This window comes from Bizionia hallyeonensis, assembly GCF_042657385.1.
Classification (GTDB): Bacteria; Bacteroidota; Bacteroidia; order Flavobacteriales; family Flavobacteriaceae; genus Algorimicrobium; species Algorimicrobium hallyeonense.
This window is the reverse complement of the sequence record NZ_JBHSLA010000003.1, coordinates 173,015-229,209: the sequence shown is the minus strand read 5'-3', so window position 1 is coordinate 229,209 and position 56,195 is coordinate 173,015. Positions and strand designations below refer to the sequence as shown.

At 37.2% G+C, this 56,195-nt stretch carries 47 protein-coding genes and 1 pseudogene; 13 read left to right on the top strand and 35 right to left on the bottom strand.

Annotated features, from left to right (window positions below):
• The 4 genes and pseudogenes from ACFPH8_RS09120 to ACFPH8_RS09105 form a co-directional block, all read left to right on the top strand.
• Positions 1-216 (top strand): annotated as a pseudogene (locus tag ACFPH8_RS09120) (hypothetical protein); the annotation flags it as partial.
• 15 nt (positions 217-231) lie between these two features.
• Positions 232-507, top strand: a complete 276-nt coding sequence (locus ACFPH8_RS09115; RefSeq protein WP_376860349.1) for a hypothetical protein — start codon at positions 232-234, stop codon at positions 505-507.
• Positions 508-990: 483 nt separating this feature from the next.
• On the top strand, positions 991-2,064 hold the full coding sequence (locus tag ACFPH8_RS09110; protein ID WP_248395081.1) for a putative type IX sorting system protein PorV2: 1,074 nt from the start codon (positions 991-993) through the stop codon (positions 2,062-2,064).
• A 7-nt stretch (positions 2,065-2,071) separates the two neighbouring features.
• A complete protein-coding gene (locus tag ACFPH8_RS09105; RefSeq protein WP_376860346.1) occupies positions 2,072-3,241 on the top strand; it encodes a lipoprotein N-acyltransferase Lnb domain-containing protein in 1,170 nt (389 codons plus the stop codon).
• A 162-nt stretch (positions 3,242-3,403) separates the two neighbouring features.
• On the opposite strand, the gene ACFPH8_RS09100 is transcribed toward ACFPH8_RS09105, so the two are convergent.
• The 30 genes from ACFPH8_RS09100 to ACFPH8_RS08955 all read right to left on the bottom strand — a co-directional run bounded on the left by ACFPH8_RS09100 (position 3,404) and on the right by ACFPH8_RS08955 (position 38,487).
• Complete coding sequence (locus ACFPH8_RS09100; protein ID WP_376860344.1) at positions 3,404-4,795, bottom strand: sugar transferase; 1,392 nt, start codon at positions 4,793-4,795, stop codon at positions 3,404-3,406.
• A 265-nt stretch (positions 4,796-5,060) separates the two neighbouring features.
• A complete protein-coding gene (locus tag ACFPH8_RS09095) occupies positions 5,061-6,077 on the bottom strand; it encodes a glycosyltransferase family 4 protein (protein ID WP_376860342.1) in 1,017 nt (338 codons plus the stop codon).
• Entirely contained in the window at positions 6,040-7,326 is a 1,287-nt protein-coding gene (locus ACFPH8_RS09090) for an O-antigen ligase family protein (RefSeq protein WP_376860340.1), read from the bottom strand. Before ACFPH8_RS09090 ends, ACFPH8_RS09095 begins: the two co-directional genes overlap by 38 nt.
• 80 nt (positions 7,327-7,406) lie before the next feature.
• On the bottom strand, positions 7,407-8,534 hold the full coding sequence (locus ACFPH8_RS09085) for a glycosyltransferase (protein WP_376860338.1): 1,128 nt from the start codon (positions 8,532-8,534) through the stop codon (positions 7,407-7,409).
• Between the two features lie 2 nt (positions 8,535-8,536).
• Positions 8,537-9,637 carry a glycosyltransferase family 4 protein gene (locus ACFPH8_RS09080; protein WP_376860336.1) on the bottom strand — a complete coding sequence of 367 codons (1,101 nt, stop codon included), beginning with the start codon at positions 9,635-9,637 and terminating at the stop codon, positions 8,537-8,539.
• An 89-nt stretch (positions 9,638-9,726) separates the two neighbouring features.
• Positions 9,727-11,055, bottom strand: a complete 1,329-nt coding sequence (locus ACFPH8_RS09075) for a glycosyltransferase family 2 protein (protein ID WP_376860334.1) — start codon at positions 11,053-11,055, stop codon at positions 9,727-9,729.
• Positions 11,056-11,826, bottom strand: coding sequence for an FkbM family methyltransferase (locus ACFPH8_RS09070; protein WP_376860332.1), 771 nt, complete (start codon positions 11,824-11,826; stop codon positions 11,056-11,058).
• A 13-nt stretch (positions 11,827-11,839) separates the two neighbouring features.
• Positions 11,840-12,577, bottom strand: coding sequence for a class I SAM-dependent methyltransferase (locus ACFPH8_RS09065; protein ID WP_376860330.1), 738 nt, complete (start codon positions 12,575-12,577; stop codon positions 11,840-11,842).
• A 10-nt stretch (positions 12,578-12,587) separates the two neighbouring features.
• Positions 12,588-13,421: an FkbM family methyltransferase gene (locus ACFPH8_RS09060; protein ID WP_376860328.1), complete on the bottom strand. Its 834-nt coding sequence runs from the start codon at positions 13,419-13,421 to the stop codon at positions 12,588-12,590.
• Positions 13,411-14,466, bottom strand: a complete 1,056-nt coding sequence (locus ACFPH8_RS09055) for an exostosin domain-containing protein (RefSeq protein WP_376860326.1) — start codon at positions 14,464-14,466, stop codon at positions 13,411-13,413. Before ACFPH8_RS09055 ends, ACFPH8_RS09060 begins: the two co-directional genes overlap by 11 nt.
• An 18-nt stretch (positions 14,467-14,484) precedes the next feature.
• A complete protein-coding gene (locus tag ACFPH8_RS09050; RefSeq protein ID WP_376860324.1) occupies positions 14,485-15,654 on the bottom strand; it encodes a glycosyltransferase family 4 protein in 1,170 nt (389 codons plus the stop codon).
• Between the two features lie 27 nt (positions 15,655-15,681).
• Positions 15,682-16,800: a glycosyltransferase gene (locus tag ACFPH8_RS09045; protein WP_376860322.1), complete on the bottom strand. Its 1,119-nt coding sequence runs from the start codon at positions 16,798-16,800 to the stop codon at positions 15,682-15,684.
• Positions 16,797-18,626, bottom strand: a complete 1,830-nt coding sequence (gene asnB, locus ACFPH8_RS09040; RefSeq protein ID WP_376860320.1) for an asparagine synthase (glutamine-hydrolyzing) — start codon at positions 18,624-18,626, stop codon at positions 16,797-16,799. The genes ACFPH8_RS09045 and asnB overlap by 4 nt, the downstream gene beginning before the upstream one ends.
• Positions 18,627-18,682: 56 nt before the next feature.
• The gene (locus ACFPH8_RS09035; RefSeq protein WP_376860318.1) at positions 18,683-20,089 is read right to left on the bottom strand and encodes an asparagine synthase-related protein; all 1,407 of its coding nucleotides are present in this window, start codon (positions 20,087-20,089) and stop codon (positions 18,683-18,685) included.
• 593 nt (positions 20,090-20,682) lie between these two features.
• The gene (locus ACFPH8_RS09030; RefSeq protein ID WP_376860316.1) at positions 20,683-21,795 is read right to left on the bottom strand and encodes a glycosyltransferase family 4 protein; all 1,113 of its coding nucleotides are present in this window, start codon (positions 21,793-21,795) and stop codon (positions 20,683-20,685) included.
• A 79-nt stretch (positions 21,796-21,874) separates the two neighbouring features.
• Positions 21,875-22,999 carry a glycosyltransferase family 4 protein gene (locus tag ACFPH8_RS09025; protein ID WP_376860314.1) on the bottom strand — a complete coding sequence of 375 codons (1,125 nt, stop codon included), beginning with the start codon at positions 22,997-22,999 and terminating at the stop codon, positions 21,875-21,877.
• A 14-nt stretch (positions 23,000-23,013) separates the two neighbouring features.
• A complete protein-coding gene (locus ACFPH8_RS09020) occupies positions 23,014-23,970 on the bottom strand; it encodes a glycosyltransferase family 2 protein (protein WP_376860312.1) in 957 nt (318 codons plus the stop codon).
• Positions 23,970-24,944, bottom strand: a complete 975-nt coding sequence (locus tag ACFPH8_RS09015) for a sulfotransferase (protein WP_376860310.1) — start codon at positions 24,942-24,944, stop codon at positions 23,970-23,972. Before ACFPH8_RS09015 ends, ACFPH8_RS09020 begins: the two co-directional genes overlap by 1 nt.
• The gene (locus ACFPH8_RS09010; protein ID WP_376860308.1) at positions 24,932-25,870 is read right to left on the bottom strand and encodes a glycosyltransferase family 2 protein; all 939 of its coding nucleotides are present in this window, start codon (positions 25,868-25,870) and stop codon (positions 24,932-24,934) included. Before ACFPH8_RS09010 ends, ACFPH8_RS09015 begins: the two co-directional genes overlap by 13 nt.
• On the bottom strand, positions 25,867-26,673 hold the full coding sequence (locus ACFPH8_RS09005; RefSeq protein WP_376860306.1) for a glycosyltransferase: 807 nt from the start codon (positions 26,671-26,673) through the stop codon (positions 25,867-25,869). The genes ACFPH8_RS09010 and ACFPH8_RS09005 overlap by 4 nt, the downstream gene beginning before the upstream one ends.
• A 19-nt stretch (positions 26,674-26,692) precedes the next feature.
• A complete protein-coding gene (locus ACFPH8_RS09000; RefSeq protein ID WP_376860304.1) occupies positions 26,693-27,835 on the bottom strand; it encodes a glycosyltransferase family 4 protein in 1,143 nt (380 codons plus the stop codon).
• Between the two features lies 1 nt (position 27,836).
• Positions 27,837-28,880 (bottom strand): glycosyltransferase family 2 protein, encoded by a 1,044-nt coding sequence (locus tag ACFPH8_RS08995; protein ID WP_376860302.1) that lies wholly within the window; start codon positions 28,878-28,880, stop codon positions 27,837-27,839.
• A gap of 5 nt (positions 28,881-28,885) precedes the next feature.
• Positions 28,886-30,016 (bottom strand): acyltransferase family protein, encoded by a 1,131-nt coding sequence (locus tag ACFPH8_RS08990; protein WP_376860300.1) that lies wholly within the window; start codon positions 30,014-30,016, stop codon positions 28,886-28,888.
• Positions 30,009-31,196 carry a TDP-N-acetylfucosamine:lipid II N-acetylfucosaminyltransferase family protein gene (locus ACFPH8_RS08985; RefSeq protein WP_376860298.1) on the bottom strand — a complete coding sequence of 396 codons (1,188 nt, stop codon included), beginning with the start codon at positions 31,194-31,196 and terminating at the stop codon, positions 30,009-30,011. The genes ACFPH8_RS08990 and ACFPH8_RS08985 overlap by 8 nt, the downstream gene beginning before the upstream one ends.
• Before the next feature lie 61 nt (positions 31,197-31,257).
• Positions 31,258-31,965 (bottom strand): class I SAM-dependent methyltransferase, encoded by a 708-nt coding sequence (locus ACFPH8_RS08980; RefSeq protein ID WP_376860296.1) that lies wholly within the window; start codon positions 31,963-31,965, stop codon positions 31,258-31,260.
• A 102-nt stretch (positions 31,966-32,067) separates the two neighbouring features.
• Complete coding sequence (locus ACFPH8_RS08975; protein WP_376860294.1) at positions 32,068-33,786, bottom strand: asparagine synthetase B family protein; 1,719 nt, start codon at positions 33,784-33,786, stop codon at positions 32,068-32,070.
• Positions 33,787-33,788: 2 nt separating this feature from the next.
• Entirely contained in the window at positions 33,789-35,078 is a 1,290-nt protein-coding gene (locus tag ACFPH8_RS08970; RefSeq protein WP_376860292.1) for an ABC transporter ATP-binding protein, read from the bottom strand.
• A gap of 211 nt (positions 35,079-35,289) precedes the next feature.
• The gene (locus tag ACFPH8_RS08965; protein WP_376860290.1) at positions 35,290-36,153 is read right to left on the bottom strand and encodes an ABC transporter permease; all 864 of its coding nucleotides are present in this window, start codon (positions 36,151-36,153) and stop codon (positions 35,290-35,292) included.
• A gap of 1,484 nt (positions 36,154-37,637) precedes the next feature.
• The gene (locus tag ACFPH8_RS08960; RefSeq protein ID WP_376860288.1) at positions 37,638-38,102 is read right to left on the bottom strand and encodes a hypothetical protein; all 465 of its coding nucleotides are present in this window, start codon (positions 38,100-38,102) and stop codon (positions 37,638-37,640) included.
• A gap of 187 nt (positions 38,103-38,289) precedes the next feature.
• Positions 38,290-38,487 (bottom strand): hypothetical protein, encoded by a 198-nt coding sequence (locus ACFPH8_RS08955; protein ID WP_376860286.1) that lies wholly within the window; start codon positions 38,485-38,487, stop codon positions 38,290-38,292.
• Positions 38,488-38,824: 337 nt separating this feature from the next.
• On the opposite strand from ACFPH8_RS08955, the gene ACFPH8_RS08950 reads away from it, so the two are divergent.
• From ACFPH8_RS08950 to ACFPH8_RS08940, 3 genes are all read left to right on the top strand, one after another.
• Positions 38,825-39,190: a DUF7793 family protein gene (locus ACFPH8_RS08950; protein ID WP_376860284.1), complete on the top strand. Its 366-nt coding sequence runs from the start codon at positions 38,825-38,827 to the stop codon at positions 39,188-39,190.
• Entirely contained in the window at positions 39,190-40,149 is a 960-nt protein-coding gene (locus ACFPH8_RS08945) for a helix-turn-helix domain-containing protein (protein ID WP_376860282.1), read from the top strand. Before ACFPH8_RS08950 ends, ACFPH8_RS08945 begins: the two co-directional genes overlap by 1 nt.
• Positions 40,150-40,786: 637 nt before the next feature.
• Positions 40,787-41,437 (top strand): hypothetical protein, encoded by a 651-nt coding sequence (locus tag ACFPH8_RS08940; protein WP_376860281.1) that lies wholly within the window; start codon positions 40,787-40,789, stop codon positions 41,435-41,437.
• 229 nt (positions 41,438-41,666) lie between these two features.
• Here ACFPH8_RS08940 and ACFPH8_RS08935 read toward each other — a convergent pair whose 3' ends face one another.
• A complete protein-coding gene (locus ACFPH8_RS08935) occupies positions 41,667-42,818 on the bottom strand; it encodes a T9SS type A sorting domain-containing protein (protein WP_376860279.1) in 1,152 nt (383 codons plus the stop codon).
• A 944-nt stretch (positions 42,819-43,762) separates the two neighbouring features.
• On the opposite strand from ACFPH8_RS08935, the gene ACFPH8_RS08930 reads away from it, so the two are divergent.
• Positions 43,763-44,068: a GIY-YIG nuclease family protein gene (locus ACFPH8_RS08930; RefSeq protein WP_376860277.1), complete on the top strand. Its 306-nt coding sequence runs from the start codon at positions 43,763-43,765 to the stop codon at positions 44,066-44,068.
• A 1,025-nt stretch (positions 44,069-45,093) separates the two neighbouring features.
• On the opposite strand, the gene ACFPH8_RS08925 is transcribed toward ACFPH8_RS08930, so the two are convergent.
• From ACFPH8_RS08925 to ACFPH8_RS08910, 4 genes are all read right to left on the bottom strand, one after another.
• Entirely contained in the window at positions 45,094-46,077 is a 984-nt protein-coding gene (locus ACFPH8_RS08925; RefSeq protein ID WP_376860275.1) for an SDR family oxidoreductase, read from the bottom strand.
• A 159-nt stretch (positions 46,078-46,236) separates the two neighbouring features.
• Positions 46,237-47,523, bottom strand: coding sequence for a nucleotide sugar dehydrogenase (locus ACFPH8_RS08920; RefSeq protein ID WP_376860273.1), 1,287 nt, complete (start codon positions 47,521-47,523; stop codon positions 46,237-46,239).
• Between the two features lie 412 nt (positions 47,524-47,935).
• Positions 47,936-50,410 carry a GumC family protein gene (locus ACFPH8_RS08915; RefSeq protein ID WP_376860271.1) on the bottom strand — a complete coding sequence of 825 codons (2,475 nt, stop codon included), beginning with the start codon at positions 50,408-50,410 and terminating at the stop codon, positions 47,936-47,938.
• 3 nt (positions 50,411-50,413) lie between these two features.
• Entirely contained in the window at positions 50,414-51,208 is a 795-nt protein-coding gene (locus tag ACFPH8_RS08910) for a polysaccharide biosynthesis/export family protein (RefSeq protein ID WP_376860269.1), read from the bottom strand.
• Positions 51,209-51,311: 103 nt separating this feature from the next.
• On the opposite strand from ACFPH8_RS08910, the gene ACFPH8_RS08905 reads away from it, so the two are divergent.
• The 5 genes from ACFPH8_RS08905 (at position 51,312) to ACFPH8_RS08885 (ending at position 56,070) form a co-directional block, all read left to right on the top strand.
• Positions 51,312-53,171, top strand: coding sequence for an ABC-F family ATP-binding cassette domain-containing protein (locus tag ACFPH8_RS08905; RefSeq protein WP_376860267.1), 1,860 nt, complete (start codon positions 51,312-51,314; stop codon positions 53,169-53,171).
• 42 nt (positions 53,172-53,213) lie between these two features.
• The gene (locus tag ACFPH8_RS08900) at positions 53,214-53,609 is read left to right on the top strand and encodes a hypothetical protein (protein ID WP_376860265.1); all 396 of its coding nucleotides are present in this window, start codon (positions 53,214-53,216) and stop codon (positions 53,607-53,609) included.
• Positions 53,610-53,831: 222 nt separating this feature from the next.
• Positions 53,832-54,206: a hypothetical protein gene (locus ACFPH8_RS08895; RefSeq protein ID WP_376860263.1), complete on the top strand. Its 375-nt coding sequence runs from the start codon at positions 53,832-53,834 to the stop codon at positions 54,204-54,206.
• Between the two features lie 10 nt (positions 54,207-54,216).
• Positions 54,217-54,981: an O-methyltransferase gene (locus ACFPH8_RS08890; protein ID WP_376860261.1), complete on the top strand. Its 765-nt coding sequence runs from the start codon at positions 54,217-54,219 to the stop codon at positions 54,979-54,981.
• A gap of 516 nt (positions 54,982-55,497) precedes the next feature.
• The gene (locus ACFPH8_RS08885) at positions 55,498-56,070 is read left to right on the top strand and encodes a cob(I)yrinic acid a,c-diamide adenosyltransferase (protein WP_376860259.1); all 573 of its coding nucleotides are present in this window, start codon (positions 55,498-55,500) and stop codon (positions 56,068-56,070) included.
• Positions 56,071-56,195 lie beyond the last annotated feature (125 nt).

Here is a 56,195-nt window from a genome sequence, read left to right as displayed (position 1 = left end):
AAACAGACAACCGGCCTAGGTTTCGTTTCCGTAGTAAAACAATTAAAAGCCGCAGTGCAGGACAGCGGAGGATGGCCTAGCGCAGCGGTTGCCATCCGCAGGCAAAGGCTTTTATGCAGTTTTCAAGCAAACGAAAATCAGCCTAGCGTTTTTTGTTTCTTTTTTAGGCAATGTAAAAAAGAAAAGAAAAGCAGAAAACTCAATTTCTACAGCTAAATACCCCTTTGGAATATGGAATTTATTCAAAACCTTAAAATGCTTAACAAATATGAAATAGGTGAAAAGTATGTAATAAAACTGACAAACGGCCTACGTTTCGTTTCCGTAGTAAAACAATTAAAAGCCGCAGTGCAGGACAGCGGAGGATGGCCTAGCGCAGCGGTTGCCATCCACAGGATAAGGTTTTTATGCAGTTTTCAAGAAAACGAAAAATACCTAAATCCAACCGATTTCAGAAATAGCAAGCTACAAAATAAACGAAACCATCAAGTATCAAGGGAGTTATGACCAAAATGCAATTAACATTCCGAAATAATCTTAAGAAAAAAGCTTGCGTCACGCATGAAAATGCGGAGCATTCACGAATACCTAAAAATAAAATAACGTGCATGAGTAATTTCGTAAAAACGGTTTTGATCTTTTGGGTAGCCTGTCCAGAGCAAAGCGAAGGATCCGTATCAAGACAAAAGAATAGAACAAAGAAATACTGCGATAAGTAAATTGCGAAGCACATCATAAGTTCAAAAATTTAAAATATTAATTCACAAATAAAGCAACACCTCATTAACCCATTTACTCATTAACCCATTAACTCAATAATTCTAAAACTTAACATCTCCACGAGAAGCAACTAAAAAACAACAATCTGTATTCATTACAACCAATTTCCTCATAATTGACATATAAAAACAATCAACAAACAATAACTCAACGATTTTGAAGTTTAATATGTTGAAAAATTGTAGCATCTTTGCAAAAAAAGAATTGTATTTGAAAGCATTACGAACCACAGCACTGGTTTTTTTAGTCTCTGTAACAGTATATGGTCAAGCCGTCCGAAAATATTCTAACGAATTTATGAATATTGGTGTGGATGCGGCGGCATTGGGTATGAGTAATGCGGTAACAGCCCATTCTGCCGATGTTAACTCGGGGTATTGGAATCCAGCGGGACTTGTAAATATTGAGGATAAGCAACTAGCCCTCATGCACTCTAGCTATTTCGCTAATATTGCCAATTATGATTATTTAGCCTTTGCCATGCCTATTGATGATCGGTCTGCTATTGGTATTTCGGTTATCCGTTTTGCGGTAGATGATATTTTAAATACCACCCAATTAATTGATGACGAAGGCAATATTAATTACGACAGAATTAGTTTGTTCTCAACAGCAGATTATGGTGTCACCTTTTCCTATGCTAGAAAATTACCTTTAGACGGTTTAAATTATGGAATAAATGCCAAGGTAATCCGCAGAATTATTGGCGACTTCGCATCGTCCTGGGGTTTTGGTTTAGATGCAGCCATTCAGTTTGAAACCGATAGCAATTGGAAATTTGGTATCATGGCCCGCGATATTACTACCACCTTTAATGCTTGGGCTATTGATGAAGAAGAATTTGCCACCATCCAAAATGCCGTGGAAGGTCAAAATCAAGAATTACCAGAAACAACCGAAATTACCATTCCAAAACTTCAACTAGGAGCCTCCAAAAAATTTATTATCCGCTATGATTATACCTTATTAGCGGAAGTAGATTTAAATGTACGCTTCGAACAAAATAACGATATTATTTCAACATCTGTTGCTAGTATTTCACCAGCTGTTGGTTTTGAATTCGGCTATCTGGATATGGTGTTTTTACGCACAGGCGTTGGTAACTTTCAAAATGAATTACAAATAGACAACACCGAAAGCGTATCCTTTCAACCGAGTATAGGCTTAGGCTTTAAGTACAAAGGTATTCAAGTAGATTATGCCTTTACCGATATTGGCGACCAAAGTGTGGCCCTCTACTCCAATGTATTTTCATTAAAACTAGATTTTAGCATCTTTAGATAACCGGTTTATGAACATCCGTATTTTAGGTCTTTTTATTCTGCTCTGTTTTCAACAGTTATATAGCCAGCAATTATCATCACAAGCAGAAGTAAGTGTTATAACCATTGGCCCTGGAACCTCTTTAAACGATGCGTTCGGACATAATATATTCCGAATTCGCGATCGTGCTAACAATTTAGACGTAGGCTATGATTATGGCCGCTTTCCATTTAACGAACCAGGTTTTTATTTAAATTTCGCCCAAGGAAAACTCAACTATTCCATCGGAAAAAGCAAGTACAAGGATCTTGAGGCCTTTTATATTTGGCAAAACAGAACCATTACCGAGCAAGTTTTAAATTTGACTTTAGAAGAAAAACAAGCCCTACTTAATTTCTTGGTTAATAATTACAAACCAGAAAATCGCGACTATTTATACGATTTCTTTTTTGATAATTGTGCAACAAAAATGAAAGACGTTCTGCAGGACGTCCTTAACAACAATATCATCTTTCACGAACCTAAAAACTTTAAACCGCAAACTTTTAGACACCTCATTCGCGGTAAAGTACCAGCAAATTCATGGGGAAGTGTGGGTATTGATCTGGCTTTAGGCTCTGTAATAGACCAACAAGCTACCCCCGAAGAGCACATGTTTTTACCGGCCTATATCCAAACATTTTTTAGTGAAGCAACTATTGGAGCGAGAAAATTGGTAAAACGTGAAAAAAACGTATACCAGGAAAAACCAAATCCGTCAAGCACCGAATTTTTATGGAGTCCCTTGGTTATTTTTAGCATCATCAGCTTAATAATGTTGGGTATAACTTATTCGGATTATAAAAAACAAACTAGAAATAAAATTTTAGATGCTACCCTACTCCTTGTAACAACACTATTGGGAATTCTTATATTACTGTTGTGGTTTGCAACAGATCACCAAACTGCGGCTTATAATTACAATCTATTATGGGCATTTCCTTTAAACGGATTACTCCTTTGGCAGATTGCAAAAAAACATCCGAAAACATGGATTATCCCGTTTATGAAGTTTCTGGTAATTATGGGCGTTTTAATGGCTTTTCATTGGACAATTGGTGTTCAGGAATTCGCACCCGCGCTTATCCCGTTTTTTATCGCATTACTGCTTCGTTATATATACCTCATTAGCTATTTTAAAAAGCAATTAGAGTCTTAAAAGCTTTGAAAATCTGAAACTTTTCACTTTTCACTTATAACTTTTCACTTGTCAATTTTCACTTTTCACTTTTCACTTTTCACTTATAACTTTTCACTTATAACTTTTCACTTTTCACTTATAACTTTTCACTTTTCACTTTTCACTCATAACTAAAAAAAACTACTGCCCCCTAAAATAAAGCATGGTTCCAACCGTTTTAACCATCACGTTGAAGTCTAGGAAAAAACTGCGGTGTTTAATATAGTACAAATCATATTGAAGCTTCAACAAGCTATCTTCAACCGTATTACCATATCGGACATTCACTTGAGCCCAACCCGTTAAACCTGGTTTTACAATATGCCGTGTTTCATAAAAAGGAATAACTTGAGATAGTTCCTTAACAAAATAAGGGCGTTCAGGTCTAGGACCAATTAAACTCATATCCCCCTTTAAAATATTGATAAACTGGGGGATTTCATCCACACGCGACCGCCTTAAAAAGGTGCCAAAAGGGGTAATACGGCAATCATCTTTAACCGCCCAAACAGCGCCGCCCGTTTCGGCATTGGTAACCATGGTTCGGAATTTGATAATCTGAAATAATTTGCCATTTTTACCAACCCGTTCTTGAAAATAAAATAAAGGACCCCGGTTCCCAATCAAATTGATTACCAATACAAAAGGCACAATAAAAACACCTAGTAAAACACCTATAAAGGCCAGAAATAAATCAAACGCCCGATGAAAAAACAAATACAACTTATTGTGGTTACTCCTACTAAACGGAAAATACTTATAAAAGTCTTTCCGTACAAACTGTACAGGCACCCTATAGGTCATATCCTCATAAACTTGGGTATATTCCTTAATGGGGAAACCCCGTTCTAATAGCGTAATTAAATCGTAATAAATGTCCGAAGTAATGGTTTCAGCATTATAACTAGCTACGACAATTTCTGAAATAGATTGTTCTTGAATCACCTGATGCAAAGCCTCTGGTGGATACTCAATAATATCTTTAAATTTTACGGTGTCCAAAGCCACCTGCTCACAATTAATATAGCCTACAATCTTATAGTTCGGGTCCGCGTCTTTAAAAGCGTCAACAATGGTTTCAATATTGGAAGTTTCACCAACAATAAGAACTTTTTTATAAAAACGTGGTGAGGTTATAAAAGTAACATATATTAAACGCCAAAGACTTAAAGCAACAATGATGGCGAGATAAAAATAAACAATCTGTAACCGGTTAGAAGGTAATAAGGGCGTAAAAAAGGGTGTTAATAAATAGAATAGAACGGTAACCGAGGCCGTTAAAATAATATTGGCAAATACAATATGAGGTTTACTGGCCTTCTGCAAATCATACAGTTCAAATATAGTTCCAAAAATGGTAATATAAATGATTAATACCCCAACCCACGTCCAATTTTCGGGTGTAATAGTAAAATAATCAAAATGAAACCAATCACTCACAAAATATAAGGAAAGCAGGATACTTATAATATCAACAAGACGCAATAGCAACTTACGTTCCGAAATATTAAAGTGAATAGCCTGTTTTCCCATGAGTGTATTAATAGCTTTGTAAAGATAATAAGTTCACCAAACCCTGCAAGTTTATTTACAATTTGTAGTTTTAAGTTTACGAACAGAACCCGGGCATTCAAGTTAAAATAACAAAGCCCACACCTAAATACCTGCTAATCCCCAACCGCAACAATCTCCAACCCCAATTTTCAACTATTCACTTTTCACGCTTCACGCTTCCCTCTTAACTTTTCACTTTTCACTTGTCACTTTTAACTCACCACTTCTAATCGGAAACTAGGAACTACATATCCAAAACGGCAAACCACTTCCTCTTAACAAGCTCCCAATCAAACCCCTCCACCATAGCACGAGCGCGAGCAGCCATTTCTTGTGTGCGATCCACATCCAAAACCATCTTAATAATTGCCCGCTCAAAAGCAACCGCATCATCAGTTGGCAGTAAAAAACCAGTTTTCCCATTTTGTATTAAGTATGGCATTCCACCAACATTCGTAGACACAATTGGTAGACCCAATGCCATAGCTTCTATGACACTCACAGGCATATTATCAAAATTAGTGGTATTTATAAATACATTATAATCAGCCGCCAAGGCTAACCATTCTGCTTTAGGTAGTTTTCCTGTAAACCGTACAGTAACATTTGAATCTTCAGCCAGCATTTTAGTGGCTTGGAAGCTCCCATCCCCTGTATCAGGCCCAACCATACAAAGTTCAGAGTCATAACCAGCATCCTGTAAGCGTTTTAAAACATGAACGGCTAGTGACGGATTATAAATTTCGGAAAACGACCGTACCCAAAGTAAGCGAATCGTGTCAAAGCTTTTCTCTTGATACGGATAATGCTCTAATTGCAAACTGTTAGGTATATAAGTAACATGGTTGTAGCCATATGAAGCAAAGGCTTCTTTCAAGTAAACTGAAGGGGAGACTAAATGAGAAGCGGGTTTGAATAAAATAGAACAAAGTCTAGGATTATAATTCAATCGTGAGGGTAAATTACCACCATTTAAACTCAAAACGTATTTATGCTTTAGTGATCGGCAAAGCAAACTAACTAAAAACGCATAATAAAAATTTTGAGTGCTATAGGTATCTATCAATACAACATCTATATGTTTTCTGTATTGAATACAACTCCATAACATATCCAACATACGTCTTACCTTATTATTATAAGTTGAGGCATAAAACAGTTTAAACCCTTCTTGCTCTAACAATGGGCCTAAAACACTAATAGAGGCTAAATTACTGCGTTTACTATTTAATTTGTTTCCTATGTAAAGGACGTTTGTCATATGTAATATGTAATAAGGCTAAAGCATAAATAAATGATGGCGCTGCAATTCGCATACCTGAATGATTAATGGTGGCAAACCAAAAGGCTAAAAAGGCATAAAAAAAAATATTATTTCTATTCGTTGATCGATAGGATAAAGGTTTAAAAATTAAAATAAGAAGTATAAGTACTCCAATCAAGCCATGTTCGGAAAGTAACCTTCCTATTTCGTTATGCGATGGTAGGTGACCTATACCCTCCTCAACACGTATGTTTTTTGTCCGACTAGCACCTACTCCCAAAAAGGGGCTACTTAAAAAACCATTCATTTCATCCATAAATATATCTACTCGACCAGTTGCAATGTCTTCCTTTTCTCTACCCAAAGCATCTTCATTAGCATAGCGTTTATCTAATAGTCCACTTGTTTGATTAGAACTGATAACCCAAGATGTAGAAGCGGCGATTACAACCAAAATTAAGGAACCAATAATTTGATTCTTCATATTACTTTTGGATTGAAAATATAGTGTCCATAAGAAAGCCATGGTGACAAATACAGCAGCAATCACACCGCCACGACTAAAAGTTACAAATGCTCTATAAGACATAATGATAAAAATAGCCATATTCAAAAGCTTTAATCCCATGTTTGGCGATTTCAAAAAAAGCCTTACAGCCATAATAAACATTCCCAAACCAAGTGCTGTAGCAACTTGGTTCGGCCCAAACCCACCTGATGCTGCAGAATTAGAAGCCGTACTTGTTAATACATCTTTCAAACTAGGTGTATATAGGAACAAGTACGTAGTTAGTGTAATAATGGGTAGTGCAATGTACAACAAAATGTTTAGTAACAATTGCTGACTCACCTTCCTATCGTAACAATACATTGCTGCCATTCCTAAACATACAGGGCCACTTAATACAAAAGCTATATTGGTTCTAAACTTTGCTTCAAAGGTCAAAGTTATAGACGCAACAATAATGGATGGAACTAGCAGTATTAAATAAGCAAAATAAGGATAGCCTTTACCTGAAGCTCCCTGATAAAACATACCCATACTCATAAACAAAATTACAAGGTACTTGGAGGCTTCGTATGACAAACCGGACTTAGTCATTCGAAATAGAACCTCTGCTCCAACAAAATAAGCAGATGCCAATAAAATTTCTTGCGTTTTTCGCTTGTTGCCAGCCATTACAATACGAGCAATAAAATAAACCATAGCGGCAACAAAAAAAGGTTTACCTAATGGTCTAAACAAAAACAAACCTATTCCCAAAAGAACATGTAAACCAATTAAAGTAACGTAATTGTTGCGCTTATATTTAGAACCCCTAAAATTCAAATGATTATTTCTGTTTTTATACGTTTATTATAATGGTTAAAGCTAAATAGTTTAACAACACGTCTTTGGTTTCTTACTATCTCCTGATAGAGCATAATATTCATTTGTAAAATCTGTTCAATAGCAACTTTTAATTCGCTGCAGGTTACTTCTTTTAAACAAATACCAGTTTCCATATGTGTAATATATTGACCGATGGCGGAAATATCAGATACCACGGGAAGACAACCATAATTCATGGCTTCTGCAATTACTTTAGGGAATCCTTCGGAAGCGGTTGTAGGCATGAGGAAAACCTGACTTTTCTTATATATTTCAAAAACATCGGTTCGTGATAGAAAACCGTGAAATATAAAAGGAACGCCAGATTGATCGGCTAAAGATTCAAAATGCCGTTTGTCTCGGCCATCCCCAACTAAATGAACAACTTGTATTCGTTTTTTAGCGCTTTCGGTCAAACCTGAAATTGCTTGAATAATACGCTCCACACCCTTTTCCGCCTCTAAACGTCCAACATAACAAAAGGTTATAGAACCCGAAATAGATTTTTGTTGTGCCAACGCGGCACCTTCAACAAGTTCTATATCTGTTAAACAGGGATTTTCAAAACTTAAACATTGCTGGGGTTGATTAGCCCAACGTCCATTTATGGTTACGGTTCGTGATTGATTGCGCATCATAAAACGCTGTAACTTATAACCAAGCGGAGGGCGCTCCTGGCTCCAATTACCGGCATATTTAAACCATCCAGGCTTTTTAACACACAAAACTAAAAAAGGAATCACATAAACCCCAATCCCTGTTGGTCCACGAAACTGAAACCAATCAACCTGTGTTAAAACGCCGTTTATAATCCGTAACACCTTGGGCGCCTGAATAATTAGTTGACTCTTCGCTTTTAGCGTTCTGCCGCCTAATGCTGGCACGGATACAAACACCACCCGATCAGAAATATAAGGCAGTGCACTTTTAGGCGCCTCTCCTTCATGAAGCATGGCAACATGATAAATAGTATCAAAAACTTGTAATAATTTATTAATTTCAGTAATCGTCGGCCCCCAACCAACAAGAGTGCCGTCGGTTGTTTTATAATGTTCGGTATGGGATATAATGGCAAGTTTCATGTTCATCCTTCTATGTGCACAATATACTGCATAATAATAGTTTCCCAAGCATGATCAGTCGCCCAGATTTCAGCACCATTCCTATAAGTGTCTGGTGCATCTAAAATAAGCTGCAAGGCTCTTTGAAACGTACCTACATCTTCAGAATCCACTAAAATACCAGATCGCCCATCTAATATAGCATCTTCTATCCCACAATTTTTAGAGCCTATAGCGGGAACCCCAAAAGCATTGGCTTCTAAAATCGCAATCCCAAAACCTTCCACATCGCCAGACTCACTTTCCGTACTCAGCATCACAAACACATCGGTGGCCAACAGCATGGCTTTCAAATCAGATTCAGATACCGCACCATGAAACGTCACATGGCCTTTAACGCCTAATTGTTTAGCCTGTTCTTTAAAGTCAGCAGCTTCGGTTGGAATCCCAACACAATGATAATGTAGATTCGGATAGGTTTTTAATATCTCGGGTAATAATCGAATCACTTGCAACTGCCCCTTTCGGGTACTCACCCTCCCTACAGTCGTTAAAATAGGATCTCCCTGTAAAATAGCTTTCTGAAGCCCTTCCGGTTCCCAAGCCTTCAAATCAATACCATTTGCTATTACATGAATATCACGTTCTAAATGCCCCGCCAATTGAGCCGTATAATCAGATACGGCCACGAGCGTATCAAAACGTTTTAAAGAGGTATCAATGGCTTTCCGATTTCCTGCCGACTTAAAATTGACTTCACTCCCATGAATGACGGCCATGTTTGGGCGTTTATAAAACAAAGAACAAAACGCCACATTCCAAAGCGAAAACTTCCCCGTAGCAATCACATAATCTGCTTGCTTAAAATAACGCAAGGTTTTCTGCACGCGATTAAAATACATAAAAACACGCTGCGTCTTTAGTGTAATCCGTTCTACTACAAAAGGTAAGCCCGCATCAAAGGCTATCTCTTCACGGTTAAAAACATCCCGCTGATCCGCAATCACAGAAACTCCATAGCCATTTTTCGACAAATACAAAGCCAAATAATACGCATGATTCCCAATCCCACCCGGTTGCGGTGGAAATTCAGAAGTAACAATAAGAATGTGTTTTTTATTCAACCTAATATATTTTGATGCATTTTAACTAGTAACTCTTCACTTTTATCTTTTCACTCATAACTCATAAATCATAAATCATAAATCATAAATCATAACTCTTCTATCAAACTCCCTTCCTTCAACTTCACACCAGCCATTCTCCAAGACTTCAACACTTGAAAAACCACAACGGGAAACAGCAACAAAGAAACAAAAACACCAACAACCATGAGCCTTTTATTACTTTTAAATTGATAAGGCATAATGGACAAAGGTACGGATCGCAAAAGCGCCCAGCGTGCAGCCTGATTTCCATAATAGGTCCTAAAATAATACAACACACTTGGAATAGGTCTGGGGGCAAACCATTTTTTGGTTCTGAATGCATCCCAACTGCCCATCTCGCGCAAGCCACCAGAATCCACTTTCAAATGTAAGCGTTTGGCATACGGGTTGGATACATTTAAAAAACCATGTAAATAAGCGCGTAAGCCAAATTCTCCATCGCCCATCCGCTGCTTTTCAAATTGCCTATCAAATAACCCTATTTTTTTAAAAACGTCTTTCTTGATTAAAACATTTCCGGTGTCCAACTGATCACTAACTCTAAAATACGCATAGTTTTGCGGCACCTTAGCACCTAATGTCGAGATAGAAACCCCAGAGGACAAGTCGGCTTGAAAATAATCCAAACATCTTAAATGACTTGAAATCCAATCCCCATCTACCCGACTGTCATCATCAAACAATAAAACATATTTACCTGTAGCCATCCTAATTGCGGTATTCCGTGCCAACCATAAAGCTTTCTCTTCTTGATAAACCACTCGTAAGTCCAATTGAAATTCCGAATAAAAATCAGGCTGATAGGGGTCCGACTGATCTACAACAATAACTTCAAAATTAGGATAATCTTGCAATTCTAAATCTGCCAAAACATCTTTTAAATACACATAGCGGTTTAGTGTGGGAATAATTACAGATACTTTGGGCTGACGTTCAAATAACTTGGACTGAAAATGTGCCCAATCTGTGTACAAAATAGGTGTTTTTAAATAGGAACTTCGCTTGGTAAGTCTGGTGTTGTAAAAAGCCTTTAGTTCTTTCAACGGATTTTTAAAACTAATAAGCCGCAACAAAAGCACATAAATAACCCATGCTGAATGAAAATATTTCCGAATAAAACGATAATTATCTACTAAAGGCAGGGTATCAAACTCGAGATAAGTGGCGGAATCTCCTATATAGCCCTTATGAATGGCTTGCCAAGACAGATCATAAGCTTGAGCATGGTCACTCAAAAATTGAGTATCATTATCTAATTGACTAACGATGTCTAAAGGTAAATTTTCAACTATTGGAAACGCCGACACCCCATTACTTTTGTTTAGCGTAAAATAATGAACCGGTTGTAAGTATTTTAAAAAATGAAATAGCACTTATTCTTTAAATTTAAAGTAATAATTAGAATTATAATATATTTCCTCAATGGGAGCATAGTTAATTTTATAAATACCATTTTGTTTGATGTGGTAACATTGATAAGTCTTTAATAATTTAATAAAACTATATAAGGTAGTACCTGCAATAATAGATTGTAGCGAACCGTGCTCTATTTGAATGCGCTCAATATGTTGCTTTTCTAAAGCTACTTTTGCCCCTTTAAGAACATTCATTTCAAAACCTTCAACGTCTATTTTTATAAAATGTATCTTTTCAATTGTATGTTGCTTGCAATAATCATCCAAAGTAATTACCGAAATGGTAGTTTTCTTTAAATCTTTCTCTTCAGTATCCACCAAACTACCATCTACACCTCCAATACCACTAGAGTATAAAGTACCTGTTTTTTGGGTATGACCTAGAGCCAAATTATTTAAATGGATGTTTGGTTTATTTGAAAAACGTTTTTCTAACGTCCTAAAAGCAACAGCATCCGGTTCAAACACGTGAATATTAGGGTTTAATTCCCTAAAATAATTAAGAATAAAATCCAAATATTGCCCATTATTAGCTCCAACATCAAAAACAACAGGATTCATTGGGAGTTCTTTTTGTAATATTTTCAATACCGATATTTCACCTGAATCTGAAGGACTGTTAGCGGAACCATAGTTCATTCCTTTTAATGCCAAGTAATGAAGTTTTTTATAGAATGGCTGGAAATAGGTTCTTGCTAATAATTTTACAGCACGTTTTTTTAAAGACATCTTTTTTAAGCTTTTATTTTGTAAAACACCAAGCAACATGTCCTGTGCTCAATGCATATTTTTTCACTAAAGAATCATCCAAATCACGCACTTGTAATTCAGCTGTTCTAAAGCCATGCGCTTCAAAGCGCTTATAATAATCTAACCCACAACTTCTACAATGATCTTCATGCCCATGAATTTCTTGGTAATTGGCATAAGGAATAGCTACATCCTCATAAGTCGCTAAACTATGAACAGGAAAAATAGGAACGCTCATCAATAATTGCCCACCCGTATTTAACACGCGATACACTTCAGAAATAGCTTTAGTATCTTCCACAATATGCTCAAAAACATGCCAAATTACAACCAGATCATACGTGTTATCCTCAAGTGTTAACTGCGTTAAATCTTCTACCAAATTAACATGTTTTACAGCTCTGATATCCATTTTATCATACTGCATAACATCATGTAATTTAGTTTTAACCCCAAAATATTCTGTTTTATTAGGAGCTACATGTAACACCTTTAATTTAGTTTTTGCAAGATCAAAATAATCAATAGAAAACGGAATCAATCTTGTACGTGGCAGGGACTTACAATTAGGACATTCTCCCTCAAAAAATTGGGTACCTTGCCAAGAACAATTTTCGCAAATAACGTTAGAACCTCTATAAGCATATGTTCGTATCCATCTAGTAAAAACTTGATTGGCAACTTTTAAATATGCGCTAGGCTTTTTTAGGAATCCCACTATAATATTCATGTGCTCTAAATTATATATGCGATGGTAAATCGGCTCGTTCGGCTATACCTGTTAGATAATCCGGATAGGGTTCATCTTCTGGTATTAACAATAAATGACACTTACCGCGTTGTTTAATGGTTTCGCTATCCTGTAAAATTTGACCCGTTTTCAAATACCAAGCCTTATATTCATTTTGCTGACACCAATCTAATATTTTTCGACCATTTTCTTGCATAGTTAAGCCTTCAACAGCATGCATTTCTATAAAAAATAAACATTGAGTTTTTTTGGCTAAATGGGTTGCACCCTGCATCACTAAAGCCTCAGCACCTTCCACATCAATTTTTACTAAATCCGGATCAATAGCGTAATACATGTGCAAAAAATCTAAAGTAACAGTTTTTACAACCTTAAACGAATTTACGGCAGCAGCAGATTTAGCATGTTCAGGGTACATGCTTCCAGCTGCTCCTGCGCCTATCGTATAAAACGTCATATCTTCATCCAGTTTATTACTTACAAAAGCCGAATAGTATAAAGCTTTAAAACCTAAATTATTTTCTAATAAATTCACATTGGCTTGTGCCAATGCTTTCGGGTTAGGGTCTACTAAAAGATAGACTCTGTTTGGATCTTGAATAGTTGCCAACAAAGCTGTATAGCCAACATTGGCGCCAATATCAAAGATAATTTGATGATGTTTTGCCAATTCAAAAAACCAAGCATCATCTTGATCAGGTTTTAACCGAACAGTTCCTTTGGTCGTCGTCAGTTGCCGCCCGCATAAACTACTTGATACATAAGCTATTTTATTTTGGTTCCATGCATACCAAATCCCAGATAATTGTTTTTTAAAGTTCATTCGTGTAATGTTTAAAAAAAGATCCCATTCGTAAAGAATCCAGCCATAAATTCCGGTTGGCCGTAAATAATTCGTTGAGTGTAATGTCATTTAAATCTTTATGAAAAGCAAGAACCTTTTCTGCAATATCAGAAATTTCATGCCTTTCAATCCAAACAACGTGTTTTTTCCAGTCTATAGTGTCCGATAAAGGCAACAAACCATCCGTATGCACATAAATTGGAATCCGTCCCATAGCTAATGTCTCGTAAAACCGTGTGGAAAAATTACCGGCACCACGAACACACATAACATAATCCGATTCTTGTATATTATTATAAAATTCTAAAGTGGATGTCTCCCTTTCTTTATGACTACGAGCACCTGCACGATAGCTTGTCCTCATAATAAAATGATCTGTTATCCCAGAGTGCTGCATCATGGGTTTTAAACACTGATATCTAAAATAAGGTGCCGCAATAAAAGCTTCTGGTGTATACGCATATAATTTAAAATAATGACCTAGGTTTTTAAACCCTATTTTCAAAAGCGTTTTAAACGCAACCCACTTGTTTCCGCTAGCCAAACCACAAAACCCAATACGGGGCTTTGGACTATAAGGCCTGGTCTTAATATCCGCAGCTTTATAAAAGCCTTCCAGAGGATCAGCAATAAAAACAGGCATTCCCTGATGCCAAATGGGTAGCTTAGTTTGATAACCACTGGCTCTAAATACAATGGTGTTTTTTAGTTCAGGTATTGGCAACCCGATATCACCCAACAGGACTATCCAAACAGGCTTATGCATACGAGTAGCTAAATTTATATAGGCCAAAGCGACATCCTGTATATTTTCTCGTGTATAATAATTCCAAGACATCGGTAAAATAGCTATATCAGCTTGTTCCAATTCGGAAACAAAAGAAACATCTTTATCCGTAATGGCATACATTCTCTTACGTGCATCATCAGTAAAGGCTTCGCTTTTTAAAAAGGGTTTTAAAAGCGGAAACAATTGAGAACGATCAACTTCCGAATATGCTATCTCTGGATAATGAATTTTCATCGCTTAAAAATAGATATTCTAATCCTGATAAAACAGGATAAATTGCTTATTCTGCTCCTCCAATCCAAAATGAGACATAACATGCAATCGCGCTTGCTCACGCACCTTTAGTTTCTCAATGTCCGTTAAACCTATGACCTGCTCAAGGCGTTTAGCTAATAAAGATGGCTGGCGTTTGGGGACCACCCATCCTGTTTGGTCGTTAATAATATTTTCTGTTAAGCCACCGCCATCACTTACAAAACATAAAGCGCCTGCCCCTTGTGCTTCTAAAACAGCATTACAAAAACCTTCAGAATGACTATATTGCAAATACATATCGGTTGTATGCATGGCTTGCAAGACTACATCATGGGCTTGCTGCCCCTGTAGAACAACAGAGTCCCTCAAGTCCAATTGATGAATGCTAAACGCTAAAGATTCATATAAAGCACCCGAACCAATAATTGTATATTGAAATAAAATACCCTTTTGCTTCAATACTGCCAAAGCCTCCAAAGTTTCTAATAAGCCCTTAATCCAGTGTAGTCGAGATACCGTTAGCATCTTTATGGGTGTGTTAAACGTTTTTATGGATTGCCATGGAAACGTTTCCAGAGCAATAGCAGGCGTAATTTTTTGAAATGGCGTGGCCTTTGGCAGCCCTAAATCATATGCGCGTTCTATTAAATAAGTGGAAATTGTATGCACGTGATCTACCCGCTGCCAAAGTAGATCGTAACAACCTGGATGCTTTAAGGGATAAACATCTATATCAAACCCCCTAAAACTCACCGCCATTTTTGCATCTACTGCTTGGGCAACGAATTCATTATTTATAGCCAAAGTCGCAAAGCCATAATGCAACCAATCACCTCTAAATTGTAATAATGGTGAGTTTAAATAAATTTTTTCTATAATACGTTTACTTGAGCTACCGTAATTTTTCTCTAGTTTATAATAGTTAACAACCGTTTTTAAATAAGGCAATAAGGTGAATCCAACCCAAAACATATTAATAAGTTGTAGAAATAAGTTTTTTTGAACCTTCGGACTTTTTTTATGCTCGCAATGCGGATAGGTTTCATTACAGGGCCCAGTAAATAACACGACTATAAACCCGTTCTCAAGTAATCCCTGAATCTTGGAATTAAAAAAGGTTTCTGAATATGCAGGCGGCCGTGAAAGTACTAATCCTATAGTTTTCATGTTTACTGAAGGGTTCTAACTGATGCTTTAATTATTTTTATTTACAATATTGACATATAAATTTTCACACAATAATACTTCTTTATCAATAGAGTAATTTTCTTCCACATAATCTCTAAACTTTTTTCCAATTTGTGAATTTATAATTCTAGCATTAGAGCAGCAAATTTCTAAAGCTATACGCCAAGCTTCAACATCACCAGCATTTACCAAATGTTCAGGATAAGGTTTTAATTGATCTCTTATTCCTGAAACATCCGAACCTAATACATATTTGCCAGCCGCCATAGCCTCCAATAAAGAAACTGGAGAGCCTTCTCCTTTATCCAGCGTTGGCAAAACAACCGTTTCAGCTAAACTTAAATAACCAGAAACGTTTTTTTGCTTGCCACAAAATAACACGTGGTCACTCAAACCTAACTCAGTTGATAAAGTTAGCATAGATGCACCATAAGAACTAGAAGTGTCTCCCACAATCATAAGTTTCCATTCGGGAAATTGGGCACTAACAAGTGAAAACGCCTGTAACAAAATTTCAATACCTTTTACCGGTACCAAATTAGCTACACACATTAATATACGCTGGTTGGTTTCCAATTCCCATTCTTGAAATAAATCAGCGTTTTTCGGTAATGGTACAAATGTGTCTATATCAACACCTCTAGGAATTAAAATGGTTTTACGCGACTTACTAAAAAATTGCATTAACATATCCGTGTTTTGAGCAATAACCGCGGTCGCTAACCAAGTTCTTAAATGCCATGCATTTTTAGAAGCCCCTCCCCAATTCATATTTTTTTTAGTATAAACCCAAGGTGTACCACCTAATTTTGCAGCTAATGCTTCTGAATAATCGGCGGCATAGTGAAAGCTATGAATAATGTCAGGTTTAATAGCTTTAAACTGTCTACTGATATCATAACACCGCCTCAATCCCTTTAAATACGGTTTCATGGGTGTTGTATAATTTAAAACATGTATCGGTATGCCAGAAGCTTCAACTGTATTAAAAAATGCTCCACGTTTGTGTAAACAAGCAATATGAACTTCAAACCGTTTAGGATCCAATCGTTTAGCCACATGCAACAAGGCTTTGCCACTGCCTGCAGTATCAAAATTAGGAATGGTAAATAGGATTTTTATCATTTTAGCAAGGCGTATAAGGTGAATAAGGGCCACTTTAAATCAGCTTGTTTACTACTATGTGTCTGTAGCATGCTTTCTATAGCATCACGTTCGAATCCAAATGTAGTTAAATCAGCATCTAACAATCGTTCGGTGATGAGAGGTTTCAAATCATTTCGAAACCAGCCTGTCAAAGGGATAGAAAAACCTTTCTTTACCTGCTCTTCTGGTATTGATGGAATCCGCTGGTGTAAAACGTTTTTAAGGACTTGCTTGCGTTTGTATTCACCATAGCTAGCCAAGGGGTCTATTTGCAAACTAGCTTCTATCATCTGCTTATCCAAAAAAGGAACCCGCACCTCCAAACTATTTTCCATACTAGCTAAATCCACTTTCCGTAAGGTTTTTTGCATCATACCATAAAATTCGGCATGACGCATATGTTGCAATAAGGTCCTAATATCTTTCGTGTTTTCATAAGCATAAACCTGGTAGGCAGCCGGTAATCCAACAGATTGTAACTGCGGTGCCAAAGCATGCAACCATTCCAATCTAAACCGAGAGTGGATACCTTGATGAGCTTGAGATTGCTTGGAAGCTAAAAGCACACCATTTAAGTTTGTATTGCCCGTAGTATATTTATCAAAACCATACAACCCTTTCTTAAGTAAACTAGGATAGTGTTGATAACTAATATTTTTCCCAACACTCCAAAACCGTTCATACCCAAAAAACAACTCATCACCACCGTCCCCACTTAAAGCAACCGTCACCTGTTTTTTAGCTAATTTGGACACTAAATAAGTGGGCAAGATACTAAAATCAGCCATGGGCTCATGAAGTGCTTCCATGGCTTCATCCCAAAAAGAGAGCATCTGTTTAGCGTCTAAATGCCAAATCGTTTGCTGCATATCCAATGCCTCGGCAAATTGTTGGGCACGTGCAGATTCATCATGGGTTTTGCTATCAGAGCCTATGGTAAACAAGTGCGTATTAATATGCTGTTTTTTTAGAGAACTTGCTATTAACGTAGAATCGACACCGCCCGACAAAAATGCACCAACAGGCACATCGGCCAACAGTTGATTCGCCACCACCCTATCTAATGTCGACCCTATAAAACGTGCCGATGCTTCTTTTTCAGCTATAAACTCCGTTTCGTCAACTGGCAACTCCCAATAACGCACATGGCTTTTCAAACCAGTTTTAGTAAACGTAATGATTTCGCCAGGCAACACCTGAAAGGTATCGCCATACAACCCAAAAGGTGCTGGCATAAAATGCTGTTGTAAATACAATTTCAGCACCTGTTCGTTTATAGAGGTCTTGGCATAAAGGGGATGCTTTCTAACTTGATCATATTGACTGGCTGCAATGAGTATTTTACCATTCCATCCATAAAACAACGGCTTAATCCCGGCGAAGTCTCTAACCAAGCTTAATTCTTGATTCTCATGATTATAAATTACCATGGCAAACATGCCGTTAAGTGCTTTCACCGTTTTGTCTATTCCCCATGCTTCTAAACAAACGGTTATGGTTTCCGTATCACTATAACCATTATAGTTCTGGAAATCAAGTTGTTTGCGCAAATCCAAATGGTTATATATTTCCCCATTAAATACAAGCGTGTAGTGTTTATGTGGACTATCCATAGGCTGCTGTCCCGCCAAAGAAGTATCCATGATAGCCAACCTATTAAAACCCATCTGCAAATTAGGTTCTATGGAAACATAACCAATGCTATCAGGACCACGCTTGTTGGACAGCGCCAGCAAATCCAAAAAGTGTTCTTTACGTACCCCTTTTGGACCTGCAAGATTATATTCAACTAAAAATCCACACATAATATTTTATTAAAAAATCAGACTTTAAAATTTGTCGTAAATTAAAAAATTCTGGTTTAATCAGACCCTATCCAAGAGTTGTTAAAATTTGAAGCCCACACAGAAAAAACCAACAACATCCCAACACGATGAGCATAAAGCAACGAATCACCGGTCTTAAATTGCTTATAAATAGTTTCAGTAACTGCTTTAGGCACTAAAGTTTCCAAATCTTCTGAAAACAAATAACCTTTTAATGCCGCATCATTCTCATCTCCTAAAAACTGCAACTCCCAATTCCGCTGAATCACAGTTTTACCCATAGCTAATTTTGCACGATATCGTAAAGAATTTAAAGCCCGATAACCAAATCCACTCTTTTTTTTATAATTCGTATAGGTATACAAATTTAAAGGATGATAAAAATCCCAAGTCAATTGGGCCAACTCAGGACTATGCTTTTTAATATAAGCTATTTGCAAACGCCTACCCGCTAAAAATGCTTCGGGCAGACTGCTAATAAAGGCACACATACGATCATCATAATACGGTAAGCTTATAGGGTGTGCAGCTTCAAATACAGCAAGATTAATGGACGTCCACCGTGGTGCCCAATACAGACTTTTAAAAGCGCGTATTTGCGTGTTGGCATCTTCTGGAATGTTAATTTTTTTTAATAAATCACGAACACGGGTATAAAAATAAGCCTTAAAATCACCTTCTAAATCCCAAGTATCCCAAAGTGTTTGTGCAAAATCCAGACCACCGCGTTTCACTATTTTTTGGATAACCACATCGGTCTGCTCATCTAAAGTCAGGTTTTTAGAAACCCCCATATCATCAAAAAGCACATCCCCCCAATGCCCTAATGAAAAAACACCAGGCATTTTCTTGAGTTCCTCTAATACAGCTAATTGCCTTGGGCTACAAAAATCAGAATAGCACCCATTCATGTCCGCTAAAGCATCTATCTGATTCCAAAGGTAGCCAGATGGTATTTTAAAAGAACTGAATGGAAAATCACACTGTTGGGCTATCTGTTCCGCAATCTTAGTTTCAGGATAGCCGTTTTCAAACTCATAACTATAGGCATGTACATCCGCACCTAATGCTTTCAATACAATAGCTTGGGTCCTACTATCCAACCCGCCAGAAAGTGGCAAAATAACAGGCTTCTTTCCTATCTGCTCAGCGGTGATTGTCTTAAACAATTCAGAAAAGGCATCCAAAGCCGCATCAAAACTCATACTACTAGGGGTAGGCTCCCATGTAAACCAAGGAGTTACAGACTGCAACACACCATCAGCGTCTAGCTCACATATAGAAGCAGCAGGCAAAACTACCTCATCTTTCCAGTAGGTATCTTGATCCAAAAAAAAACCTGTTGCAGCAAAAATACAAATCGCTTCCAAATGCAAGTCATGCGGTGCATCAACCTTGGCAAAGGTTTGTTTAATAGGTATGATGGGTGTTTTTATTATCATATATCAATGTTGAGGGCAAGATACTAAAATAGGTTTTGAAATCGGAAATGAAATGCAACGGAAACGTAAATAAAATTAAGCAAAATTGCATCTTAAATACGACCAGGTCATTCAGAGCATCCAATGTCATTCAGAGTATCTTGTCATTCAGAGCATAGCGATGAAACCGAAGGTTCAGCGCAGCTAATCTCATGTCATTCAGAGGAGGAACAAGCGTCAATAAACAATCCAGTGGATTGTTTTATCGCAATTACCAGCTGGCGCATTGGTAGTATAAAAAGAAACCGAAGGTTCAGCGTAGCTAATCTCATTTTAATAAAACCCAAATATCAACCAAAGCCCCTATTGTCATTCAGCGTATCTTGTCATTCATAGGAGCGCAGCGACCATGTCATTCAGAGGAGCGCAGCGACTTAGGAATCTCATAAACAAAAAGACAACAATCAAAAAATTAAGCGATTCATAAAAAACTATATCATCCAAAACGCAGCGACCATGTCATTCAGAGCGCGCGCAGCACCTGTCTGCCGTTAGGAAGAAAGCAAAGAAACCGTAGGTTCAACACAGCTAACCTCTCAATAAAACCCCAATCATCAAACCATAACATCATCATAAAGCTCCAAAAAACGATTAAGACTATCGGTACTCTGAAATTCTGTTTTTACAAACGCATGCGCCTGGCTAACCATGCGCTGTAAGTCATCTTCCGGTGTTTGCATCATCTGCCCAATCGCCAACGCCATCGCTTCAGGATCCCGAACAGGCACTAACCAACCCGTTTCTCCAGACTTAACAACTTCAGCCATCCCACCACTATCCGTACACACAACGGGTACGCCCAATGCCATCGCCTCCAACACCACATTAGCAATACCTTCACTTAAGCTAGGCAACAAAAGCACATCAAAACCCTGAATATAACCAAACAATTCGGACTGGGCCATGGCCTGTTCAAATTGCACATAATCTTGAATCCCTAAATCATGCACCGCAAAAATCAAATCTTCTGGTGCTGATTCAGGTGCCACTATGGTATACTGCACCATCATCCCCTGTTCCACCAAGAGCTTAACCACTGCTAGAGCATAACTATAGCCCTTTACCCAATGATGCCTACCAACCGACACCAAAGAAACACGGTTATCGGCAATGCGTTTCGGCAATCTAAAGGACTTAAAAGCAGTCTCTGGCAATACACTATAAATAGTGCGAATCCGTTCAGCATCCACACCAAATTGTAATACCTCTTGCTTGATGGTATCACATACAGCGTGAAAACCGCTCACCTTTGGAAAATGACGTACATACATCTCCGCCAATTCGGGTCGTACTTGTGGCGAAATATTAATCTGTGTCCCACGCAAGCTTAATACAAGCTTACAGCCATAGGCATCCCGTAAAAATACCCATCGGTCCAATTTGCCAGCCCATTGAATATGAAAAACTTCAGGTCTATATAATAAAACGGGGACAAAACGGGAAAATCGCATCCATTGCTCATAAAGGCTATTATAGCGTTTAGCTTCCGTATAAGCCACACCAATCAATCTAGGCCGTGTAAACAACAAACACAAAACCCGCCAAAACGTAAATAACACATTTCGCACTTGATGGTTGGGTGTTTCTACAACCCGAATGTTGGGGTTCGTATAACGCACCTGCCGCTTAACCGAACCAAACAAGAACACGGTATGCGTCTCCGCCACGCCTGCTATCAAATGCTCTATAAAAGCAGAACTAGGTATGGCACCGGAATAAATGGCGATTGTTAAGGGTGCTTTCAAATTAATCAATTAAAGTTTTATAGAGTGCTAATAATCGGTCAACTTCATTTGTAACACTGAAATTTGTCTGCGCATGCCGTATGGCTGCTTCGGAAAAGTGAGCGTATTTTTCTGCATCTCCCCATAATTCCAAAATATAGTCAGCAGCTTGTTCAACATCAGAAGTCTGAACCACGTAACCACTCGTATTAGGAATAATAGATTCTGGCAAACCACCACTATTAGAAACAATAGCGGGCAAACCTAGCGCTTGCGCTTCTAAAACACTGGTAGGCAGGGCATCTGAATGACTTAACTGTAGGAAAATATGGGCTGTATGCAAATGTGTTTTTAAAACGGCATTACTTACGCTTCCATGATAAGTTACACGGTCTTGTAAACCATACTGCTCTATAAGAAAAGGGACTTGGCCTGCGTCAGGACCATCGCCATAAATATCATAATGAACGGGTACTTGACGTGCTTTTAAAGCCCGAATAACCTGCAAGTTACCAGCAATATTTTTCTCCCAACACATTCTAAAAGCGGAAACAATCTTTAAAACCGAACCATCAACAGATTTAGGTACAACAGCTTGTTCATTTCCAAATGAAATAGGTATAACATAAATTGTATCAAGTGCTATGCCCCAATTGGTATGTAAATAGTTTTTCTGATGGGTACTCATCACAACAAAAGCATCAACCTGATGACCACAATTTTTATAAAAATCTTTCCATTCATTTTGAATCCAAGGTTTAACGTAAGTATCATTTCCGCGCAACGTGATAACAATTTTTGGTCTTTTAGAAGCGTCCATATGAAGAAGTCCAATTACTTTTTTAAATAAAAAAGAATCCTGAACATGTATAATATGTACATCTTGCTGAAGCAGCAACCATTCTAAATAATTTAAAGGATATGTGGGCTTTTTTATAATTTGATATGTCTTTTCAAAAACACGCCTATAATAATAGTTTGGCATTTTATGCACAAATTGATCTGCGCTTCCCTGAAATACCTGTATCCCAAAATCCAATTCGGGATGCACCCGTAACACATCCATAACGGGAGGTATATAAGGCTGATAAAATATCGGGTAGGACTGAAAAATATGCCTAACTTTAATTAACGTGTCTAATGCCATGTACAAGGTATTGTTTAGCGATACAAGTTATAAATATTCTTATAATGCCAATTACCAATCGGCATAACTTTAACCAAAATATACATTAAACTAAGGTAAACAATGCTTAATAAAGATTTATAAAAATGAAAGTAACGCATTTTCAATAAATACTTATAAAAAACATCTGTCATCCTGCTGGTAAAAGCAAGATATAAAGTCCGCAAATATAATATGGCCAATGCGCTGCGTATATAGGTTGGTTTGGTACTTGGTAATTCAGAGTTTGTTATTAATAACGCGTCTAAAGCCGATGCGACTTTGCCTGGCGTATGCTGCTCCGTAATGGATTCTGAATGACGTATAACCTGAACCAAGGCTTTGTTCAACATCACACCTTGATCGTGGTTCATCCTGAAAAAACGCTGTAAAAACTCGTATTCTTGCGACTTTAAAAGATGCTCATTCAATGGATGACCTACTAAAACAGATTTCCTAAATAGAATGGTCGGCAAATTGGCTGGTAACCTTCTTATTATATAATCATAATAAAAACCATCTTGTAAACTGTGAGCTATTCCCTTTTTAAGCGCATCCCCATTCTCATCAATCAAATCGAATAAACAAAGTGAAAATCCAGCTTGATTGGTAAGTATATTACCAAGTTGCATATCTAAAAGATTAGGATCCATAAGATCATCACTATCAAACCACTGAATATAATCTCCCTTGCTTTTTTCAAAACCAAAATTCCTGGCACCATTTCCGCCTTTTAAATGAGATTCGGGACGTGGGTGATACTGAAACCGTTTATCCCGATTCATATAAACAGTCAAGACTTCTAAAGTCTTATCAGTACTCCCATCATCGATTACCAAACATTCCCAGTTAAGATATGTTTGTGCTAAAACAGAATCGAGCGTGGCACCAATTAAATGCGCACGATTAAACGTGGGAATAATAATAGAAATTAAAGGTTGCTCTAATTGCATTAAGTTTTTTTTATGGGATAAGCACTAAAAGCAGAATATACCTTTAAATCAAAATAATCAAAAACACCCTGAATACGCCGTAGCTGGTCTGCTTCTAATTTGTTTAAAAACGATTCCAACTGATGCTTTGGCAATGCTTTAAGATTACCATAGAAATTAGTGCTACTAGGTTTTCTATAATCTATTCGTGATAAAATGTCTTGAGGCAGGTGTATGTTTATCCCTTGCAATAAAGCTTGAAAACTGTCTTCAGGATGCATCACCAAATCTTCATAATACAAAGTATACCAAGTATCCTGATTTTTATGGGTTATAAGGTCCACATTATTAACACACCAAACAGCTATTTCCACCTCCAACTGGGTTTGCAAACTATCAATATAATGCTGGTGTTCAATAAAACGCATATTATTGATACAGTCCGGAATGTCAAATTTTTTGGCAGGAGTTAATGTCGTTATATTTTGAGCATCTACCCCTTCAAACGTTTTTAAACGTGATAAACAAGTAGCTATGGGGTGGCGAAGTAAAAACACTGGTTTATGTTTCAGCTCTGGATAGGTTGCCACCACCCACGGCAAACTTTGATTGGCCCTCACAAATTTGGTCAAAACATGTTTGGAATGTTTCAAATCCTTCCAAAAAACATAACGCGTAGTCCAAGTATTAAATACGCTAAACCTAAATATTTTCGAAAACAAGGTTACATGTTTAGTGTCAGTGCTATCTGGCAATATGCAGGGTCGCCAACCTAATTTATAAGCCTTGGGCACCACGCCACGATTAACATGCAAAGGCTCCCAATTTATGATAACACCTGGAATATGTTTCAACAACTCCATCAACCAAGTACTGCCGCCTCGCGCTTCACTAAAAATGATAATGGCATCAGCCATGTTATAATGTTTAAAACGCAAAGCAAGTTGTATAATCTTGGGCTTTAGTGCTTTTTTTATGGGCTTTAATTTGAACATAAATAACGTTTAATGGTTTGAGTTGAATTACGCGTCCTACTAGCTTGAATTAAGGGTAGCAACCGTTTAATGAGCAAAACCTCTTGAATCTTAATCCGCGCTTCAGTAAGTTGAAATCTAAGCATAGCTTTAATAAATTCCTTAAAGCGTTTGTATTGAAGCTGTTTCAGATCTTTAAAATTAGCTTGAGTAATATCACCATACCTACTTTTAAGCTTGCGTTCCAACCGATCAAAATAAATCACACTACCAGGTTCAACGATTAGTTTAGGCCGTGATTCCCGATCATGCCTAACAAAAGCATGAGTAACTACACCTACAGATAAACCAGAATAACGAACGCGCTGACAATAATTATTATCCTCTCCGTAATGAAAAAACAAAGGATCAAATCCGCCCACCTGCTCCAAACAATTTTTGGTTACAAACCAAGCCGCAGCATTTATATAAGGCACCTGAAACAGACTTTTAACAACACCTAATTTATTAAATTCACTTGGCAAATGTGGTCCTGCAATAGTAGCATATTTAAAAAATTGTGTATCGTAATCCAAACCGCTCCCGTTTAGATGTATTGGACTCAAAATACCATATTCAGAATTTTTTGCTGCCGCTTCCATTAAAACATCTAAACACCCAGCTCCTAAATAGGCATCCTGATTTAATAAAAATACATTTTCAAACCCTAAAGCCAAAGCTTTGGTAATACCCAAATTATTGGCCTGTCCAAAACCCAAATTACGGTCTTGCTCAAATACTAAAACCTCCTCAAAATGAGTTTGTATATAGCGTACCGTACCGTCTGTGGACTGGTTGTCAATGACTATGACGGGATAATTTTGACAACTTCGCAAACAGGCATCAATCCAAGGCATGCCATTATATGTTACAACAATAATTACGACAGATGTATCCTTAAAACTCATAGATATTTTAAATATAAAAGTTTACGGTATAAAGCAGTATACCCAAATCGTTTTAATCGGTTTTTTAAGGCTGTCTTGGCTTGAGCTTCTAATTGCAATTGGTCGGTTTCAGAAAGCCTTGCCATACAATGTTTTGGTAAATGAGCTTTCCATTTGGTAGATACAGCCATAGCAGCGGCCATCCAATCCTTATTGGGGCTACCTTCAGAAAAATGTTCCAATAAAATATCAAATACAACAAAAAGCGAATGCTGCGCACCTATTTGCAATGAAAAATCCATATCATAACCATGAAACCCATCAAAGGTCTTCGTGTCAAAAGGGTACTGCTGCCATATAGATTGACGTGTAGCCATAAAAACACCATCTAAAGTCACAACCTGATACCGCTTGGTATTAGTGTCGGGTTGAATATGATATAATTGTGTAGCGGTCCCTGATGCCTTAAAATGCTGAATCAAATTCATGGCTATATAAGGCTTAAAAACAGACCAAGTGGTGGGCACATAACTTTTATAAGCAGAACCAGCTACGCCAATGGCGCCAACGTCTGGATCATCAAAATGGGCGATAAGGTGTAAGCCCCAATTAGGCGTTTGAAACAAAACATCTTCATGCACAAAACACAAATAAGGATAACGTGCGCGTTTCGCACCAGTATTATAGGCTTCACAAATCCCCATAATTCCAGGATTATCTATGCTAATAACCTCATAGTCCACGTCACCAATGGTTTCAGCTATGTTGTCATGCAATGCCTTACAATACGTAGGTTGATAGGTAGAAATTATAATAGAAATCATGCGTTTAAATACCTGTTAATTAATGATCTATTTGGCCGTGCCTTACCGCTTGAATAACCTGAAACAATTGCGGGCAAATAACATGTGGTGTAAATTCAGAAAATAAGGCCTGTGCTCTAGCGCCATCTGCTAACCGCTTTTCTGGATGACCTGCATAGTCCAATACCGCATCTCCCATAGCTTCAACATCCAAGTATGGTACTATCTCACCACCACCTTGTTCAATAACTTCCGCGGTTCCCGTGGCTTTTTCAAAACAAATAATGGGTTTCTTAAGCATAGCTACCTCAATACAAACAAGTGGAAAAGGATCTTCTCTGGAACACATTAAAAACACATCAAAACGATTATAGTGTTCAAAAGGATGAGATAATTCTCCAACAAAAGAAACCACATCAGCCAATCCTAATTTTAATAAATCGGCCTCAATAATAATACGATTAACATCAGAAATACCACCAACCCAAGTAAATTGTATAGGCAGTTTGGGGTTCTGCTTTTTCACATAACGTGCCACCTGTATAAAAACATCATACCCTTTACGCCAATCTACCAGTCCCGAAGCACCTATATGAAAACTCTCTGTTGAGTTAACTTGTATTGGTTCCTGCTTTATAACCGAATAAGGATAAACTCGTGATATTTTTTTTTGAGGTATCTGCCAATGGGCATGTAAACTATGTTGTACCAAATTAGAAACAGCTATAAAACGATCTATATCGTTTACATACGCCTTAAAGTCTGGCAATAAGAGTTGGATAACGGTGGGTAATTCATGAACATGAGCAATAAGCTTGGTATGACCATGTTGGGCTTTTAATAAAACCCCATACGGTATGGCTTTAATGGTATTGGCATATATAACATCAAAGGCTTTCAGGTTCAACTGCCGGACCAGCTCCATTTTCGTTTGCTTTTTGGGTTTTGTTGAAAGTCTTTGTAAACCTTTGGAGATATAGGAGTTCGTTTTAGGTTTCAATCCCGTTAAATTGATATAGTCATTACAAACAGCCTGAAAGTCATCTTTCAATACACCTTCTTGCAAGTCCAAAACTACGGTGTCAATAGTAGACTCGTGTTGCTTTAACCAGGTTAGAAATTGCACTAAAACCAACGGTGCGCCGGCTCTATGTGTATTATGTGTAATAAATAAAAGTCTCAAACTAATTTAGTTTTAATGTATACCAGGTTCTACCTGAAAAATCATCCACAGCAAATCGCTTACTAAAAACACCATGTTTTATGCGCTTCAATAAGCCATATAATCTGTACTTGCCTGCTCCTGTATACCGTGCATTAAAATGCACATACACCTTCCAGAAGGCCATATCCAATTTGGGTACAAGATACAATTCTTCTCGAATCCGTTGCCAAACCACAGGGTCTAAATCGCTAAAGGCCATCTGCTGAATAACAAAATAAAACAATTTAAAAAAATGTTTTTGCACATCCAAGCCATCAAATTTCTGATGGACTTTAAAAGCCTCAATTAATAAAAAAAACAAGTGGATCCGGTTTTGCTGGTCTTCGCTAGAGTTTAATTTATGAATAGCAGCTTCTTCATGAAAACGCTGAAGCACCATGGTTTCTCGCGTATCTAGTTTAAGATAGTTCGGATTATGCAGTAAAACCCGGATATGAAATTCCCAATCCTGCCAAGATCTGACACCCTCCGTAAAATGCAGGCCATTATGCACTAAAAAATCTTTACGCCAAATAGGACCAGATGTATGCCAAACCGGATTGACACTTAAAAAATCAGCTAAATCATGGGAGTTCGGCTTCCTTAAATCATTCCAAATAGCATCAGGGTCTTTATTGGGATGATAAAATCGTGCCGTTTGAAATACATAAAAATCGTATTCAGGTTGCGCTAAAACCACTTGCATTCTAGATGCTAATACGTCAGGTGGTAAAACATCATCAGAATCAAAAAACAGGATATAGGTGCCTTTAGCCAATTCCAATCCAATGTTCCTACAAGTAGAAGCACCCTTTTGCCTATCTTGTGGTCGCTGTATATAACAAAAACGAGAGTCCTTTTCACAAATAGTACGCACCAACAAATCGGTACCATCCGTACTCCCATCATCAACAACCAAGCATTCCCATTGGGTAAAGCTTTGTGCCAAAACACTATCTAATGTCTCGGCCAATAAAGTAGCACGATTAAAGACAGGTATAATAATGGACACCAAATTTTTCATACCTATTAGAATTTAATCTTATCACGAAGATTCATAATTGGTATTTCAAGATATTTGAAAAGAAAAAAAGAAATAAAAATAGATATTCCAAAATATGCTAAATATCGAATTGAAAGAAATAGGTACCAGTTTAGATTAAACTCGAAAAGAAAGTTACTAATTGGCCTTACAATATAAACTTGCACTAAAGACAAATGAATTAAATATAAGGAATAGGAAATTAAACTGATAAAAGTTAAAATCTTATATAAAACACCTTTACCACTTTTTAATTCACAAAAAAAGGGAAGTAGTAGGAGAACACCTATTGACTCTACTGAAAACAGAAATATAGATTTAAACCAAGAATCACTTAATAAAACTTGTTCACTTATTTTCATGAAAAATAAAAACATAATTCCTAAAATAAAAAACACCAGTTTATACTTAAGCCATACCTTTTTATAATTCTGACTAAAGTAAGCGCCAATTAGCCCGAACATTAAACTATCCATTCTAGTAAAAACTTGTTTTCTAAACAACAATTCCCATTCTTTGCCTGTAATAGTATCAATAGAAATAAACGTAGAGAACCTAAATAAAGTTGCACCTAATATAATACTAAATGCTACCATTAAAAAAGCCTTAGAGCTACTTAATTTAAAAAATTTTATTGATACATATAAGCATATAGGAATAAGCAGATAAAACCATTCTTCAACGCTTAAACTCCAAGCTTCCGGAAAAAAATTAGGGTGAGGATAAAATAAGTTTTGAGAAAAGAAATAGTATTTTAATTTATCTTGTAACACAAAACCTTCTCTAAACAGAAAATTTAATAAAATTAAAACAGATAAAATAAAAAAATAATTTGGCAAAGTGCGGAACCAGCGTCTAATCCAAAAATTAAACAGTATACTTTTTGAAATGTTTGCCTCATTAAAAGTTTTTAATAAAATATCTCCTATTAAAAATCCACTCAATACAAAAAAAACACTCACGCCATCTAAATAAAACCAATCAAATTTTGAATGCAAATAACTTGGTGCCAAAAATTTACCATGCTGAATCAAAACGAAAATTATGGCTAATGCTCTTAAAATATCAAGACCATATATTCTGTTTGAACTTATGGGTAAAGAAAAAATTTTATTCATTTTTTTTTCGTGCTACGTCATTTGTTATTTTAATCAATTCTTTGACCTTATCTTTTACAATTTCAATGTCATACTTTAATTTTAAGATTTTCTGATTTTCAGCAATCTGTTTATCCGTTAATTTTATTTCAATGTCATTTTGACTTAAATTTTCAACTAATTCACAATTTAATCCTAAAGTCTTATAATATTTATAAACCACTCCTTTTGAGTTGAAAAATAATTTGGCTCCCATAAAACCCATAGTTATAATATTCCCTAGAGCTTGCTGTCTAATATGATTAAAAATGGCGTAATTACAGCTTGAAATAATGTCATTATAATTTTCAAAAGAAACAAATTCAGTTAAAGGTTTAAAATTATGTCCCAATAATTCATTTCCTCTCTTTAAAATAAAATCTTTATACTCCTCATTACCACTATAACTCAACGGGACTATTATCTGACGACTGCCCAAATTTAATTTAGACAATCGCTCAAAAATTTCAATATGATTATTTGCTGGGTCTGCAGAATTACCAACTAGTATATTTTCATCAGACCTTTTCACGTTTTTTTTCCTAGTAATTTTCAAGTTATCTAGACTTCCGTATGTAAAAGGAGCATAAATTATATTTTTGTTAATTTCTCTAACACTTTCAATTTCAGTCGGAATTACAGGAACACATATATCGACCTTATTAACACATTGGGCAAAAATAGAGTTATACGTTTTGTTTGATGTTTTGAATAACTTATAAATTTTAGTTTTAAATAGAATATCATTTTTTATTATTTCTAAATATGTATTTTTCCTATTTAAAAATGCGGCTGTCTTTTTTTCGTATATTTTATGCTTAAGTGGCAGCCATTGCACGTATAAATCATACCCCCAAATAAACCAAACAAGAGTTATTTCGAAATTTAATTTTGAAATTAGCTTTTGTTTTCTGCTATTTAAAGCATGAGCATAAACTATTTTAGATTCCGAATTATTGATAATAAATGCTAATTCATCTAATTGTTGTTCCGTCTTTAAGTGAATTGCTTGAGCTTGTTTGTTCTGAACCAAATTTAATGATAAATCATTGTTATCTGATATTACGAAATATTTAGACTGGCCAGGAACAATGGATTCAAAAAGTTCGATCGCTACGTCAATAAATTTCTCATCATCGAAAATGTGTATTATTTTGCTCATGTTTATCTGAAAAAATGTACTTAACGAATGAAACTTTCTGATTTACTTGCTAATTTTTTTATTATACCATAGGTTTGGCAACACACCATAAGCCTGTTATCATTTGATTCTTAGTAAAATCTATTTTACCCATTCTCTCATCTTTTTTATGCAAAAATTTGATAATTGGTTTAAAAATAAGAGATGTGAAATACCGTTTTCTTCCCTTTAAGGCTCTTCTACAGTATATCCCCATCATAATAGCTAAACTCGCATGCCAACTTCCAATTGCCTCTAATTCAACAACTTCAAACCCTGAATCTTCTAAAATTCGTTTCAAAGCAAATGGAGTATAACGATATTCATCATTAGGCACGTCATGGAGGTTCCATAAAAAAGGTACAGTAATGGCTAAATAACCATCTTTATGTAAAACTCTACAAATTTCTTTTAAAACAATTTCTGGCTTTGGAACATGTTCCAGTACTTCTATTAAAAGAGCACAATCAAATTTATTATTTTCTATTGGTAACGATTGCCCATCCCAGTATAAGTCAGGTTGTGAATTTTTTTGATATATATCACTCTTTATATCAATTCCTACATACTCATTAATTGTTTTATTCTCTAAAACTGTATTTTTATAAGGCATTTCTCCACAACCAACATCTAAAAGTCTTCCTTTAAAATACCTCATAGATATTCGCCTTAAAAGTTTTACTTTTTTAGATAATGGATAATAAATATCTAGGTTATCTAGTTTTAGTTTAATGTTTCTATAATCTGGCATCTTTTCGTTTTAAATAAAACAATCTTTTAATTAGTAATTAATTTAAAAGCAAAGTTCAATATGAGTTTGAAAACTAAATTTATTTATTATTGTCTTATAAAATTAAAAATATAATTTATAAGTAAGTACTGCATGCAATGCTTTCAGCTTTACTTGAAAATTATATTGTTCATATTGTTTAATAAGACTATTTTTAAGTTCCTCATCTTTTACAGCTTCTATATTAATATTAAACAAGTCGTTTAAATTGGATTCTATTTCTCCCGATTGTCTCCAGGCTGCATAGTTTAGCAACGCATTATTTTTTTCTTTAAGACCTAGCCTTTTTAAATAAAACATATACATTATATGATACGCTTTCCTAAATCGTTTGTTCGAAATATTAAGAGTTCTACGTTTAATTTTCTCATAATAGAACTTACCTAACTCTGGATGAAACCTCCCAATCCATTTATAATATAAATTATGATTATTTCTAAATTTAAGAGGGATGCGTATGCAAAATTGCAAGAAATCCCGTTCCATAAAAGGAGAAACGGTTTCAGTATAAGGATAAGCATATTGGTTACCTTCTAATGTAAAATTAAAAACATGATTATAGAATCTTGTCATTTCTAATGAATCATTGACAATCATTTCTTTTAATATGGCATTTTCTAATTTTGAACTAAAATATTCCTTGTATTTCGGATTAATATAACCATATTTAAAGTGAATATTATAATTATGCAAAGTTGAACCAACAATTGCATCGCCAACTTGTCCCGTATGAATTAATCCGTAACTCGCAAAATCAATTTTATTATAAAAATCATGTATTTGATTTGCAACAAAATAACTTAATAAACCGCCATTCACATGCAATGAAAAATCAAATTCCTTTAAATGGTTTCCACTATCAATTTTATATAAAAAATTATTGAGTTTAAACTTCTTGGCTATTTGCTTTGCAATAATTTCATCCCAATAGTTTGGTGAAGAAAAAGTAATGGTATTGATTGCTTTATAGCCCAATTTATGTCCGACTAAAGTGGTCATTCTAGAGTCTAAACCACCGCTTAATGTTGAGATATGTTTATAATTATACTCTAAATCCTTATCATATTGTAGTCTAATAGCCTGTTCAAACTTCTCATTAATTTTATGAAGATATTCATCTTCAGTTAAATTCAGCTGTGGGTAAGATGATAATCTAAAATAAGTCTCAATTTTAATATCCTCTTTGGTATTATAAACAATAAATTGACCTCCTCCCAATTTCTTAATTTCATTAGAAAAATGATGATTGCCATATACATAATCAAAGCTAGCAACTGAATAAAATGCGAATTCGTTTACAGTTAATTTAATGCCTTTGGCTTTTAAACATTTAGAAAGTTCATAAACATTGGAACCAAAATAAAACTCGTTAAGGTCTTTATTAAAGTGATAATAAATAGGTTTAGAGGTCGTGGTGTTAGTATAAACAATAAGTTCATTTGATGTTTTATTATATAAAACCAATGAAAAATCGCCTTTCAAAGTATTTATAAACTGTTTGCCCTCTTTTAAGTATAAGTGCTTAATTAAATTAAAATTATCACGTATTGCAAAGTCTTGTTTTAATTGTTTGGCATTCAATAATACACCATCAACCGCTACAAAAAAATCCTGGTCCTCTTGAAATAGTTTATCGTTAAAAAACTTGTCATTTAGTTTTCGCTTAATATGAAAAGTTTTAAAATGGTATTCATCCTCTAAAAATGGTCGATTACCCAAATAATTATAATCAGAATGACCAAAATCTTTAGTTTGGGAAATGAAACCTAGGAGTCCTATCATAATTAATAAACTTTAGATGGTAAAATCATATCTGACCCTTTCCTGTTAATAGTTGAAGTATTCCAGAAATCTCCTGGTAACACATGTATTTCACATGCTTTCTCTACGACATCTAAATAATCTTCAGGTTCGGCTGTATTATAACTTGAGTGCACTTTCAAAAAATAATGACCTTCTCTCAATAATAATTTTGGTATATCCCAAGTTATCTTACCTTCTGTCTTTAACTCATTTATTCTAAGCCCTGATTCTATTGATGAAAGGCCTGTTATCATATTATCGTGTATATCAAAAAATGCAAATGCAAAAATAAATTTAGAAGCTTCAAAATCTTTTGTAGTATCATAAGTCATTTCAATTCGCAAATATTCTCCCGACAAGCAATGATTAACGGGTATATTATTCTCATTAAACAAGTTTACTTCTGTAAACTTAAAAGTACCACTACCTAGTCTATCGGTTCTATCCCTTAAATTCAGTTTAGCACCTGCAGCAACTTCATTACTTGTATTTAAATAGAAATCAACACAATCATCAGCATTACCTTCAAAAACAGTTCTTCCATGCTCTAAAACAATAGCACGAGTACACAAACTTTTTACAGCAGCCATATTATGACTTACAAACAGGACAGTCCGCCCATCACCACGACTAATATCCTGCATTTTGCCAATGGCTTTTTTCTGAAATTCGGCATCACCTACGGCAAGCACCTCATCAATCACCAAAATATCAGGTTCCAAAAAAGCAGCAACGGCAAATGCTAAACGCACCCGCATCCCAGAACTATAACGTTTTACGGGTGTATCTACATAACGCTCGCAACCAGAAAAGGCGATGATTTCGTCTTCTTTTGCGCGAATTTCAGCTTTACTCATCCCCAAAATAGCACCATTCAAATAAATGTTTTCAAGGCCTGTTAATTCAGGATGAAAACCAGTACCCACTTCCAATAAACTCGCAATGCGGCCTTTAGTTTTTATTTCACCCGTAGTGGGCGCAGTAACCCGAGATAATATTTTTAATAATGTGGATTTACCTGCCCCATTTTTACCAATAATACCCAGAACTTCACCCTGCTGGACCTCAAAATTAATGTCTTTAATGGCCCAAACATAAGAACTATCGGCTTTGGTACTTCTATCATTAACCTCGCCAACCGTTAAAAAAGGATCTTCTTTCCCACGCATACCAGCCCACCAACGTTTCAAGTCGTCGCTAATAGTACCCGTACCAACAAGTCCTAGTCGGTATTGTTTTGAAATATTTTCAGCTTTTAAAATGATACTCATGTTTCTTAATTCACTATTCGATATTCGTTTATTATTTAATCACTTGTCATGCATTAGCTGGTAATGCGTCTGCAACTGTAAACTGCCTGCCCATCTGTAGCATTAGCGAAGGCGGGCGACTGCGACTGGGACTGGGACTAAAAACTAATCTCACTTTTCTTTGTTCTTCATACTTAATACTTAATACAACAATGAACCTCACACCTCAAACCTATACGGTGTCAATAAACGTCTTCTCGGTTCTATTAAAAATAATAATTCCAAAAAACAAAACGACCAAAGTAACGCTTGCCGTATACAGAATGCCATACCAGCTAAAAGTCCCAGTTCCTAACAACATATAGCGTGCGGTTTCAATTATATAGGCTACCGGATTATATTCAACTAACCAAGCTATTTTAGGTAACTTCTCACGCATAAGTGCCAAAGGATACATAACGGCAGACAAATACATCAGTAATTGTACTCCAAATGTAACAAGAAACTTTAAATCGCGATACTTGGTAACCAATGATGAAATAATCATACCCAAGCCTAAACCTAAAAATCCCATTAAAAAAACAAGTAAAGGAAAAAATAATAAACTTCTATCTATATGAACATCAGCCCCTTGATTATAATAATAAATATAAAATGCCACGAAAATTAATAATTGAATCCCAAATTTTATTAAATTAGATATAATGACGGAAAGCGGAAGTATAATTCGTGGAAAATAAACTTTTGCAAAAATACTGGCGTTAGAAGTGAAGGTGTCTGAAGTAGACGTTAAACAGGTTTTAAAATAATTCCAAACTGAAATGCCAGCCAAATTAAACAAGAATGGTGGTACCGTACCCGTATCTATGTTAGCCACTTTATTAAAAATAAGGGTAAACGTCAAGGCCGTAAACAAGGGCTGAATCAAATACCAAAGCGGTCCTAAAACGGTTTGCTTATATACGGTAACCACATCACGCTTCACAAACAAAACAAGCAAATCGCGATAACGCCAAATTTCGGCAAAATTAAAGTCAATTAACTTTCGTTTGGAAGAAATGGTGTACAACCAATCCGCATCCTCTGTCTTATTCAATGTAATAGCGTTTTATATAGGGCTAATATACTAATTCCAAGCAGAAACCAAAACGCAAACTTTATAATTATTAGTATGCAAATCCAGCTGTTTTAAGACGAGCTAGAGTATTTCAATTCGGCCTAATAATAAAAATTGACTTGTCTTTCATAACGCGCCATGTCATTCAGAGACTCCATTGTCATTCAGAGACTCCAATGTCATTCAGAGCAAAGCGAAGAATCTCGAAGGTTCAGCGAAGCTAATCTCAGATGCCTAATGTCATTCAGAGCATAGCGAAGAATCTCGAAGGTTCAGCGAAGCTAATCTCAGATGCCTAATGTCATTCAGAGCATAGCGAAGAATCTCGAAGGTTCAGCGAAGCTAATCTCAAAAATTAACCAAATAACAATCCAGAGATACTTCGGTCATACTTCCCTCTGCATGACAGCATCAATGTCATTCAGAGCGCGCCCAGCAGGGCGAAGAACCTCAAAACCCAAATTGTCATCAAAAACGCCCATTGTCATTCAGAGCGCGCGCAGCAGAGCGAAGAACCTCAAAATTCAAATTGTCATCAAAAACGCAAAATGTCATTCAAAGCACAATGTCATTCAGAGACTCCAATGTCATTCAGAGCGCAGCGAAGAATCTCTAATTAAAAAACATCCCAAACTAGAGATACTTCGGTCATACTTCCCTCTGCATGACAACGTCATTATCATTCAGCGCATCACGTCATTCAGAGACTCCAATGTCATTCAGAGCGTGCGCAGCAGAGCGAAGAAACCGAAGGTTCAGCGAAGCTAATCTCAAAAATTAACCAAATAACAAAACAGAGATACTTCGGTCATACTTCCCTCTGCATGACAGCATCAATGTCATTCAGAGCGCGCGCAGCAAAGCGAAGAACCTCAAAACCCAAATTGTCATTAAAAATCTCCGTTGTCATTCAAAGCACAATGTCATTCAGAGACTCCATTGTCATTCAGAGCGCGCCCAGCAAAGCGAAGAACCTCAAAATCCAAATTGTCATCAAAAACGCCCATTGTCATTCAGAGCGCAGCGAAGAATCTCTAATTAAAAAACATCCCAAACTAGAGATACTTCAGTCGTACCTCCTTCTGCATGACAGCATCAATGTCATTCAGAACTCCCATGTCATTCAGAGCGTGCCCAGCAAAGCGTGGAAACCGAAGGTTCAGCGCAGCTAATCTCAAAAATTAACCAAATAACAATCCAGAGATACTTCGGTCATACTTCCCTCTGCATGACAGCATCAATGTCATTCAGAGCGTGCGCAGCAAAGCGAAGAACCTCAAAACCCAAATTGTCATCAAAAACGCCCATTGTCATTCAGAGCGCAGCGAAGAATCTCTAATTAAAAAACATCCCAAACTAGAGATACTTCAGTCGTACCTCCTTCTGCATGACAGCATCAATGTCATTCAAAACGCCCATTGTCATTCAGAGCGTAGCGAAGAATCTCCATTTCAATTCACCTTTTACCCTTGAGATACTTCAGTCGTACCTCCTTCTGCATGAAACAATAAATCACATCTGCAATTTCGACTATCAAAATCCACAGGAGCCCACCTCAAATCACTCGGTTTTATAGTAAAATCCCTAAAGTAATAGGGTTCATCCGTTCCAGTCTTGATAGCCTCTAAATCAAGCTGCGGCTGAATAAAAGCAACAATCGTCCATTTGGGTATGTCGGGAGCTATGTTCACAAGATTGTTAACGAAAAACACCCCATCTACCCGCCCATTGGTACTTAAAATTAATTGCGCATCTGTCTCATCTTTAGAGAAAGTGATACCAAAACATAAGTTCTCATGATAATCCTGTAAGCGACTAGTAAGTTCATGATCATAAAAAGCCTGCTCGGCAATCGAAAAATCCTGTAAATAATAATAAGCTTCAGCATAGTCCTGAAACCAATCCCAAAAATCATATAACGATCTCATATTATAAATGTACTTTATCATCCCTATCGGCACAATAGCTTAACAGCTAAACAAGTTAACACGGCCTTATACATCCCTACCAACCCAAGGAAAAAACAACAAACAACTTAACACCAAACAACACAAGTCTTCCGCAGAAAGGAACAACAAACAATTTAACGTCAAACATCAAACAACACCCAACAAATCAACCAATCCCATTTATACGCTTAAACACCTCATCATAAGGCAAACCTAAATACTCACAGGCCTCCGAAATGGTCACTAATTGATGCTTTTGCTTCTTATTAAGCAGCTTAATATCTCGAATTACAGACCGTGCATAACGCTCACTCTTTCCCGTTAGCCAACAAATATCATTGCTATAGATACATATCCGTCTCATAATTGAAGTTTTATGAGGGAAAAAACGCAATTTAATTGATTGTAAAATTCTACAAGAAACCCAAAGGTTGCTATTATTTAATTGCCAAATTAACAAGTAACTATAGAACCTATTTCAGAATGCTCCTATAAGCTATAAAAAAACCAAATACACTAAAAATTTTAAGCGGGTTATTCCTACAAGAAATCCCTACGAGAATAATTGTTATCCCTTTAAACAAAAAACACCCAAGTACACGAGGCAAAAATTACAAATTATACTGATTATCAACCCCATATAAAAACCAACTAAACATTTTTTTTGTAATTTTAGTAATATCCAACCAATCCCATAACTCATGAAAGAGACCCCACATGCTAAATTTTGGATTACAAATGGCATTATGTTTTTTATATACAAACCCATTAGCTTTTTAGACTATCCTACGGCAAAAAAAATTGTTGAAGAACGATTAAAATTTCAACTAGAAACACAATATCCCATTCTTTGTGACACACAAGGCATCAAGAATTCAGCAAAATCGGCGCGCGACTACCTCGCGAACGAAGGATCCGCCTTAACAAAAGCAGTCGCCATAGTGGATAATAGGCATATTGCCAACGTCATGTTGCGTTTTTACCTCATGAAAAACAAGCCATTAGTACCTTCTAAAATATGTGATACCCAAGAAGATGCCTTATCTTTTTTAAACACCTACGTATAATGCATAGTCATATCAATAAATCCAGATTGGAAAACATCTACAAACTACTACTCAAAATAGCGGAAGGGGATTTCTCGTATGAAATTGAACGATCGGACGAGGATGATACCATTGAAGCCATACTCGTGCTAGTGAACTTATTAGCCGAAGAAATGAAAGAAACGCTAAATTATTATAGTATGTTAAATACAACGGACACCGTTAAGCAATATTCAAACATGCTCTTTGTCCTAAATAGCAGCTTTCAAATTCAATTCGCAAATAGTGAGGTTCAAAAAACATTGGGTATCGCCCCTGCTAGCTTAAAAAAATCATCCTTTGCCGCCATTTTAAGTAAAAAATCACATCAAAATTGGATCAGCATAGCAAATAATATGTTATATCAACAGGAATATCATCATATTTCCAAACTCACATATCTGTGCGCAAATCGGTTAACCAAAACTTTCACAACGGCCATTAATGTCATACCACGTAATGAACAAGCGCCACCACTTATCATCATGACTACATATCAAAAAATTCTAAAAAGCCAACTAATGGAAGATAATTTAAAGCATTCTTTAAAAGCCGTTAAAAATAAAGGTTCAAATAACCCAACAAAGCCCAACGTCCTGGTTAAAGAACAAGATATTCGTATCATGCAAAAAATTAAAGGGTATATCCTGCAAAATCTGGAACACCCACTTCCAAACCTGAGAACCTTGTCCAACCAGTTTGGTACCAATGAGTATAAATTAAAATATGGCTTTAAACAATTATATGGCATCACCGTTTTTCGGTATCTAACCCAAGAACGACTCAAACGAGCGAGTTTACTAATACAAAACACCTCCCTGTCTATCAAAGCGGTGGCAAAAATGACAGGATTTAAAAATGTATCACACTTCTCCAAAGCTTTTAAAAATCATTTTGGTGTCAAACCCACTGATATGAAAAAACTAAATATCAACAACTAATATCAGAATAAGGTTATGGTACATATTAAGTAAAAATCCACACACATACCCGCCACACCAGGCTCACCACTCACTTTTCACTATTCACTATTCACTTTTCACTTTTAACTTTTCACTTTTAACTTTTCACTTTTCACTTTTCACTTTTCACTTTTCACTTTTAACTTTTCACTTCTCATTTTTCACTTCTCATTTTAAACCACGCCTGCCTGCCGAAGGAAGGAACCTTACGGATACTGTATGGATACTGTATGGATACTGTATGGATACTGTATGCCAAAGATATTTTGGCAGAAACAGGAAGTTATGGCAAAAAATAACGGCTTGGTACAAAAGGATACCTAAAACGAAACAAGCAGCAATAAAATTCAATAGCGGTAAAAATAACATACACCTACTTCAACCCTTCCCTAACTTTAATCCAGATTCCAGGTCTGATATATAAAACAGCGGCCGATGTTTTGCGCACAGACAAAGAATCTTAAATAATTTGTATAACAGAGGACGCCATAAAAAGTCCTCATAAAGTCAAAACATTATGGCAAAATTAAAAAGCTTAATCAAGATCGAAGGAACCCTGGACGATCTTACCTTTTATAAGGGCAAAGAAGGGTTTTTAGTCAGAACCAAAGGTGGTGTGAGCAAAAAAAGGATTAATTCGGATCCCGCTTTTGCTAGAACACGCGAAAATGGTTCGGAATTCGGAATGGCTGCGTCGAGTGGTAAAGTATTGCGTCGCGCCATCCTAGACCTATTGGTGGATGCCAAGGATGCCTTGGTAACTTCCAGACTCACGCAAGTCATGACACGGGTAAAAAATGCGGACACAACAAGTGTTCGTGGTCAACGTAACGTGGCAGTGGGTATCACCACCCCAGAGGGTCAGTTAGCTTTAAAAGGGTTTAATTTCAATATCCGAGCCATTATGAGCGCGGTATTATTGTCAGATATAGACCTAACTACGGCGACGGGCGAAATTGTAATCGCAGATTTTACCCCTGCTCAAAATTTAGAAATTCCACTGGGAGCTACGCATGTCAGCTTCTATTCAGGGTTTCTAAATCTGGATTTTGGTACGGAAGATAAGGACTTACAATTAAGTCCTGTAACCAATTTACCTATTGATAATACCAATACAACAGTAACGTTAACACCAGCTGGTGTGCCTGCTGGTACGGGTAGTGAACTATTCTTTTTAAAAGTTGCGTTCTTTCAAGAGGTCAATGGTGTGCAATATGCCTTAAATAATGGGGCCTATAATGCACTGCAGTTAATGGAAGTACTTTAGTTTCTATAGCCGCAGTATGTATGCATGACCATGCGGGAGCTGCCTTTTTGGGCGGCTCCTTTTTTATACCCATCATCCAACCTCCCACTCCCCGGCTCCTTCCTTAAGCGGAAGGCAACCAAAATTTAAGAAACAGTCTAACGGAATGTTTTTATAGTGTAATATTATCAAATAAAAAACCCCTTATAATTACAACTATAAGGGGTCATGCTTTATAAAAAAATGGAGTTTATTTTTTGACAATCTTTTTTATTATGGTGTCATCGCCATCTATAATAGTTAAAAAATAAAGTCCTTTTTTCAGAGCACTAACATCTATAGTCATAGAGCCTTTTTGTCCATCCAAAGACAGCTTCTTAACCGGGGTACTATGCATATCATGAAGGATAGCCTGGGCGTTCCAAGTCTTTAACGCATAAGCCAATTCCAATTGATCAACGGCAGGATTGGGGTAAATGGATATACCCGATGAATCAGCTTGCGTGGTTCTCAATGTGTAAAATGGGAGTGAAACCTTATTCATACAACTTCTAAAGGTTTTCTGATAACTGTAAAAGTTGCTGTTAAGAACATGCGTAATATAACCCCCACCCATAAGCGTGCTCTTATAAACCAATTGTATCGTGTAAGTACCATTTGAAAGGCAATTGAAAAACCCAGAAGGATTGGCGTTTGTGTTAAGCGAATTAAGCGCATAATCATTATTGCTACAACTGCTGCCATTGGGAGCAACTACCCGGAAATAAAGTTTAGATGAATTGGTGTGGGTTCCCGATGCTTTAAAACCAATATAACCGGAGTTCTGACCTTGTTTGTCTTTTTTACAATAGGCATTCACATCCAAATTCACAGAAGCGTATGCCTCTTTTTGTACAATAAATCGGTAGTAACGGGTTTGGTAAACCTGTCCACCACAACTGGCTTCTACACGAATGTTTCGCACACCTACAGGAAAATTATGGCCGTAAATATCTACTTGATTGGGTTGACTTCCTAGCAAACTACCGCCAGAATGTGAATTGTATACGGTAACAGCTTTACTTCCGCAAGGGGAACTACCAGCGTTCCAAGAACATGTATTCACCTGATTTCTGAAACGCAAATCGGTTTGCAATTGGTTTTGAAAATAGGGTATCGTAAAGGTATATACATTTACGGTATAATTCGGACCACCTGAAGATTCAATAACGGAGGACGTGGACAAGCTAATGGCGTTTGTGTTGTAATAATTGAAATGAATCTCTCTAGCCGTGGGGTTATTGGGGTATGGTGTGCAGTTTTGGGCCTGAAGACCACCAGTAACCATTAAAATGAGAGCCAGATACAAATACCGGCCTTTCATCTGCTGAAGCTTTGATTTTAAAATGTTTAAGTTATTCATAATATAATGTTTTTATAACCACTACTCTGTTGGCTTTTCGGGAACCGCTTTCAGAGGTATATACACAGAGAGATGAATTTGTTACCCCTTAATCCCGTAAATAGTTATAAAAAAAACCGTTGTCATTCAGAGCACAATGTCATCCAGAGCCTCCATTGTCATTCAGAGCATCCTGTCATTCAGAGCACAGCGAAGAATCTCTAATTAAAAAACATCCCAAACTAGAGATACTTCAGTCATACTTCCCTCTGCAGGACAACGTCATTATCATTCAGCGCATCACGTCATTCAAAACTCCCATTGTCATTCAGAGCGCAGCGAAGAATCCCTTTGTCATTCAAAGCATCCTGTCATTCAGAGCGGCGCAGCAAAGCGTGGAATCTCAAAAACTAACCAAATAACAATCCAGAGATACTTCCGTCATACTTTCCTCTGTATGACAACGTCATTATCATTCAGCGCATCACGTCATTCAGAACTCCCATTGTCATTCAGAGCGCAGCGAAGAATCCCTTTGTCATTCAGAGCATCCTGTCATTCAGAGCGGCGCAGCAAAGCGTGGAATCTCAAAAATTAACCAAATAACAATCCAGAGATACTTCGGTCATACTTCCCTCTGCATGACAACGTAATTATCATTCAGCGCATCACGTCATTCAGAACTCCTATTGTCATTCAGAGCGCAGCGAAGAATCCCTTTGTCATTCAATGCATCCTGTCATTCAGAGCGCAGCGAAGAATCTCTAATTAAAAAACATCCTAAAACAGAGATACTTCGGTCATACTTCCCTCTGCATGACAACGTCATTATCATTCAGAAAGCCCTATGTCATTCAGAGCACCCTGTCATTCAGAGCGCAGCGAAGAATCCCTTTGTCATTCAGAGCACCCTGTCATTCAGAGCGCAGCGAAGAATCTCAAAATAAAACACTATTTTTAAAACAATGAAAACAAAAGGAACACATAATTACTACGTCTACATCCTGACAAACAAAATTAAAACAGTTTTATATACGGGTGTAACCAACAATTTAGAAACAAGAATATACCAACACCGATATCCCCTTCCATTTTCAAAAGCATTCACAACAAAATACAAATGTTTCTACCTAGTTTTCTACGAACAGTATAATGATGTGGAAACAGCCATAAAAAGAGAAAAGCAAATAAAAGGTTTAAGCCGAGCTAAAAAAGATAAAATGATTAGTGATTTCAACCCTGACTGGAAATTTTTAAACAACGATATTTAAATATCAAAAACCGCATATCATTCAAAACTCCTATTGTCATTCAGAGCGCAGCGAAGAATCCCTTTGTCATTCAATGCATCCTGTCATTCAGAGCGCAGCGAAGAATCTCTAATTAAAAAACATCCTAAAACAGAGATACTTCGGTCATACTTCCCTCTGCATGACAACGTCAATGTCATTCAGAAAGCCCTATGTCATTCAGAGCGTGCGCAGCAGAGCGAAGAACCTCAATTTCCTAATGGCATTCAAAACGCCCATGTCATTCAGAGCGTGCGCAGCAGAGCGTGGAATCTCAAAAACTAACCAAATAACAATCCAGAGATACTTCCGTCATACTTCCCTCTGCATGACAACGTCAATGTCATTCAGAAAGCCCTATGTCATTCAGAGCGTGCGCAGCAGAGCGAAGAACCTCAATTTCCTAATGGCATTCAAAACGCCCATGTCATTCAGAGCGGCGCAGCAAAGCGTGGAAACCGAAGGTTCAGCGAAGCTAATCTCAAAAACTAACCAAATAACAATCCAGAGATACTTCCGTCATGTTTTCCTCTGTATGACAACGTCATTATCATTCAGCGCATCACGTCATTCAGAACTCCCATTGTCATTCAGAGCGCAGCGAAGAATCCCTTTGTCATTCAAAGCATCCTGTCATTCAGAGCGCAGCGAAGAATCTCTAATTAAAAAACATCCTAAAACAGAGATACTTCCGTCATACTTTCCTCTGTATGACAACGTCATTATCATTCAGCGCATCACGTCATTCAGAACTCCCATTGTCATTCAGAGCGCAGCGAAGAATCTCTAATTAAAAAACATCCTAAAACAGAGATACTTCGGTCATACTTCCCTCTGCATGACAACGTCATTATCATTCAGCGCATCACGTCATTCAAAGCAGCGAATCTCAAAGGTCCAGCCCAGCTAACCTCAAAATCTCTTTCGAATACAATTAGATTTTTAAGAATCCAGAAAATCAGGTTTTAGAATCTAACCCGCAAAAACAAGAAGTCCCTCTTGGAGATTTAGGGGCTTTTAAACCAATCCCAAGTCACTTTCAACCCATCTCGAACAGAAACCCCAGGTTTATAACCCAACAAACGTTCCGCCTTAGAAATATCGGCTAACGAGTCACGCACATCACCTTGACGCTCTGGACCATAAACAGGCTTCAAGGCAGACTTAGCCGCCTGCTGTAGCGATTCCCATAAGTAATTAACCGTAATCCGCTCGCCACAGGCCACATTATAGACCTCATTTTTAGCGGCCTCCGGAGCAAAAAAACCGCGGACATTTGCCTGAACAGCATTGGCAACAAAGGTGAAATCCCGTGTTTGTTCCCCATCCCCATTAATGGTGGGTGCTGCATCATCTTTAAGGGCTTGCATAAACAACGGAATTACCGCGGCATAAGCCCCATTCGGACTCTGCTTGGGTCCAAATACGTTAAAATAGCGCAGCCCAATAACATCCGTTCCATAGGTTTTCCCAAAAACATCGGCATACAATTCATTAACATATTTCGTTACCGCATAAGGTGATAAAGGTTTTCCAATCCTATCCTCTACTTTAGGAAGCGTGGGACTATCCCCGTACGTCGAACTAGAAGCTGCGTAAACCATACGTTTAACAGTAGCCGAATCTTTTAATGCAATCAGCATATTCAAAAACCCAGAGATATTCACGGCATTGGTGGTTGCTGGATCGTTTATAGAACGAGGCACCGAACCCAAAGCGGCTTGGTGGCTTACATAATCCATGTCCACCATGGCTTTTTTACACGTCTCCAAATCCCGAATATCCCCAACCTGCAATTCAAAATTAGGCAAGTCCATAAACTCGGCTAGATTCTCGCGATACCCATTCGAAAAATCATCCAATACTCGAACAGTTTTAGCTTGGTGTTTTATTAAATACCCCACAATATTACTCCCTATAAAACCACCACCACCAGTAACTAAAAAATTTAACCCAGATAGATCTTGATTATGAAATGCCTTGTCGTACATAGTATTAAAATTTTATTTTTTTATTGGCATTGCGAGGCGTGTCAAAAGAGCAATCCGGCAAATGCCGAACATTCACGAACACCACTATTTTAAATTAATATGCCGTGAGTAACCCTCCTTCATTCTGCCAAAATTTACAACGCACAGCGCAACGTCTAACTACAATCGCGCATCCGACTGCGAATCCGGCAATAACGATTTCACATCAAATATAACACCATTCACACCTTTCAAAGCCATGACATCAAGCGCTAAAAATTCGTTATGCGAAACGGCTAATACAATCCCGTCATAATTGGTCTGTAAGTCTTGAGCTTCACAAATTAAAGGCAGTTGATATTCATGATCCACCTCTTCCGCAGAAGCCCAAGGATCAAATACATCCACGTTTACATGGTAGGTTTCAAACTCGCGTATAATATCAATTACGCGTGAGTTTCGGATATCCGGGCAATTCTCCTTAAAGGTAATACCTAATACAAGCACGCGAGAGCCTTTAATAGTCGCGCCCTTTTTAATCATCATTTTAACCGTTTCGGTCGCTACATAACCACCCATGCTGTCGTTCATTTTTCGGCCTGCCAATATAATTTCCGGGTTATATCCACTTTCAATAGCCTTTTGCGCCAAATAATAGGGATCTACGCCAATACAATGCCCACCAACCAAACCAGGGGTGAATTTTATAAAGTTCCATTTGGTACCGGCAGCCTCTAATACCGCTTTGGTATCAATGTCTAATAAGCGGAAGATTTTTGACAACTCATTCACAAAGGCAATATTAATATCACGCTGAGAGTTTTCAATAACCTTGGCGGCTTCAGCCACTTTAATCGAAGGGGCTTTATGGGTACCTGCCGTAATAATCGAGCGGTATAAATCATCAACTACAGTAGCTATTTCGGGTGTAGAACCGGAAGTGACTTTCAATATTTTCGTTACCGTATGGGTTTTATCTCCCGGATTAATGCGTTCCGGAGAATAACCGGCATAGAAATCTTCATTAAAGGTCAGTCCAGAAACAGAAGCCAAAATAGGCACACAAATATCTTCGGTAACTCCAGGATAAACAGTCGATTCATAAATAACAATATCCCCTTTTTTTAAAACCTTCCCAATGCTTTCACTCGCCTTAATCAGCGGGGTAAAAACAGGCTTATTTAAGGCGTCTGTAGGCGTTGGTACGGTAATAATATAGATATTAGAATCTGCCATAGCATCTACAGAATCGGTAATATACAAACCCGTTTCTCCCAAAGTATGTGTTAATACAGCTTGGAGTTCCGATTCGGTAACTTCTAATGTACGATCGGTACCATGTTGCAATTCCTGCACGCGTTTACTGTAAATATCAAAGCCTGTTACGGCATATTTCTTGGCAAACTCAACAGCCAATGGCAAACCCACATAACCCAATCCCACAATAGTAATTTGATGTTTCTTCATTGATTTATTCTTTAATTAACTCTGTAACGCTTCTCCTAATCAAACTTTTGCAACGCTGCCTCTTTGTAACGCTGTAACTCTGAAACTCTGCAACTCTGCTACTCTGCATCTCTCACCTCACATCTCACCTCACATCTCTCACCTCTAACCACTCACCTCACATCTCTCACCTCTAACCACTCACCTCACATCTCTCACCTCACATCTCACATCTCTCACCTCTAACCACTCACCTCACATCTCTCACCTCTAACCACTCACCTCACATCTCTCACCTCTAACCACTCACCTCACATCTCACCTCACACCTCACACCTCACATCTCTCACCTCTAACCACTCACCTCACATCTCTCACCTCACATCTCTCACCTCTAACCGCTTACCCCACATCTCTCTCACCGCTCACCGCATCATATCCGCTTTAAAAACTGTTTTATTTTACCAATAATGCCTTTTTTATCATCTTCATGATAAGCATTCCCATAAACACCATAGCCGTAACCATAGCCATAACCGTAGCCATAACCGTAATTATGATTGGTTTTATGCTTATAGAAGTTCAAGACAAAATTGATATTCTTTATTTCACCACCCCGATATTTGGCATTAATCAATTGGAGCATACCTTTTTTAGTATAATCCAAACGCACCATAAAAATAGAGGTATCAGCATATTTTACCAATTCCAAAGCATCGGTAACCAATCCTAGAGGAGGCGTATCAAGTATAATAATATCGTAAGTCTGACGGAGTTCAGCAATCAGTGTTTCCATATTCCCGCTCATCAATAACTCCGAAGGGTTTGGAGGGATAGGACCTGCAGGAACCACATCTAAATTTTCAATATGGGTGCAATTAACAACCGAAGCAAAATCCGATTCGCCAATAAAGTAATTCACCATCCCCGTATCATTAGTCAAATTAAAATCGTCAAATATTTTAGGCTTACGTAAATCCAACCCTAACAGAATGGTTTTCTTCCCACTCAAAGCGTAAACCGTAGCTATGTTTATAGAACAAAAGGTCTTTCCTTCCCCACTCACTGAAGAAGTAATCATAATGGTCCGACCACCTTCTCTGGGGTTTTTATTGAGAATAAATTGCAAACTAGACCGAATAGACCGAAAGGATTCGGCAACAGCCGATTTAGGCTTTTCAAATACCACCAAATTATTATGGTAGCGGTACTTACCAATTAATCCCAAAATAGGAATTTTAGACAGGCGCTCCACCTCATCAGACCCATGAATGGTATGATCCAATAAAAAGATGACGAATATGAGAAACATCGGAATAAAGAATCCCAGCATCAAGCCCATCATATAGTTCAAGGATTTATTAGGACCTATAAGTCCCCCACCTATATCCTTGGCTTCATCTACAATACTAATATCCGATATATTGGCGGCCTTTACAATAGCAGCCTCACTCCGCTTATCCATATATAAATTATAGGCTTCCTGACTAATATCCAACTTACGCTGAATCTTTAAAAATTCTTGTTGATCTTCTGGCAAACCACTTAATTTAGCCTCCAAATTAGCAATATTAGTATTCAGACTATTCATCAGAATCCGAATCGTACTTTTAGTAGCATTTATCGTTTCTAAAAGCACATTCTTTTCAGCATCTATCTGCCGGTCCAAATCTTTAAATATAGTCGAACTCTCACGCGTGGTATACTCATAGCCCTGACGTTCAATGGCCAACGCCGTTATTTTAGCAACACTACTTTGAATATTACTTTCTTCAATCCCCACAGAGGATGGCGCCGCAATACTCGTATAGTCCGTTTTTGTTTGAAGATACTTCTCTAAAGCGTCTAAATAATTGAGCTTTGTATTTTCCGCCTCCTTTTGAATCTCAAATTCTTTAAGTTTACTCGAAATATCCGCCATTTCTGTGGATACATCAAACACCTTATTCTGCTTTCTAAAGGCATTCATTTCATCACCAAAGTCTTTTAAATTGGTGTTAACGGCGTTCAAACTACTATCTATAAACTTTATCGTATTGGTGGCATACAGGTTTTTGCGTTCCAACTCCGTTTCACTTAAAATAACGGCGGTGGTATTTAGGTAATCTACAATTTTAGACTTATTAGTTCCAGCTAAACTCAAACGCAGGACAGAAGCTGAAGCATTACTAAATGGACTCACATTAATTCCCCTCTGATACCCATTAACAACCCCATCAAAATTACTAAACTGCATAAAAAATTCCTGTCCAGCTTTAATGACACGGTCATGACGCAAAGTTACAACACCATGAAAAAAGGGTAAATTAACAACCTCCCCCAAGGCAAATTCCTGTTGAAATGGCCCTATAGGCAAAGAAACAGCTAATCGTTCTTTAGTGTCATAACGCTGTCCTGAACCCGACTCCGATTCAAACGCTGTAAACACTTCAAAAGTAGATGGGGATAAAAACCGAATCCCAATAAAGTGACCTAACAATTGTGGTTGAGACAAATCAGGAGTAAACACAAAAGGCGCTTGTTTATAAATATCTATTTTACGGTACTTGCCTTCCCTAAAATAGTTCATATAAGACTTTAACGAATCAACAACCTTTTCATTATGCGTTCGCGTTTGTAAGGTGGTAATGGTTTTACCCATTTTCCCTGAAACACCACCCCAATTAAAAGAAATACTAGTATTGGCAGTAAAAAAAGGGTTCTGATCGTTTTCTACAGAGATAAGCGATTCAAGCTTATAAATATTCTGCTTGCGCACATTGATAAAGTAGGCAATAATTAAAGCCACACCAATACAAGCAAGCACAAACTTCCATAAATTTAAAACTTTAAATAAGTACCCCTTGAAGTCGAAGTTAATACTCCCACCGTCGCCTGAATCCATGTCTTCATAATCGTAATCTGCCATAATTTAGAGCCTGTCTATAAGTAAAATAGTAGTTGTTATAAATGATACTACGGATACGACTGTCGCAAAAGTTTGCAAGCCGGTTACACCGGTTCCCCAAGACTTTTGTTTCAACGGCTTCACATAAATAATATCATTCATTTGGATATAATAGTACGGCGAATCCATGACGCTAACATCTAGTAAATTCAAATGATGTATTTTCTGCCCTTGCGGGTACTGCCTAATAATAGTCACATTCTTGCGGTCTCCGGTAACCAAAACATCCCCAGCATTGGCTAACGCTTCAAAAATATTAACTCGAGGCTGATACAAGGTTTGTGTACCGGTACTCCCCACTTCGCCAGTAACCGTAAAGCGTAAACCAGTTAACTTTACAGTCACAAAGATATTAGAGGTTTCCTTAAGTTCCTCTTCTAGCAACTTCGTCTCCAACATGGTTTCTATTTCTTCTGTGGTATAACCTAACACATTCACTTCCCCCAAAATAGGAATCCGAATATTTCCGTGTAAATCCACCGTAAACCCATCAAAAAAGGCACGTTCGTCTCCAGACGCGTTTAAATCCCGCTCGCCCGTTGGGTTAAACATTTGAATATTCCGTTGATCCATCGCTTTGACACGAATATTAAGGATATCGTTAATTTGTACACGATAGGGTTTTTGTTTTTCAATAATAACTTGCGTCGAATCGGTGGCAGCTTCTTTATTTTGCAAGTAAACCAACTCTTTATTGGGTATACAAGACACAGATAGCAAGGCGATTAAACCAAGTATAATAACATATAAATGCTTCATGTTGAGGGTGCAAGTTTCTTCACAAATATAGCTTTTCAGTAGGAATATCAAAACTTATCGTATAAATTTTGAATTATTTACGTTCTTTGCAAAAAAATAGACGTTGAACTACCTGACTGTTGAAAATATATCGAAATCCTATGGCGAATTAACGCTATTCGAAAACCTGTCCTTTAGCATCCATAAAGATCAGAAAATTGCCTTTGTGGCTAAAAATGGAACGGGGAAGACCTCTATTTTAAATATGCTATCTGGAAAGGACACAGCCGATTCGGGCCAAATCATCTACCGAAAAGACATTACGGTTGCCGTCCTGTCGCAAGACCCCGAACTCAATCAGGACCTTACGGTGGAAGAAGCCATTTTTGATACCTCCAACCCCATTTTAGAGGTTATTAAGGATTACGAGAAAGCTTTAGAAAATCCAGATGATGCCGAAGCCTACCAAAAAGCCTTCGAGCTAATGGATAGCCATCAGGCTTGGGATTTTGAAACCCAGTACAAGCTTATTTTATCCCAATTAAAACTAGATAATCTCAATCAGAAAGTGAGTGCCTTATCGGGGGGCCAGAAAAAACGCTTGGCATTGGCCAACGCCTTACTTAAAAAACCAGACTTATTAATTTTAGATGAGCCTACCAACCATTTGGATTTAGAAATGATTGAGTGGCTAGAAGATTTCTTTGCCAAAGAGCAAATTACACTCTTCATGGTAACACACGACCGGTATTTTCTAGAGCGTGTGTGTAATGAAATCATTGAATTAGACCATGGGCAATTACACACCTATAAAGGTAACTATTCCTACTATCTAGAGAAGCGCGAAGCACGGATTGAAAATGAAGCGACTGAAACAGGAAAAGCCAAGCAACTCTTTAAAAAAGAATTGGATTGGATGCGCAAGCAACCCAAAGCACGTACCACAAAATCCAAATCGCGGATAGACGATTTTCACGATATTAAACACCGTGCCAATCAAAGACGTCAAGACCATCAAATCCAGTTAGAATTGAATATGGAACGCCTTGGCAGCAAGATATTAGAGCTCCATAAAGTCAGTAAAAGTTTTAAAGACAAAACCATTCTAGACAACTTTGAATACACCTTTAAAAAAGGGGAACGCATTGGCATTATTGGTAAGAATGGAACAGGAAAATCCACCTTTTTAAATATCATCACCCAATCACAACAACCAGACTCTGGTAAAGTGGTTATTGGTGAAACCGTAAAATTCGGCTATTATACCCAAGCAGGTATTAACATCAAACCCAACCAAAAGGTAATTGATGTGATTAAAGAATACGGCGAGTATATTCCCCTTAAAAAAGGAAGTCAAATTAGTGCAGGTCAATTGCTGGAACGCTTTTTATTCAGTCGAAAAAAGCAATATGACTTTGTAGAGAAATTAAGTGGTGGTGAACGTAAACGATTGTATTTATGTACCGTATTGATTCAGAATCCAAACTTTTTAATTCTGGATGAGCCAACAAACGACCTAGATATTGTAACCCTAAATGTTCTTGAAAGCTTTCTTTTAGATTTCCCAGGCTGTTTAATGGTGGTGTCTCACGACCGGTATTTTATGGATAAAATTGTCGATCACTTATTAGTATTTCGCGGCGAAGGGCTTGTAGAAGATTTCCCGGGGAATTACTCCGATTTCAGAACGTATGAGGACAGCCAAGAACCCGAATCTAAAGAGGATGACAAGAAGGAAAAGAAAAATTGGAAGAAAGATAATAACATCAAATTAACCTATAACGAACAAAAGGAATACAAGAACCTTGAAAGTAAAATAAGCAGGCTAGAACATGATAAGCAGGCCATGGAAAAGGAATTCCTAAACCCAGACTTAACACCCGATGAAATCAATACCTTATCTGAAAAACTACAAAAGATTCTAGATGAGATTGATGAAAAAGAAATGCGCTGGTTTGAGTTAAGTTCAAAGCTAGAGGAATAATGTCATTGCAAGGAGGTGGTCTGTTGTCATTCGGAGGGAAGTATGACCGAAGAATCTCATCAAAGAACGATGTCATTGCGTGAAGCGAAGAAGGAGCGACGCGGCAATCTCTTTATCATTCATCCTAAACCTCAAGTTATCTCAAACCTTAAGCAGTCTTTTACAAAAAAAATGTTCTGTTGTCATTCAGAGGGAAGTATGACCGAAGAATCTCATCAAAGAACGATGTCATTGCGTGAAGCGAAGAAGGAGCGACTCGGCAATCTCTTTATCATTCATCCTAAACCTCAAGTTATCTCAAACCCTAAGCAGTCTTTACAAGGAGGTGTTCTGTTGTCATTCAGAGAGAAGTATGACCGAAGAATCTCATCAAAGAACGATGTCATTGCGAGAAGTGACGAAGGAGCGACGCGGCAATCTCTTTATCATTCATCCTAAACCTCAAGTTACCTCAAACCCTAAGCAGTCTTTACAAGGAGGTGGTCTGTTGTCATTCAGAGGGAAGTATGACCGAAGAATCTCATCAAAGAACGATGTCATTGCGAGAAGTGACGAAGGAGCGACGCGGCAATCTCTTTATCATTCATCCTAAACCTCAAGTTATCTCAAACCCTAAGCAGTCTTTACAAGGAGGTGTTCTGTTGTCATTCAGAGAGAAGTATGACCGAAGAATCTCATCAAAGAACGATGTCATTGCGAGAAGTGACGAAGGAGCGACGCGGCAATCTCTTTATCATTCATCCTAAACCTCAAGTTATCTCAAACCCTAAGCAGTCTTTACAAGGAGGTGGTCTGTTGTCATTAAGAGGAAGTATGACCGAAGAATCTCATCAAAGAACGATGTCATTGCGAGAAGTGACGAAGGAGCGACGCGGCAATCTCTTTATCATTCATCCTAAACCTCAAGTTATCTCAAACCCTAAGCTGTCTTTACAAGGAGGTGGTCTGTTGTCATTCAGAGGGAAGTATTACCGAAGAATTTCATCAAATAAAAGAAATTTATTTATAGCTTTGAAAACTGCAACTGAACACTGAATACGAAACCGTGTACCAACAAAAAAAATATATACCGTTCCTTTTAAAATCAACCAACCAACACGGCGTCCACTCTCCTTTTGTATATGATTTAATCACGAAATGCTTCTACGATAAAACAGAATACCCAGCTTATCAGGAATTAAAAAGGTATAGAAAGCAAGTATTAGGAAGTCCAGAAACCATCAATCTAACGGACTTAGGATCAGGCTCCAAAAAAACAACTAACAAGCAAAGACGCATTGCTGAAATAGCCAAAACATCTGGGACACCGTTAAAGCGCGCTAAATTATGGTATCGCTTAACGAGCTATTTTCAACCCAAACATATTTTAGAATTAGGCACATCATTAGGCATTGCAACCCACGCCATGCATTTGGGGTGTCCACAAGCAAAAATCACAACTATTGAAGGTTGCCCAAATTGTTCCAAGTTTGCACAATCGGCATTAGCCAATTATAAAAACATCCAATTCTTAACAGGTAATTTCAGCCAACATCTCAATACCAGAACCCAACAGGCTTGGGATCTGATCTTTTTTGATGGCAACCATACCAAAGAAGCCACCATAGCATATTTTGAAACCCTCCTCCCATCAGTCCACAACGACACCATTTTTATTTTTGATGATATTTATTGGTCGGAAGGCATGACCCAAGCTTGGGAAATCATCAAACAACACCCGCAAGTAACCGTTACCATCGACACCTTTTTCTGGGGCTTTGTATTTTTCCGTAAAGAACAAGGCAAGGAACACTTCACCATCCGGATTTAAAAAATGCTGTCATTGCGAGCCTGCCTGTCATTAGGCAGGAAGTGACACAGGAACAACGCGACAAATGCAAAGCATTCACGAATACCAATTTTATTTAAAATAATACGATGTGAGCAATCTCATCAATAGTAGGGCTACTTTCCAAAAAGCCATCAACTATTTAATCCATTTTAAAATTACTCCGCGTATCTCTGTGAAAATTCTCCCTGCAACTCCCTGAAATAATCAACGAATCTTACCACACCAAGTCGTGTTAATCCGTGAAAATCGTGTCTTAATATGTCGCAATGCACAATCACCGTACTAAAATGGGTTCAGAACTACACAACTCAACAACAAATACTTCAACAACTTTGCGTCTTTGCGACTTCGCGAGAGAAACCTGAACACAACTCCAAACTCAACAACAAACAACTCCACAACTTCCCATCTCCACGTCTCCGCGAGAAAAAATAACCAACCCATAATTTTGTCCAATCCTACAGAACCAGTAACTTTACGTATCAAAAAAATACTATGAAAATTTACACCAAAACAGGCGATAAAGGTACAACCGCATTATTCGGTGGTACCCGTGTTCCCAAGCACCATATCCGTATAGACAGCTACGGAACCGTTGATGAATTAAACTCGCATTTAGGACTCATTCGCGATCAAGACATCGACACCCATTATAAAGAAATGCTCATGCATATTCAAGATCGCCTCTTCACCGTAGGCGCTATTTTAGCTACCGATCCCGAAAAAGCCATATTAAAAAATGGAAAGGAACGTTTAAATATTCCTAAAATTTCCGAAGAAAATATTGAACGCCTCGAACAAGAAATTGACAATATGAATACGGCCTTACCACCTATGACACATTTTGTATTACCGGGCGGTCATCAAACCGTGTCAATCTGTCACATAGCACGTTGTGTATGCCGTCGTGCGGAACGTTTAGCATCTGCTTTAAACGATTTCGACCCAATAGACCCCTTGGCATTAACCTATTTAAATCGCCTATCTGACTATCTTTTTGTGTTGGCACGAAAGTTGTCCTCTGACTTAAACGCAGATGAAGTGAAGTGGATTCCTGAAAAACAGTAACCATCTCAAAATAACACAGCATAAACCTGTAAGTGGTTTAAAACAAACCATTAAAGGCACGTTCTTATAAATAAAGTGTAATTAATTGATTTTTTTCTTGTGTATTTAAACTAAAAATTTATTTT

Coding starts and splice junctions, on each gene's coding strand:
- ACFPH8_RS08915 (WP_376860271.1), bottom strand. CDS start 50,410: ATGGCAGATTACGATTATGAAGACATGGATTCAGGCGACGGTGGGAGT.
- ACFPH8_RS08945 (WP_376860282.1), top strand. CDS start 39,190: ATGCATAGTCATATCAATAAATCCAGATTGGAAAACATCTACAAACTA.
- ACFPH8_RS09005 (WP_376860306.1), bottom strand. CDS start 26,673: ATGATTTCTATTATAATTTCTACCTATCAACCTACGTATTGTAAGGCA.
- ACFPH8_RS08990 (WP_376860300.1), bottom strand. CDS start 30,016: ATGAATAAAATTTTTTCTTTACCCATAAGTTCAAACAGAATATATGGT.
- ACFPH8_RS09050 (WP_376860324.1), bottom strand. CDS start 15,654: ATGAAAACTATAGGATTAGTACTTTCACGGCCGCCTGCATATTCAGAA.
- ACFPH8_RS08930 (WP_376860277.1), top strand. CDS start 43,763: ATGAAAACAAAAGGAACACATAATTACTACGTCTACATCCTGACAAAC.
- ACFPH8_RS09020 (WP_376860312.1), bottom strand. CDS start 23,970: ATGCAATTAGAGCAACCTTTAATTTCTATTATTATTCCCACGTTTAAT.
- ACFPH8_RS09065 (WP_376860330.1), bottom strand. CDS start 12,577: ATGAATATTATAGTGGGATTCCTAAAAAAGCCTAGCGCATATTTAAAA.
- ACFPH8_RS08995 (WP_376860302.1), bottom strand. CDS start 28,880: ATGAAAAATTTGGTGTCCATTATTATACCTGTCTTTAATCGTGCTACT.
- ACFPH8_RS08900 (WP_376860265.1), top strand. CDS start 53,214: ATGACCGAAGAATCTCATCAAAGAACGATGTCATTGCGTGAAGCGAAG.
- ACFPH8_RS08920 (WP_376860273.1), bottom strand. CDS start 47,523: ATGAAGAAACATCAAATTACTATTGTGGGATTGGGTTATGTGGGTTTG.
- ACFPH8_RS09060 (WP_376860328.1), bottom strand. CDS start 13,421: ATGAACTTTAAAAAACAATTATCTGGGATTTGGTATGCATGGAACCAA.
- ACFPH8_RS09015 (WP_376860310.1), bottom strand. CDS start 24,944: ATGTTCAAATTAAAGCCCATAAAAAAAGCACTAAAGCCCAAGATTATA.
- ACFPH8_RS09045 (WP_376860322.1), bottom strand. CDS start 16,800: ATGATAAAAATCCTATTTACCATTCCTAATTTTGATACTGCAGGCAGT.
- ACFPH8_RS08950 (WP_376860284.1), top strand. CDS start 38,825: ATGAAAGAGACCCCACATGCTAAATTTTGGATTACAAATGGCATTATG.
- ACFPH8_RS08935 (WP_376860279.1), bottom strand. CDS start 42,818: ATGAATAACTTAAACATTTTAAAATCAAAGCTTCAGCAGATGAAAGGC.
- ACFPH8_RS08980 (WP_376860296.1), bottom strand. CDS start 31,965: ATGCCAGATTATAGAAACATTAAACTAAAACTAGATAACCTAGATATT.
- ACFPH8_RS08910 (WP_376860269.1), bottom strand. CDS start 51,208: ATGAAGCATTTATATGTTATTATACTTGGTTTAATCGCCTTGCTATCT.
- ACFPH8_RS08985 (WP_376860298.1), bottom strand. CDS start 31,196: ATGAGCAAAATAATACACATTTTCGATGATGAGAAATTTATTGACGTA.
- ACFPH8_RS08895 (WP_376860263.1), top strand. CDS start 53,832: ATGACCGAAGAATCTCATCAAAGAACGATGTCATTGCGAGAAGTGACG.
- ACFPH8_RS08960 (WP_376860288.1), bottom strand. CDS start 38,102: ATGAGATCGTTATATGATTTTTGGGATTGGTTTCAGGACTATGCTGAA.
- ACFPH8_RS09025 (WP_376860314.1), bottom strand. CDS start 22,999: ATGGCATTAGACACGTTAATTAAAGTTAGGCATATTTTTCAGTCCTAC.
- ACFPH8_RS09070 (WP_376860332.1), bottom strand. CDS start 11,826: ATGTCTTTAAAAAAACGTGCTGTAAAATTATTAGCAAGAACCTATTTC.
- asnB (WP_376860320.1), bottom strand. CDS start 18,626: ATGTGTGGATTTTTAGTTGAATATAATCTTGCAGGTCCAAAAGGGGTA.
- ACFPH8_RS09010 (WP_376860308.1), bottom strand. CDS start 25,870: ATGAGTTTTAAGGATACATCTGTCGTAATTATTGTTGTAACATATAAT.
- ACFPH8_RS08975 (WP_376860294.1), bottom strand. CDS start 33,786: ATGATAGGACTCCTAGGTTTCATTTCCCAAACTAAAGATTTTGGTCAT.
- ACFPH8_RS08970 (WP_376860292.1), bottom strand. CDS start 35,078: ATGAGTATCATTTTAAAAGCTGAAAATATTTCAAAACAATACCGACTA.
- ACFPH8_RS09115 (WP_376860349.1), top strand. CDS start 232: ATGGAATTTATTCAAAACCTTAAAATGCTTAACAAATATGAAATAGGT.
- ACFPH8_RS08955 (WP_376860286.1), bottom strand. CDS start 38,487: ATGAGACGGATATGTATCTATAGCAATGATATTTGTTGGCTAACGGGA.
- ACFPH8_RS09055 (WP_376860326.1), bottom strand. CDS start 14,466: ATGAAAATTCATTATCCAGAGATAGCATATTCGGAAGTTGATCGTTCT.
- ACFPH8_RS08925 (WP_376860275.1), bottom strand. CDS start 46,077: ATGTACGACAAGGCATTTCATAATCAAGATCTATCTGGGTTAAATTTT.
- ACFPH8_RS08885 (WP_376860259.1), top strand. CDS start 55,498: ATGAAAATTTACACCAAAACAGGCGATAAAGGTACAACCGCATTATTC.
- ACFPH8_RS09035 (WP_376860318.1), bottom strand. CDS start 20,089: ATGATAATAAAAACACCCATCATACCTATTAAACAAACCTTTGCCAAG.
- ACFPH8_RS09095 (WP_376860342.1), bottom strand. CDS start 6,077: ATGACAAACGTCCTTTACATAGGAAACAAATTAAATAGTAAACGCAGT.
- ACFPH8_RS09100 (WP_376860344.1), bottom strand. CDS start 4,795: ATGGGAAAACAGGCTATTCACTTTAATATTTCGGAACGTAAGTTGCTA.
- ACFPH8_RS09085 (WP_376860338.1), bottom strand. CDS start 8,534: ATGAAACTTGCCATTATATCCCATACCGAACATTATAAAACAACCGAC.
- ACFPH8_RS09105 (WP_376860346.1), top strand. CDS start 2,072: ATGAACATCCGTATTTTAGGTCTTTTTATTCTGCTCTGTTTTCAACAG.